This is a genomic window from Streptomyces sp. NPDC045470, assembly GCF_040646595.1.
In the GTDB taxonomy this organism is placed as follows: domain Bacteria; phylum Actinomycetota; class Actinomycetes; order Streptomycetales; family Streptomycetaceae; genus Streptomyces.
Genome location: NZ_JBEZAN010000004.1, coordinates 1 through 55,639 on the forward strand (window position 1 = coordinate 1; position 55,639 = coordinate 55,639).

The 55,639-nt window shown below is 71.6% G+C and carries 55 protein-coding genes and 1 rRNA gene (1 of these 56 cut by a window edge); 34 read left to right on the plus strand and 22 right to left on the minus strand.

Going from position 1 to position 55,639, the window contains the following annotated elements:
- The 8 genes from rrf to AB0A97_RS14280 all read left to right on the plus strand — a co-directional run.
- Positions 1-95: ribosomal RNA gene (gene rrf, locus AB0A97_RS14245) — 5S ribosomal RNA — on the plus strand; the annotation flags it as partial.
- Between the two features lie 162 nt (positions 96-257).
- Entirely contained in the window at positions 258-911 is a 654-nt protein-coding gene (locus AB0A97_RS14250) for an HAD family hydrolase (protein WP_361148861.1), read from the plus strand.
- 83 nt (positions 912-994) lie between these two features.
- Entirely contained in the window at positions 995-2,176 is a 1,182-nt protein-coding gene (locus AB0A97_RS14255; protein ID WP_361148863.1) for an acetoin utilization protein AcuC, read from the plus strand.
- Between the two features lie 274 nt (positions 2,177-2,450).
- A complete protein-coding gene (locus AB0A97_RS14260; protein WP_361148865.1) occupies positions 2,451-3,305 on the plus strand; it encodes a phosphatase in 855 nt (284 codons plus the stop codon).
- A 128-nt stretch (positions 3,306-3,433) separates the two neighbouring features.
- Entirely contained in the window at positions 3,434-3,643 is a 210-nt protein-coding gene (locus AB0A97_RS14265) for a helix-turn-helix domain-containing protein (protein WP_014144137.1), read from the plus strand.
- A gap of 119 nt (positions 3,644-3,762) precedes the next feature.
- Positions 3,763-3,861 carry an AURKAIP1/COX24 domain-containing protein gene (locus tag AB0A97_RS14270; protein ID WP_003948845.1) on the plus strand — a complete coding sequence of 33 codons (99 nt, stop codon included), beginning with the start codon at positions 3,763-3,765 and terminating at the stop codon, positions 3,859-3,861.
- Positions 3,862-4,221: 360 nt separating this feature from the next.
- Positions 4,222-5,271 carry an NAD-dependent epimerase/dehydratase family protein gene (locus AB0A97_RS14275; RefSeq protein ID WP_361148868.1) on the plus strand — a complete coding sequence of 350 codons (1,050 nt, stop codon included), beginning with the start codon at positions 4,222-4,224 and terminating at the stop codon, positions 5,269-5,271.
- 14 nt (positions 5,272-5,285) lie between these two features.
- The gene (locus AB0A97_RS14280) at positions 5,286-6,290 is read left to right on the plus strand and encodes a lysophospholipid acyltransferase family protein (RefSeq protein ID WP_361148870.1); all 1,005 of its coding nucleotides are present in this window, start codon (positions 5,286-5,288) and stop codon (positions 6,288-6,290) included.
- Positions 6,291-6,437: 147 nt separating this feature from the next.
- Here AB0A97_RS14280 and AB0A97_RS14285 read toward each other — a convergent pair whose 3' ends face one another.
- The 4 genes from AB0A97_RS14285 to AB0A97_RS14300 form a co-directional block, all read right to left on the minus strand.
- Positions 6,438-7,667, minus strand: a complete 1,230-nt coding sequence (locus AB0A97_RS14285; protein ID WP_361148872.1) for a DUF5667 domain-containing protein — start codon at positions 7,665-7,667, stop codon at positions 6,438-6,440.
- Between the two features lie 483 nt (positions 7,668-8,150).
- On the minus strand, positions 8,151-8,933 hold the full coding sequence (locus AB0A97_RS14290) for an ECF subfamily RNA polymerase sigma factor, BldN family (protein ID WP_361148874.1): 783 nt from the start codon (positions 8,931-8,933) through the stop codon (positions 8,151-8,153).
- A gap of 564 nt (positions 8,934-9,497) precedes the next feature.
- Entirely contained in the window at positions 9,498-10,490 is a 993-nt protein-coding gene (locus AB0A97_RS14295) for an HAD-IB family hydrolase (RefSeq protein WP_361148876.1), read from the minus strand.
- A gap of 222 nt (positions 10,491-10,712) precedes the next feature.
- Positions 10,713-10,991, minus strand: coding sequence for a glutaredoxin family protein (locus tag AB0A97_RS14300; RefSeq protein WP_361148878.1), 279 nt, complete (start codon positions 10,989-10,991; stop codon positions 10,713-10,715).
- Between the two features lie 399 nt (positions 10,992-11,390).
- On the opposite strand from AB0A97_RS14300, the gene AB0A97_RS14305 reads away from it, so the two are divergent.
- The 6 genes from AB0A97_RS14305 to AB0A97_RS14330 all read left to right on the plus strand — a co-directional run bounded on the left by AB0A97_RS14305 (position 11,391) and on the right by AB0A97_RS14330 (position 18,388).
- Positions 11,391-12,227 (plus strand): redox-sensing transcriptional repressor Rex, encoded by an 837-nt coding sequence (locus AB0A97_RS14305; RefSeq protein ID WP_361148880.1) that lies wholly within the window; start codon positions 11,391-11,393, stop codon positions 12,225-12,227.
- Between the two features lie 64 nt (positions 12,228-12,291).
- The gene (locus AB0A97_RS14310; RefSeq protein WP_361148882.1) at positions 12,292-13,731 is read left to right on the plus strand and encodes a glutamyl-tRNA reductase; all 1,440 of its coding nucleotides are present in this window, start codon (positions 12,292-12,294) and stop codon (positions 13,729-13,731) included.
- Positions 13,728-14,705 (plus strand): hydroxymethylbilane synthase, encoded by a 978-nt coding sequence (gene hemC, locus AB0A97_RS14315; RefSeq protein WP_361148884.1) that lies wholly within the window; start codon positions 13,728-13,730, stop codon positions 14,703-14,705. Before AB0A97_RS14310 ends, hemC begins: the two co-directional genes overlap by 4 nt.
- Entirely contained in the window at positions 14,702-16,351 is a 1,650-nt protein-coding gene (locus tag AB0A97_RS14320) for a bifunctional uroporphyrinogen-III C-methyltransferase/uroporphyrinogen-III synthase (protein WP_361148886.1), read from the plus strand. The genes hemC and AB0A97_RS14320 overlap by 4 nt, the downstream gene beginning before the upstream one ends.
- The gene (hemB, locus tag AB0A97_RS14325; RefSeq protein ID WP_361148888.1) at positions 16,348-17,343 is read left to right on the plus strand and encodes a porphobilinogen synthase; all 996 of its coding nucleotides are present in this window, start codon (positions 16,348-16,350) and stop codon (positions 17,341-17,343) included. Before AB0A97_RS14320 ends, hemB begins: the two co-directional genes overlap by 4 nt.
- Before the next feature lie 100 nt (positions 17,344-17,443).
- A complete protein-coding gene (locus AB0A97_RS14330; RefSeq protein ID WP_361148890.1) occupies positions 17,444-18,388 on the plus strand; it encodes a hypothetical protein in 945 nt (314 codons plus the stop codon).
- 58 nt (positions 18,389-18,446) lie between these two features.
- Here the strand turns inward: AB0A97_RS14330 and AB0A97_RS14335 are convergent, their stop codons facing one another.
- Positions 18,447-18,923, minus strand: coding sequence for a hypothetical protein (locus AB0A97_RS14335; protein ID WP_361148892.1), 477 nt, complete (start codon positions 18,921-18,923; stop codon positions 18,447-18,449).
- A gap of 639 nt (positions 18,924-19,562) precedes the next feature.
- Between AB0A97_RS14335 and AB0A97_RS14340 the strand changes: the two genes are divergently transcribed.
- The 4 genes from AB0A97_RS14340 to AB0A97_RS14355 all read left to right on the plus strand — a co-directional run bounded on the left by AB0A97_RS14340 (position 19,563) and on the right by AB0A97_RS14355 (position 22,748).
- Complete coding sequence (locus AB0A97_RS14340; RefSeq protein ID WP_361148894.1) at positions 19,563-20,378, plus strand: serine protease; 816 nt, start codon at positions 19,563-19,565, stop codon at positions 20,376-20,378.
- Between the two features lie 311 nt (positions 20,379-20,689).
- Entirely contained in the window at positions 20,690-21,502 is an 813-nt protein-coding gene (locus AB0A97_RS14345; protein WP_361148896.1) for a serine protease, read from the plus strand.
- A 158-nt stretch (positions 21,503-21,660) separates the two neighbouring features.
- On the plus strand, positions 21,661-22,212 hold the full coding sequence (locus AB0A97_RS14350; protein ID WP_361150120.1) for an XRE family transcriptional regulator: 552 nt from the start codon (positions 21,661-21,663) through the stop codon (positions 22,210-22,212).
- Positions 22,209-22,748 (plus strand): GNAT family N-acetyltransferase, encoded by a 540-nt coding sequence (locus AB0A97_RS14355; protein WP_361148898.1) that lies wholly within the window; start codon positions 22,209-22,211, stop codon positions 22,746-22,748. Before AB0A97_RS14350 ends, AB0A97_RS14355 begins: the two co-directional genes overlap by 4 nt.
- A 120-nt stretch (positions 22,749-22,868) precedes the next feature.
- Here AB0A97_RS14355 and AB0A97_RS14360 read toward each other — a convergent pair whose 3' ends face one another.
- The 4 genes from AB0A97_RS14360 to AB0A97_RS14375 all read right to left on the minus strand — a co-directional run bounded on the left by AB0A97_RS14360 (position 22,869) and on the right by AB0A97_RS14375 (position 26,554).
- On the minus strand, positions 22,869-23,063 hold the full coding sequence (locus AB0A97_RS14360; protein ID WP_361148900.1) for a DUF397 domain-containing protein: 195 nt from the start codon (positions 23,061-23,063) through the stop codon (positions 22,869-22,871).
- Between the two features lie 11 nt (positions 23,064-23,074).
- Positions 23,075-23,926, minus strand: coding sequence for a helix-turn-helix transcriptional regulator (locus AB0A97_RS14365; protein WP_361148902.1), 852 nt, complete (start codon positions 23,924-23,926; stop codon positions 23,075-23,077).
- 479 nt (positions 23,927-24,405) lie between these two features.
- The gene (locus tag AB0A97_RS14370; RefSeq protein ID WP_361148904.1) at positions 24,406-25,689 is read right to left on the minus strand and encodes an MFS transporter; all 1,284 of its coding nucleotides are present in this window, start codon (positions 25,687-25,689) and stop codon (positions 24,406-24,408) included.
- Between the two features lie 100 nt (positions 25,690-25,789).
- A complete protein-coding gene (locus AB0A97_RS14375; protein WP_361148906.1) occupies positions 25,790-26,554 on the minus strand; it encodes a DUF4328 domain-containing protein in 765 nt (254 codons plus the stop codon).
- 94 nt (positions 26,555-26,648) lie between these two features.
- Between AB0A97_RS14375 and AB0A97_RS14380 the strand changes: the two genes are divergently transcribed.
- Positions 26,649-27,089, plus strand: a complete 441-nt coding sequence (locus tag AB0A97_RS14380; RefSeq protein WP_361148908.1) for a hypothetical protein — start codon at positions 26,649-26,651, stop codon at positions 27,087-27,089.
- Between the two features lie 47 nt (positions 27,090-27,136).
- Here AB0A97_RS14380 and bla read toward each other — a convergent pair whose 3' ends face one another.
- Both bla and AB0A97_RS14390 read right to left on the minus strand, forming a co-directional pair.
- The gene (gene bla, locus AB0A97_RS14385; RefSeq protein WP_361148910.1) at positions 27,137-28,099 is read right to left on the minus strand and encodes a class A beta-lactamase; all 963 of its coding nucleotides are present in this window, start codon (positions 28,097-28,099) and stop codon (positions 27,137-27,139) included.
- Positions 28,100-28,197: 98 nt separating this feature from the next.
- Positions 28,198-28,947, minus strand: a complete 750-nt coding sequence (locus tag AB0A97_RS14390; RefSeq protein WP_361148912.1) for a DUF4232 domain-containing protein — start codon at positions 28,945-28,947, stop codon at positions 28,198-28,200.
- Between the two features lie 338 nt (positions 28,948-29,285).
- Here AB0A97_RS14390 and AB0A97_RS14395 point away from each other — a divergent pair, with 338 nt between their 5' ends.
- Positions 29,286-30,782, plus strand: a complete 1,497-nt coding sequence (locus AB0A97_RS14395) for a helix-turn-helix transcriptional regulator (RefSeq protein ID WP_361148914.1) — start codon at positions 29,286-29,288, stop codon at positions 30,780-30,782.
- A 78-nt stretch (positions 30,783-30,860) separates the two neighbouring features.
- On the opposite strand, the gene argS is transcribed toward AB0A97_RS14395, so the two are convergent.
- Entirely contained in the window at positions 30,861-32,639 is a 1,779-nt protein-coding gene (argS, locus tag AB0A97_RS14400) for an arginine--tRNA ligase (RefSeq protein WP_361148916.1), read from the minus strand.
- Positions 32,640-32,795: 156 nt separating this feature from the next.
- On the opposite strand from argS, the gene lysS reads away from it, so the two are divergent.
- The 4 genes from lysS to AB0A97_RS14420 all read left to right on the plus strand — a co-directional run bounded on the left by lysS (position 32,796) and on the right by AB0A97_RS14420 (position 38,131).
- Positions 32,796-34,520, plus strand: a complete 1,725-nt coding sequence (gene lysS / locus AB0A97_RS14405; protein ID WP_361148918.1) for a lysine--tRNA ligase — start codon at positions 32,796-32,798, stop codon at positions 34,518-34,520.
- A gap of 152 nt (positions 34,521-34,672) precedes the next feature.
- Positions 34,673-34,894, plus strand: a complete 222-nt coding sequence (locus tag AB0A97_RS14410) for a hypothetical protein (RefSeq protein WP_361148920.1) — start codon at positions 34,673-34,675, stop codon at positions 34,892-34,894.
- A gap of 100 nt (positions 34,895-34,994) precedes the next feature.
- Entirely contained in the window at positions 34,995-35,786 is a 792-nt protein-coding gene (locus AB0A97_RS14415; RefSeq protein WP_361148921.1) for a beta-phosphoglucomutase family hydrolase, read from the plus strand.
- On the plus strand, positions 35,783-38,131 hold the full coding sequence (locus AB0A97_RS14420; RefSeq protein ID WP_361148922.1) for a glycosyl hydrolase family 65 protein: 2,349 nt from the start codon (positions 35,783-35,785) through the stop codon (positions 38,129-38,131). The genes AB0A97_RS14415 and AB0A97_RS14420 overlap by 4 nt, the downstream gene beginning before the upstream one ends.
- A 131-nt stretch (positions 38,132-38,262) precedes the next feature.
- On the opposite strand, the gene AB0A97_RS14425 is transcribed toward AB0A97_RS14420, so the two are convergent.
- Both AB0A97_RS14425 and AB0A97_RS14430 read right to left on the minus strand, forming a co-directional pair.
- Entirely contained in the window at positions 38,263-38,994 is a 732-nt protein-coding gene (locus AB0A97_RS14425; RefSeq protein WP_361148924.1) for a DUF3558 domain-containing protein, read from the minus strand.
- A 199-nt stretch (positions 38,995-39,193) separates the two neighbouring features.
- On the minus strand, positions 39,194-40,162 hold the full coding sequence (locus AB0A97_RS14430) for a hypothetical protein (protein ID WP_361148926.1): 969 nt from the start codon (positions 40,160-40,162) through the stop codon (positions 39,194-39,196).
- A 161-nt stretch (positions 40,163-40,323) separates the two neighbouring features.
- On the opposite strand from AB0A97_RS14430, the gene AB0A97_RS14435 reads away from it, so the two are divergent.
- Complete coding sequence (locus AB0A97_RS14435) at positions 40,324-41,517, plus strand: RtcB family protein (RefSeq protein ID WP_361148927.1); 1,194 nt, start codon at positions 40,324-40,326, stop codon at positions 41,515-41,517.
- A gap of 103 nt (positions 41,518-41,620) precedes the next feature.
- On the opposite strand, the gene AB0A97_RS14440 is transcribed toward AB0A97_RS14435, so the two are convergent.
- The 4 genes from AB0A97_RS14440 to AB0A97_RS14455 all read right to left on the minus strand — a co-directional run bounded on the left by AB0A97_RS14440 (position 41,621) and on the right by AB0A97_RS14455 (position 44,031).
- Positions 41,621-42,037 (minus strand): RNHCP domain-containing protein, encoded by a 417-nt coding sequence (locus AB0A97_RS14440; protein WP_361148929.1) that lies wholly within the window; start codon positions 42,035-42,037, stop codon positions 41,621-41,623.
- Between the two features lie 16 nt (positions 42,038-42,053).
- Positions 42,054-42,434: an RNHCP domain-containing protein gene (locus AB0A97_RS14445; protein ID WP_361150123.1), complete on the minus strand. Its 381-nt coding sequence runs from the start codon at positions 42,432-42,434 to the stop codon at positions 42,054-42,056.
- A 411-nt stretch (positions 42,435-42,845) separates the two neighbouring features.
- The gene (locus tag AB0A97_RS14450) at positions 42,846-43,634 is read right to left on the minus strand and encodes an SDR family oxidoreductase (RefSeq protein ID WP_361148931.1); all 789 of its coding nucleotides are present in this window, start codon (positions 43,632-43,634) and stop codon (positions 42,846-42,848) included.
- A gap of 61 nt (positions 43,635-43,695) precedes the next feature.
- Complete coding sequence (locus AB0A97_RS14455; RefSeq protein WP_361148933.1) at positions 43,696-44,031, minus strand: YnfA family protein; 336 nt, start codon at positions 44,029-44,031, stop codon at positions 43,696-43,698.
- Between the two features lie 54 nt (positions 44,032-44,085).
- Here AB0A97_RS14455 and AB0A97_RS14460 point away from each other — a divergent pair, with 54 nt between their 5' ends.
- Positions 44,086-44,814: an AAA family ATPase gene (locus AB0A97_RS14460; protein ID WP_361148935.1), complete on the plus strand. Its 729-nt coding sequence runs from the start codon at positions 44,086-44,088 to the stop codon at positions 44,812-44,814.
- 529 nt (positions 44,815-45,343) lie between these two features.
- Here AB0A97_RS14460 and AB0A97_RS14465 read toward each other — a convergent pair.
- The gene (locus AB0A97_RS14465) at positions 45,344-46,963 is read right to left on the minus strand and encodes an FAD-dependent monooxygenase (RefSeq protein ID WP_361148937.1); all 1,620 of its coding nucleotides are present in this window, start codon (positions 46,961-46,963) and stop codon (positions 45,344-45,346) included.
- A 112-nt stretch (positions 46,964-47,075) separates the two neighbouring features.
- Here AB0A97_RS14465 and AB0A97_RS14470 point away from each other — a divergent pair, with 112 nt between their 5' ends.
- From AB0A97_RS14470 to AB0A97_RS14480, 3 genes are all read left to right on the plus strand, one after another.
- Positions 47,076-47,678: a TetR family transcriptional regulator gene (locus AB0A97_RS14470; RefSeq protein ID WP_361148938.1), complete on the plus strand. Its 603-nt coding sequence runs from the start codon at positions 47,076-47,078 to the stop codon at positions 47,676-47,678.
- A 155-nt stretch (positions 47,679-47,833) separates the two neighbouring features.
- On the plus strand, positions 47,834-48,337 hold the full coding sequence (locus AB0A97_RS14475; protein ID WP_361148940.1) for a cupin domain-containing protein: 504 nt from the start codon (positions 47,834-47,836) through the stop codon (positions 48,335-48,337).
- Positions 48,334-49,119: an SDR family oxidoreductase gene (locus AB0A97_RS14480; protein WP_361148942.1), complete on the plus strand. Its 786-nt coding sequence runs from the start codon at positions 48,334-48,336 to the stop codon at positions 49,117-49,119. Before AB0A97_RS14475 ends, AB0A97_RS14480 begins: the two co-directional genes overlap by 4 nt.
- A gap of 37 nt (positions 49,120-49,156) precedes the next feature.
- Here AB0A97_RS14480 and AB0A97_RS14485 read toward each other — a convergent pair whose 3' ends face one another.
- The 3 genes from AB0A97_RS14485 to AB0A97_RS14495 all read right to left on the minus strand — a co-directional run bounded on the left by AB0A97_RS14485 (position 49,157) and on the right by AB0A97_RS14495 (position 50,915).
- Positions 49,157-49,384, minus strand: coding sequence for a hypothetical protein (locus AB0A97_RS14485; protein WP_361148945.1), 228 nt, complete (start codon positions 49,382-49,384; stop codon positions 49,157-49,159).
- Positions 49,385-49,500: 116 nt separating this feature from the next.
- Entirely contained in the window at positions 49,501-50,010 is a 510-nt protein-coding gene (locus AB0A97_RS14490) for an STAS domain-containing protein (RefSeq protein WP_361148947.1), read from the minus strand.
- A 353-nt stretch (positions 50,011-50,363) separates the two neighbouring features.
- Complete coding sequence (locus AB0A97_RS14495; RefSeq protein WP_078624706.1) at positions 50,364-50,915, minus strand: hypothetical protein; 552 nt, start codon at positions 50,913-50,915, stop codon at positions 50,364-50,366.
- A 270-nt stretch (positions 50,916-51,185) separates the two neighbouring features.
- Between AB0A97_RS14495 and hemL the strand changes: the two genes are divergently transcribed.
- The 5 genes from hemL to AB0A97_RS14520 all read left to right on the plus strand — a co-directional run.
- On the plus strand, positions 51,186-52,493 hold the full coding sequence (hemL, locus tag AB0A97_RS14500; RefSeq protein ID WP_361148948.1) for a glutamate-1-semialdehyde 2,1-aminomutase: 1,308 nt from the start codon (positions 51,186-51,188) through the stop codon (positions 52,491-52,493).
- A gap of 38 nt (positions 52,494-52,531) precedes the next feature.
- The gene (locus AB0A97_RS14505; RefSeq protein ID WP_361148950.1) at positions 52,532-53,248 is read left to right on the plus strand and encodes a histidine phosphatase family protein; all 717 of its coding nucleotides are present in this window, start codon (positions 52,532-52,534) and stop codon (positions 53,246-53,248) included.
- 186 nt (positions 53,249-53,434) lie between these two features.
- A complete protein-coding gene (locus AB0A97_RS14510; RefSeq protein WP_361148952.1) occupies positions 53,435-54,658 on the plus strand; it encodes a hypothetical protein in 1,224 nt (407 codons plus the stop codon).
- 267 nt (positions 54,659-54,925) lie between these two features.
- Entirely contained in the window at positions 54,926-55,540 is a 615-nt protein-coding gene (locus AB0A97_RS14515) for a TlpA disulfide reductase family protein (protein ID WP_361148954.1), read from the plus strand.
- Between the two features lie 4 nt (positions 55,541-55,544).
- Positions 55,545-55,639, plus strand: partial view of a cytochrome c biogenesis protein CcdA gene (locus AB0A97_RS14520; protein WP_361148956.1) — the start only. The gene runs 673 nt beyond the window's last position; 95 of the gene's 768 nt are visible here — the first part of the coding sequence; the start codon lies at positions 55,545-55,547; its stop codon lies beyond the right edge, outside the window.

A 55,639-nucleotide genomic window follows, 5' to 3' on the forward strand; every position in this document is an offset into this window, starting at 1 on the left:
AAACGCCCGGTTACATTTCGAACCCGGAAGCTAAGCCTTTCAGCGCCGATGGTACTGCAGGGGGGACCCTGTGGGAGAGTAGGACGCCGCCGAACAATTTTTCAGCTCCGGTCCCTGAACCTCTGGTTCAGGGACCGGAGCTTTTTTGCGTTCCAGCGGAGCTTTGGCGGGCTCCGGAACAGGTGAGTCCCGGAAAAGGTGAGATCGGGCATCGCACGATTTTCGGCCCTTCCGGGCATGGCGTTTAGGCTCGAAGGATGCGTTATGACCTCATCATCTTCGACAACGACGGTGTGCTCGTCGACAGCGAGCCCCTTTCCAACACCATCCTTGCCGGTTACCTCACCGAACTCGGCCATCCCACCTCGTACGAGGAATCGCTGCGCGACTACATGGGCGCCGCGGTGCACCGGGTGCACGACCTCGTCAAGGAGCGGACCGGGCAGCTCCTCCCCGAGGACTTCGAGACCACGCTGCACGCGCGCGTCTTCGAAGCTTTCGAGCGGGAGCTGGAGCCGGTCGCCGGCGTGGACGAGGTGCTGGGCAAGCTGACGGCGGACGGGACGCCGTACTGCGTGGCCTCCTCCGGCAGCCACGAGCGGATTCGCGTCGGACACCGCAAGACCGGCCTCGACGAGTGGTTCGAGGAGGAATGGATCTTCAGCTCGCAGGACGTCGGCAAGGGCAAGCCGGCCCCCGACCTCTTCCTCCACGCGGCCCGTGAGATGGGTGTGGCGCCCGAGCGCTGCGCGGTGGTCGAGGACAGCCCGCTCGGCGTCCAGGCCGCCGTCGCCGCCGGCATGGACGTGTACGGCTTCACGGCCATGACGCCGGCGGCGAAGCTCACCGCCGCCGCCGAGGTCACCGGGCTCTTCGCGAGCATGGCGGAACTGCCGGAGCTGCTCGCGTAACCGGAGGCGGCTACCCGAGCACCCGCCTCCCGGCAAGGGGACGGCCGGGTACACCTTTCCGGAGCTCGGATACGGTGACGGGCATGAGCGGCCGTGCACAGCTGATGTGGGACGAGGCAGTAACGGGCTACGACTTCGGGCCCGGCCATCCGATGGACCCGGTCCGGCTCGCGCTGACCATGCGGTTGGTGGAGGCGTACGGACTCGACCGGGGGCCTGACGCGGTGGAAGTCGTGGCCGCGAAGGCCGCCGGGACCTCCACGCTGCGGCTCGTGCACCGCGAGGACTACATCGACGCCGTACGGAAGGCATCGGCCGACCCGAAGGCCGCGGACCCCGTGTACGGGCTCGGCACCGAGGACGATCCGGCGTTCGCCGGGATGCACGAGGCGTCGGCCCTGATCGCGGGGCAATCAGTGGGGGCCGCTGAGGCGGTGTGGCGCGGCGAGGCCCTGCACGCGGTCAACTTCGCGGGCGGTCTCCACCACGCGATGCCCGGCGGCGCGGCGGGGTTCTGCATCTACAACGACGCGGCGCTGGCCGTCGCGCGACTGCTGGAGCTGGGCGCCGAGCGCGTCGCGTACGTGGATGTGGACGTGCACCACGGGGACGGTGTGCAGGCCGCCTTCTGGGACGACCCGCGGGTCCTGACGGTCTCCCTGCACGAACACCCCCGGACGCTCTTTCCGCGCACCGGCTGGCCGGAGGAGACCGGCGGGCGCGGAGCCGTGGGCAGCGCGGTGAACGTGGCGCTGCCGGCCGGTACCGGCGACGAGGGGTGGCTGCGGGCCTTCCACGCGGTGGTGCCGGAACTGCTGGACACGTTCCGGCCCGACGTCCTCGTCACCCAGCACGGGGCCGACACCCACTTCGAGGACCCGCTCGCGCACCTGGCGGTGAGCCTGGACGCGCAGCGGGCGGTGGCGGCCGCCTGCCACGACCTGGCGCACGAGACGGCCGACGGCCGGTGGATCGCGCTGGGAGGCGGCGGTTACGCGGTGGTGGACGTCGTACCCCGTACCTGGACCCACCTGGTGGCGATCGCGGCGGGGCGCCCGATCGAGCCCACGTCCGCGGTGCCGGAGGAGTGGCGGCACGAGGTCTACCGGCGCACGCGCCAGGGCGGGCCGCACCGGATGACGGACGGACGCGGGGCGGGCTGGCGCGACTTCGTCAGCGCCGGTTACGACCCGGCCGACCGCCTGGACCAGGCGATCCTGGCGACGCGCCGGGCGGTGTTCCCCGCGCACGGGCTGCTGCCGTAAGGCACACGGAACCTTTCCGCCAAGACGCACGGATCTTCCCGCCGGGTGCACGGAACGCTCCCCTAAGGCGCACGGAGCGCTCTCGCCAGGCGCAAGGATCGCTGCCGTGGCGCCCAGACGGCTGTCGCAGGACGCCCAGGCTCCCGCCATAGGGCCAGGTCCGCCCGAACCCGGAGGGGACGTGCTTCGGGGCGAAGCCGCACTTCGGGCCCAATACGCCCGGATGTGTGACTACTGGGCGGTTCGGGCATGGACCGGAAGCCTGGGCGTCAGCATGGGAGCCGTGTGGGGCACCGGTGCGGGCACGGACGGGGCGGCGGCGGCCGAAGCGCTGAAGTCGCATGTGGTCAGGGCGCGGCTCGCGGGGACGATCGCGACCTCCAGGGAGAAGAGCCTGACCCGCTACCGTCTCTTCGCGGCCGGCGACCCGCGCGTACTGATCGGCCTGGAGCCCGAGAACGACTGGTCTGTGGCGGAAGTTCTTCAGGTGATGGCTGAGCAGTGTGGAGTTTCGGCCGACCCTGGACATACTTCCGGCCCAGATGTGATCGATCCGCACCGTACGCTGGTGGGGCTCGACGCCTTCGCCGACCGGCTCGGCGCGGCGGCCGCCCGGCACGCTCCGGTACTGATCGGAACGGGCCACCCGCACCGGCTGCTGGGCTTCTACGGCGGCCTGGCAGACGCCCTGTCGGCGGCGGGATGCCCCCTTCTCACCCCGGCGTATGGCCACTGTGTCGACATAGCGACCCGATTCGGGGTACGCACGTACAACCTTGACTACGTACGGGGAGTCGCGCTGATGCGCGAACCGGGCGTGCGGCGCACCGCCGGTGAGCCGGGTGTGCACACGCACTCCCCCCTCCCGGTTCGTACCGCCCTCGACGCCGCGGCAGACGCCGGCGGGCCCCTTCCCGAGCTGGTGATCGGTGACCACGGATGGGTCTGCGGAGCAGGTCAGCTGGGCTTTGAGGCCATCGGCCTGGCGGATACGGACGATCCCGCGCTGTTCGTCGGACAGGCCGAGGGGCGGGTGTCCGCCGTAGTTCCGCTTGATGACGCTGTGCGGTCTGATTACTACCGACCGCTTACTCGCTATGTACTCAATCGAGCGTGTCTGTCACAGTAGGCGGCCGATCGCTGCTCCTCTTCCCCACTCGCATCACCCGCCCCTAACCTGGGGAGTGAGCGCACAGCGACGGGGAGTCACCGGAGGGGAAGCCGGTGCCCGTCATGTGCGGAAGGTTCAGGTGTGTCATGGCTGCAGACCAAAGGCCTCTCAACGAGGTCGTGTTCCTGACCGTGGCGGAAGTCGCCACGGTGATGCGAGTGTCGAAGATGACCGTGTACCGCTTGGTGCACAGCGGTCATCTGCCCGCGATCCGAGTGGGGAGGTCGTTCCGGGTCCCGGAGCAAGCGGTTCACGACTACCTCCGTGAGTCCTATGTGGGGGTGGAATCGGCCTGACGGGCTCAAGGTGACCCTCGGATTACGCCGTAGGCTCGACGGCGGGTAGGCTGGCCCGATGTAGGTAGTGTGGGCTCGGACGCCCCGCACCGAGTGATACGAAGTGAGCGAGGGTAGTCGTGGGCTCTGTTATCAAGAAGCGGCGCAAGCGGATGGCCAAGAAGAAGCACCGCAAGCTGCTCAAGCGCACCCGTGTTCAGCGTCGCAACAAGAAGTAAGCAACGCTGATCGCGATTCCACAGCCTCTCACCGCAGTACGCGGTGGGGGGCTGCGGTGCGTTTGGGCGCCGTTTTGCGGTGCACCCGAGGGGGCGCGGAGCGGGCGGCCGATACCCGGATGGCGTCACCGGTCGGGCGAGGTGTTCCGGGCCGGCGGAGTTTCTCGAAAGTACGGCCCGTGGGGGAGCACGGCTCCGGCCACGCGGAAAAGTCGGCCGACGGGGCGGACAAAGCTCGGGCCAAGGCTTGAAATGTAGCTCAGCGCATCCCGCGGTCATCACAGCGCAACAACGACCCGATAGCGTGGCCGCACAGCTCGGCTCACGCGAGGGACAAAGGGCGGGAAGGAAGGGCTGATCTTGGGAAAGGTCGTGCTCGTCACTGGAGTCGCACGGCAACTGGGGGGCCGGTTCGTACGACGCATTCAGCGCGACCCCGACGTCGGCCGGGTGATCGGAGTCGATGCCGTGGAGCCCGAGCACCCCTTGGGCGGCGCCGATTTCCTCAAGGCCGACATCCGGCATCCGGCCATTGCCAGGGTGCTGGCAGAGACCAATGTGGACACCGTGGTCCACATGGACATCAACGGCACGCCGCTGGGCGGCCGCGGCAGCCGGGCGACGGTCAAGGAGACCAACGTCATCGGCACCATGCAGCTCCTCGGTGCCTGCCAGAAAGCGCCCAACGTCAAACGGCTGGTGGTGAAGTCCAGCGCCAGTGTGTACGGCTCCGCACCCCGCGACCCCGCGGTCTTCACCGAGACCACGCCGCCGAAGTCGCTGCCCAGCGGCGGCTTCGCGAAGGACGCGGTCGAGGTCGAGGGGTACGTACGCGGCTTCGCCCGGCGCCGGCCCGACGTGGCGGTGTGCGTCCTGCGCTTCGCCAACATCCTCGGGGCGTGCGCCGACTCGCCGCTCGCCGAGTACTTCTCGCTGCCCGTCCTGCCCACGGTCCTGGGCTACGACCCGCGGTTGCAGTTCGTCCACGAGGACGACGCGATCGAGGCGCTGTGCCTGGCCTCCGGCAAGCCGCGCCGCGGCACGCTCAACAGCGGCACGTTCAACATCGCGGGGGACGGCGCGCTGCTGCTCTCCCAGTGCTCCCGGCGGCTCGGCCGGCCCACGCTGCCGCTGTTCCTGCCGACCGTCACCTGGGCCGGCTCCGCGCTGCGCTCGGTCGGCATCACCGACTTCTCGCCGGAGCAGATCCGGATGCTCACGCACGGCCGGGTCGTCCAGACGACCCAGATGCGCGAGACACTGGGGTTTCACCCGAAATACACGACGGCGGAGTCCTTCGCGGAGTTCGCCCGCAGCCGTGGGCCCGGGCTGCTGCCGCCCGAGGTCCTCGCCCGTACCGTCGACCGGCTCGCCGCCGTGCTGCCCGCACGCAGCGGCCCGACCCAGTGAGGAGTTCACCCACGATGGCGGACGCCAAGGTCATTCCCTTCGGCGAGGAGCCCCGGTCCCGCAGGAAGACCAAGCGGCCGGGCCGCGGAGGCCGCCGTTCGTCGCTGGCGCCCGTACCGGAGCCGCGGCGGCAGGGCGGGCGGGACCAGGCGGCGGGCGGGCCGCAGGGGGCGCCGGGGGAGTCCCTGGAACAGCGGATCGCCGGCGGCCTGCGCTTCCTGCGCCGGCGGCTCACCGGCGAGTACGAGGTCGACGACTTCGGTTACGACGCGGAGCTGACCGACCAGGTCCTGATGTCGGTGCTGCGGCCCCTGTACGAGAAGTACTTCCGGGTCGAGGTGAAGGGCGTCGAGAACATCCCGGCGGACGGCGGCGCGCTGATCGTCGCCAACCACTCCGGGACGCTGCCCCTGGACGGGCTGATGCTCCAGGTCGCGGTGCACGACCACCACCCCGCCGGCCGGCACCTGCGGCTGCTCGCGGCCGACCTGGTCTTCGTCCTGCCGGTGATCAACGAGCTGGCGCGCAAGGCCGGTCACACGCTCGCCTGCGCCGAGGACGCCCAGCGGCTGCTGGAACGTGGCGAGGTCGTCGGGGTGATGCCGGAGGGCTTCAAGGGCATCGGCAAGCCCTTCGCGGACCGCTACAAGCTCCAACGGTTCGGGCGCGGCGGCTTCGTCTCCACCGCGCTGCGGGCCGGGGTGCCGATCGTGCCGTGCTCGATCGTGGGCGCCGAGGAGATCTACCCGAAGATCGGGGATGCCAAGACGCTGGCGCGGGTGCTGGGTTTCCCGTACTTCCCGCTGACGCCGACCTTCCCGTGGCTGGGGCCGCTGGGGCTGGTGCCGCTGCCGACGAAGTGGACGATCCAGTTCGGGGAGCCGATCCCGACGGACGGCTATCCGGCGGAGGCGGCGGACGACCCGATGCTGATGTTCAACCTGACGGACCAGGTGCGGGAGACGATCCAGCACACCCTGTACAAGCTGCTGGTGCAGCGGCGGTCGGTGTTCTTCTGACGGTGCCGCCCGGCGGGCAGGGGCGGTAGGGCCGCGCGGTACGGGCCACTCGGTACGGACCGTTGCCGTGGAGCGCACGCGACGCCCCGGCGCCGTGTGGTGGCACCGGGGCGTCGGAGCGTCGGGTGGCGGCCCGACGTGGGCGGGTCAGCCCAGCGGGTTCTTGCCGTCGAGGCCGATGTCCGGCAGCAGCCCGGGGAGCAGCGGCGGGATGGTGACGTCGGGCTCGTGCGGCGTCTCCTTGCCCTTGCCGGTGCCCTTGCCGTCCGGTTCCGGGGTGCCGGAGTCGGCGGGCGGGTCGAGCAGGCCGCCCGTGCTGCCGCCGAGCAGACCCTCGTCCTCGTGGGACGGGGACGAGGCCGGCGGGTGCTGCGGCGTGCGCGAGCCGTCGGCCTCGCCGGACGAGGAGGCGCTCTTCCCGGACGGTGACGGGTGATCCGTACGGCCCTGGGTGCTGCTGCCCGGCGCGGGTGCCTCGGGGGCCTTCTCGTGCCGGCTCTCGCCGCCCGGGTGCTTGGGCAGCAGGGAGCGCAGCGGGCCGACCTCTTCGTCTATGGCGTCGAAGACCGAGCTGACCTCGTCGCGTACGTCTGTCAGCTGGGCCGGCAGGCGGTCGCGCAGCCGGGTCCAGCTGTCGCGGTGCGACTTGGTGAAGGAGTTCAGCGTCTGGATGGGGCCGAGGGAGCCGTCGCGCTCGTACTCCTCGTGGAGGAGGCGGTGGCCCTCGCCGGCGTCCTGCTTGACGCCGGACAGCGCCTTGCGGATCTCGCCGAGCGACTCGTGGTCGAGGGGGCCGGAGCGGACGCGCTCCATGAGGCGGTGGGCCTCGAACATGCGGGTGGACGCCTGGTCGAGGAAGAGGCGGCCGCGGTCGGACACGTCGTCCGCCAGGTTGAGCTTCAGGTCCTCCATGCCCCGCTTGAGGGGGTACAGGGAGTCGCCGGGGAGCGCGTCGGAGCTGGCGGCGGCGACGCCGCTGAAGGCGCCGGCCGCGACGCCCACCGTCAGGCCGCCCGCCGCGAGCCCCTTCGACAGCCGTGACCGGGGGCGCAGCCGTCCCAGGGACTTCGCCGCGCGGTGCGCGCCGCGCGTCCCGCGCTGCTGCGGCACCCGTGAGCCGTCGGACGCGGCGCCTTCGGCGAAGGCCGCCTCCATCGCCGCGATGAGCTGGGCCCGGTGGACGGTCTTGACCTCGGGGTCCAACTCCGGCTTGGGGAGTTCTCCGAGGGTGCCGGCGACCGCCAACAGCCTTGTTTCTCCGCACGCTTCCGCCGGTGTGCCGACCTCGTCCTCGGCCGCCGCGCCCGGAAGGACCTGATCCTCCAGGGCCTGGGCGAAGGCGTTAGCCCGCCGGTGCACCGATACGTTCGCGATCACGGGCGGCACCTCCTCTCGTCATCCCGCTCGACTCCCCGGACTGGCTTGACTATCCAGACGGGCCGGAAGGTTGCACGCCCTGTTCGCATCCACTCGATCGAGTGAGAGGGTGCGGGCATGGCGTGACCGCGGGGAGCCTGCGTTCTGCACAACGAGCGCCGCGGCACTTGGGTTACGCACTCACGATGATCTGACCGAACGGTCACGAACGGACACTCCCGGTCGATCACCGCGGTGACCGACGCCGGGCGTGTCAGCGGGCGCGGGCGGTGCGCGCGAGGGCGTACGGAAGGCATGGCCGTCAACATCGGTCCGGGAGATTCAGGCGATCGGGGCGGTGGTCCAAGCGTTAGTCCTGGCGGCGGGCCGGTGCGGACGGCCCGGGGCGGTGAGGCAGGCGGAAGCGCAGTGGGCACGGGGACGCGGGTGGCAACCGGGGCACGGCAGGCGGCACGGACCCGGGCCCGTGCGCCGTGGCGGCGGTCAGCGGGCGTCGTCCGGGAGCAGCCGCGCCAGGGTCCGTACGGCGCGGTACTGCAGCGTCTTGATGGCGCCCTCGTTCTTCCCCATGACCCGCGCGGTCTCCGCGACCGACAGGCCCTGGAGGAAGCGCAGCGTCACGCACTCCTGCTGCTGCGGGTTGAGCTTGCGGACCGCCTCCAGCAGTGCCGCGTTGGACAGGGACTCCAGCACCGAGTCCTCGGGGCTGCGTTCGACCTCGTTGGCGTCGAGCATCTCACCGGTGGTGACCTCCAGGCGGAAGCGCGACGACTTGAAGTGGTCGGCGACCAGGTTGCGGGCGATCGTGACCAGCCAGGCGCCGAAGTCGCGGCCCTGCCAGGTGAAAGTGCCGATGCGGCGCAGGGCGCGCAGGAACGTCTCGCTGGTCAGGTCCTCGGCCGTGGCCCGGCCGCCCACCCGGTAGTAGATGTAGCGGTAGACCGTGTCGGCGTACTGGTCGTAGAGCCGGCCGAACGCGTCCGCCTCGCCGGCCTGGGCGCGCTCGACGAGGTCCATCATGCGGCGGCTGTCGCTGTCGGCGGGACGCCGGGCGGCGGGCGTGCCCGCGCCGCGGCGGGTTCTGCCGCCGGTCTTGGTGACGGTGGTGGTGCTTCCGTCGGCCAGGGCGTAGCAGGGACCGGCGGGGGTGGCTGTGGCGAATGCGGGGACGGCGATCGCGGTGGGGACAAAACTGCGCAGGTGGTCGACGAGTGTCGTACGCAGCGTAGCCAGGCCCGAGGCGTCAACCCCGACGTGTGGGTACACGGGACTCCCAGAGGCAGAGCTTCCATCACGTGCAGTGCGGGACCGTTCACCCGTCGTAGGGACGCGTGGGTACCGGTTTGCGTCTGAGGAGAATAACGCTTCGTACAGGCAGCGCTACACCCAGTTGCTCAAATCATCGATTACTTCTGGTCCGTTACGAATTCATGCCCGATCAAGTATCGATTCCTGAGCAGATATTGATCAGAAAGGAACGTGATCTGCCTGGTTGCGGGGCGTCTTGTGGCGGACCGTCGGTGACGGGACTGTGCGTGAGGGGGTGGGGGTATGCAAGGGGGATGGCCGGGGTGTGCTCGGCGTGGGGTGCGTGCTGACGCACGGTTCGCATTGCGTGCGTTGTGGGGGCGGGGGCAGGGGCGCGCAGGGGGCCAACTCTCCCCCAGCCTCCGGCCGTGGGGGCGCCCCCGGCCGGAGGCTGGGGGAGAGTGACCCCGGAGTGACCCCGAGCCCCCACCCGCCGGGCCCTCCGCGCAGCACGCGCACCCCCACCAGGCCGAAGGCGGGGACGCACCCCCGGAGGCAGAGGCGGCAGCCGGAAGAACCGGTTCAGCGCCTCCGCCGCTGGAGCGCCACCGCCGCGGCCGCCCCGCCCGCGAGCGCGCCCACGCCGGCCGCCGCCGGGATGCCGATCTTGGCGGCCTTGCGGCCGGTCCGGTAGTCGCGCAGTCGCCAGCCCTGTTCGCGGGCGTGCTTGCGCAGTCGTCCGTCGGGATTGACCGCATACGGGTGGCCGACCAGCGACAACATCGGGATGTCGTTGGCGGAGTCGCTGTAGGCGGCGCAGCGCCCCAGGTCCAGGCCCTCGGCGGCGGCCAGGGCCCGTACGGCCTCGGCCTTGGCGGGGCCGTGCAGCGGCTCGCCGACCAGCTTGCCGGTGTAGACGCCGCCGACGGACTCGGCGACGGTGCCGAGCGCGCCGGTCAGCCCGAGCCGCCGGGCGATGATCGTCGCGGTCTCGACGGGGGCGGCGGTGACCAGCCAGACCTTCTGGCCGGCGTCCAGGTGGGCCTGGGCGAGGGCGCGGGTGCCGGGCCAGATCCGTTCGGCCATGTACTCGTCGTAGATCTCCTCGCCGATGGTCATCAGCTCGGCGACGCGGTGGCCCTGGACGATGGAGAGCGCGCTGTTGCGGGCGTCCGCCATGTGCTCGGGGTTCTCCGAGCCGATGAAACGGAAGTAGATCTGCTGCCAGACGAAGCGGGCCAGGTCACGCTTGTGGAAGAAGCGCCGCTTGTACAGGCCGCGTCCGAAGTGGAAGAGGGACGCGCCCTGCATGACGGTGTTGTCGAGGTCGAAGAAGGCGGCGGCGTGGGTGTCGCCGACGACCGGGAACTCCGGTTCTTCGGGGTCCTCGCCCTGGGTGGCCGCCTCCTGTGCCTCGGCCTCCAGTGAGGACTTGCGCGCGGCCTCGGCGGCAGCCTCGCCTGCGAGCACGCTGCGCGCGGTGGCGTGGCGCCTACGGCGGTTGAACCACCCCGTGGGGAGGAGCGCGCCGTAGGCGTTCCTACGGGGACGGCGGGCGGACGACGGGTGGGCCATGTAGCTAGCGTAGCCAGGTTGTTCGGTGCGGCCGGTTACGGCCGGATGTCGGGCGGCCGCGGTCCGGCGGACCGTTGCGTTACGGCCATCCCGGGACGGCGCCGGGCGGCCGGGGCGTGCGCTGCCGTGCGGGCGTACGCCGGGCGGTTCCGGTGCCGTACGGGGCCTGGCCTGCGGGGCGTAGACGGGCTCGTACCGCTGCCGGGCCGGCGGCTCGTACCGTCAGGCGCCCAGTGCCTTGCGCAGCCGCTGGGGGTCGACCCGCCAGAAATCGTGCTGCGCGCCGTCCACGAGGACGACCGGAATCTGTTCCCAGTACTTGCGGTAAAGCTCCTGGTCCTGGGTGATGTCCTTCTTCTCCCAGGAGGCGCCGGTCTCGGCGCAGACGCGCTCGACGACTTCCTGTGCGACATCACACAGGTGGCAGCCGGGCTTGCCGATGAGCGTGACCGTGCTGTCGGCGGGGTTCTTGCGGGTGCTGCGGCTGAAGAGGGAGGCCATGACCGTAATTGTGCCTCCGTCCGGGGCGCTGCCGGGTCGCCGTCGCGTCGCCGGCAGTTGCTGTCGTGTCCGCGTCACTCCGTCGCCGTGCGGGGCGGATAGTCGCCTGAGTCGACTACCATCGGTGGGCGATTTGTAGGTTTCCGGGGTGATAGCGGTGAGGAGTGAGGGCGCGTGCGGCCGTCGGCGCTCCCGTGTTACCGGCGCGAAACGTGTGAACGGTGCGCCGGGGGAGTTGGTTCCGCGAAGCGGTGTAAAAGCCGCGTGACCCCGGTCACTTTGGCCGGACAAAGCGGACACCATCTTTGTGCACGCGTTCACAAAGACATAGCCTGCTGTCGACGGGGCGGTCGGGAAACCTACGGCCGTCCACAGCCCCGCTCTACCCGCAGGAGCACCGTGGCAACTGGCCGAACTCACCGACCGGCGACCCGAAGCCGAGGGATTCCCGAGGCCACCGTCGCCCGGCTTCCGCTGTATCTGCGCGCGCTGACCGCGCTCTCCGAGCGCTCGGTCCCCACGGTCTCCTCCGAGGAACTCGCCGCCGCCGCGGGGGTCAACTCCGCGAAGCTGCGCAAGGACTTCTCCTACCTGGGCTCGTACGGCACCCGCGGGGTCGGTTACGACGTGGAGTACCTCGTCTACCAGATCTCCCGCGAGCTGGGTCTGACGCAGGACTGGCCGGTCGTGATCGTCGGTATCGGTAACCTCGGCGCCGCCCTGGCCAATTACGGCGGCTTCGCCTCCCGCGGGTTCCGCGTCGCCGCGCTCATAGACGCCGACCCGGCGATGGCGGGCAAGCCGGTGGCGGGCATCGCCGTCCAGCACACCGACGAGCTGGAAAAGATCATCAAGGACAACGGCGTCTCGATCGGCGTGATCGCGACGCCCGCCGGCGCCGCCCAGCAGGTCTGCGACCGCCTGGTGGCCGCCGGCGTCACCTCCATCCTGAACTTCGCGCCGACCGTGCTGACCGTCCCGGACGGCGTGGACGTGCGCAAGGTCGACCTGTCGATAGAACTGCAGATCCTGGCCTTCCACGAGCAGCGCAAGGCGGGCGAGGACGCGGGTCAGGACGACGAGTCCGACGACGCCCGCGCCGTCGCCGCGCGCGAGGCCCGGCGGGCCGTGCGCGAAGTGCGCGAGGCCGCGGGCAAGACCGGCCCGGACGCGTCCACCGGTGCGTCCGACCGCAAGGGACCCGACGGGGACGTACCCGCCGTGATGCCGGCATGAGCGAGCGAATCAACAAAAGGCGCGTCACAGGCGAAGGCTGTGCCTCGCGTGGCGAGGTGAAAGCATGAGCCTCCTCGTTGTCGGGCTCAGTCACCGCAGTGCCCCCGTGAGCGTGCTGGAGCACGCGGCCATCGCCCCCGAGGCGCGCGGCAAGCTGCTCCAGGACACGGTGTCGGCGGAGCCGGCCGCCGAGGCCGCGGTGCTCTCCACCTGCAACCGCATCGAGCTGTACGCCGACGTGGACAAGTTCCACGCCGGTGTCGCCGAGCTGTCCACCCTGCTGGCCCGGCACAGCGGCGCGGGCCTGGACGAGCTGACCCCGTACCTGTACGTGCACTACGAGGACCGGGCCGTCCACCACCTCTTCTCGGTGGCCTGCGGCCTGGACTCGATGGTCGTGGGCGAGGGCCAGATCCTCGGCCAGATCAAGGACGCGCTCGCGGTCGCGCAGGAGCAGCACACCGCGGGCCGGCTGCTGAACGACCTGTTCCAGCAGGCGCTGCGGGTCGGCAAGCGGGCCCACAGCGAGACCGGGATCGACAAGGCGGGCCAGTCGCTGGTCACCTTCGGTCTGGAGCAGCTGGCGGGCGACACCGACGTCGCCGAGTGGGCCCGGGGCAAGCGTGCCCTGGTCATCGGCGCCGGGTCGATGTCGTCGCTGGCCGCCACCACGCTCGTACGGGCCGGGGTGAGCGAACTGGCGGTGGCCAACCGAACGGTGGAGCGCGCCGAGCGGCTGACGCGGATCCTGACCGAGCCGGGCTCGGCGGGCGCGCTGAACGGGCTGACCGCCCGCGCCGTGGCGATGACCGCCGTACAGTCCGAGCTGGCCCTGGCCGACGTCGTGGTCTCCTGCACGGGGGCCACCGGCCTGGTGCTGACCGGCGAGGCGATCGAGACGGCCGCGGAGACCCGCGCCGCCCGGATCGCGGCCGGTGACGGGTACGCCGGTACCGCGGGCGGTTCCGGCAGCGCGGTCGCACCGGCACCCGAGCTGGCGTTGCTCGACCTGGCCATGCCGCGCGACATCGACGCCGCCGCCCACCGGGCCGAGGGCGTGCGCCTCGTCGACATCGAGTCCCTCGCCGACGCGTCCGCGGACGCGCCGATGGCGGCCGACGTGGACCGGGTGCGCGGCATCGTCTCCGACGAGGTGGCCGCGTTCGGCGCGGCGCAGCGGGCGGCGCACATCACGCCGACGGTGGTCGCGCTGCGCACCATGGCGGCGGACGTCGTGGCGAGCGAGATCGCCCGGCTGGACGGCCGCCTTCCCGACCTCGACGACAAGGAGCGCGCGGAGATCACCCAGACCGTGCGCCGGGTCGTCGACAAACTCCTGCACGCGCCCACCGTGCGGGTCAAGCAGCTCGCCAGCGAACCCGGCGGCGCCGGTTACGCGGACGCGCTGCGAGAACTCTTCGATCTCGACCCGCAGACGGTTGCCGCCGTCAGCCGGGCCGACACGCGGGCCGACGGCCCGCACACAGCACGGGAGCGGGCATGACTGACAGCAATCCACGGGCCCTGAGGCTGGGGACCCGGCGCAGCAAGCTCGCCATGGCCCAGTCCGGGACGGTGGCGGACGCGGTGCGCGAGGTCACCGGCCGCCCGGTAGAGCTGGTGGAGATCACCACCTACGGCGACACCTCACGGGAGCACCTGGCGCAGATCGGCGGCACCGGTGTGTTCGTCTCCGCGCTGCGCGACGCGCTGCTCGACGGGACGATCGACTTCGCCGTGCACTCGCTCAAGGACCTGCCGACCGCGCAGCCCGCCGAGCTGGCGCTGGCCGCCGTACCGCCGCGCGAGGACCCGCGTGACGTACTGGTGGCGCGCGACGGTCTGACCTTCGAGGAGCTGCCGGACGGTGCCCGTGTGGGGACCGGCTCGCCGCGCCGCATGGCGCAGTTGAACGCCTGGGCGCGTTCGCTGGGCCGGCAGGTGGAGGCCGTGCCGATCCGCGGGAACATCGACACCCGTATCGGTTACGTCGAGAAGGGCGAGCTGGACGCGGTCGTGCTGGCCGCGGCCGGGCTGTCCCGGCTCGGCCGGATCGAGGAGGCGACGGAGCACCTGTCGTCCGACATGATTTTGCCCGCCCCCGGCCAGGGGGCCCTGGCGGTGGAGTGCGCCGCGCACAACGCGCAGCTCGCCGCCCAGCTCGCCGAGCTCGACGACCCGTTCACCCGGGCCGCCGTGACCGCCGAGCGTTCCCTGCTCGCCGCCCTGGAGGCCGGCTGCTCCGCACCTGTGGGTGCGCTGGCCGACCTGCAGGCCGACGGGCAGGCTGTCACCGAAATGCGCCTGCGTGGCGTCGTCGGCACGACCGACGGCTCGACGCTGGTGCAGCTGTCCACCACCGGACACGTACCCGCCTCTCTCGGCGACGCGACGACCCCCGTGAACATGGGGCGCGAACTCGCCGCCGAGATGCTCGCGAAGGGTGCGGCCGGTCTTATGGGGGAGCGAGCACTTTGAGCCCCACCGCCCCGAATCACCCTGCCGTCGGCCAGGTCACCTTCATCGGCGCCGGCCCCGGAGACCCGGGCCTGTTGACGTTGCGTGCCGTCGAGGCACTGGCCCGCGCCGACGTGCTGGTCGCCGACCCGCAGGTGCTCGACGTCGTCCGCGCGCATGCGCGGCCGCATGTGGACACGCCGCAGCAGCCCACGGCTGACGAAGCGTCAACCACCGCTGGTGTACCCGCGCTTAGGGACACCACCAATCTTGTCATGTCGGCTGTGCGCACCGGCAAGCGGGTGGTGCGTGCGGTGTCCGGCGACCCCGGACTGGACGCGCACGTCGCCGAGGAGATGCTGGCGTGCGCCGCCGAGGGCGTCGTCTTCGAGGTCGTGCCGGGCATCGCCGCCGCGGTCGGCGTGCCCGCGTACGCCGGTGTGCCGCTGCGCGACGCGGACGGCACGGACGTGCGGTTCATCGACGCGCGGACCGCCGGCGAGCGCTGCTGGACGGAGGTGGGCGCCAGCGACGCGACCGCCGTCGTGTCCACCTCGCTGGACTCGGTGGCCGCGGCGGCCGGCGAGCTGGTCTCCGCGGGCCGCAAGCCGGACACGCCGATGACGGTCACCGTCGCCGGTACGACGACACGCCAGCGCACCTGGAACGCGACGCTCGGTTCGGTCGCCCAGGTGCTGAAGGCCGCGAAGGTGCTGCCGTCGGCGGACGGCGGGCAGCCGGTCATAGCCGTGGTCGGTGAGCGCGGGGCCGCGGCCCGGCGCGACCAGCTCTCGTGGTTCGAGAACAAGCCGCTGTTCGGCTGGCGGGTCCTCGTGCCGCGGACCAAGGAGCAGGCCGCGTCGCTCTCCGACCAGCTCGTCGAGTACGGCGCGGTGCCGCACGAGGTGCCGACCATCGCCGTGGAGCCGCCGCGCACCCCGCAGCAGATGGAGCGCGCGGTCAAGGGCCTGGTCACCGGCCGTTACGAGTGGATCGCCTTCACCTCGGTCAACGCCGTCAAGGCGGTCCGGGAGAAGTTCGAGGAGTACGGGCTGGACGCCCGCGCGTTCGCCGGGATCAAGGTCGCGGCGGTGGGTGAGCAGACCGCCAAGGCGCTGATCGCCTTCGGTGTGAAGCCGGACCTCGTACCGTCGGGTGAGCAGTCCGCCGCCGGGCTGCTGGAGGACTGGCCGCCGTACGACCCGGTCTTCGACCCGATCGACCGGGTGTTCCTGCCGCGTGCCGACATCGCCACCGAGACGCTGGTGGCGGGCCTGATCGAGCTGGGCTGGGAGGTCGACGACGTCACGGCCTACCGGACCGTACGGGCCTCGCCGCCGCCGCAGGAGACCCGCGAGGCGATCAAGGGCGGCGGTTTCGACGCCGTGCTGTTCACCTCGTCCTCCACGGTGCGCAACCTGGTCGGCATCGCCGGCAAGCCGCACAACGTGACCGTGATCGCCTGTATCGGACCGGCCACCGCAAAGACCGCCGAGGAGCACGGGCTGCGCGTGGACGTCATGTCGCCCGAGCCGTCGGTGCACAAGTTGGCCGAAGCGCTCGCGGAGTTCGGCGCGGCGCGGCGCGATGCCGCGCTGGAGGCCGGTGACCCGGTCACGCGTCCCAGTGAGCGCCGGCCCGGATCGCGTAGGAGGGCTCGCAGTTGAGCAGCAGTACGTACGGCACTTTCCCCGGCGCGCGGCCGCGCCGGCTGCGCACCACGCCGGCCATGCGCCGGATGGTCGCCGAACACCGCCTGCACCCGGCGGACCTGATCCTGCCCGCGTTCGTGCGGGAGGGGATCTCGGAGCCGGTGCCGATCGGCGCGATGCCGGGCGTCGTGCAGCACACCCGTGACACGCTGCGGAAGGCCGCCGTCGAGGCGGTCGAGGCGGGCGTCGCCGGGATCATGCTGTTCGGCGTGCCGGAGGACGCGAAGAAGGACGCGGCCGGTACGGCCGGCACGGACCCGGACGGCATCCTCCAGCAGGGCATCCGCGATGTGCGCGCCGAGGTCGGCGACGACCTGGTGATCATGTCGGACCTGTGCCTGGACGAGTACACCGACCACGGCCACTGCGGCGTCCTGGACGCCGAGGGCCGGGTGGACAACGACGCGACGCTGGAGCGCTACGCCGAGATGGCGCAGGTCCAGGCGGACGCGGGCGTCCATACGGTCGGCCCGAGCGGCATGATGGACGGCCAGATCGGCGTCATCCGTGACGCGCTGGACCAGACCGGCCACGAGGACGTCTCGATCCTGGCCTACACCGCGAAGTACGCCTCGGCCTTCTTCGGCCCGTTCCGCGAGGCGGTCGGTTCGTCCCTCCAGGGCGACCGCAAGACCTACCAGCAGGACTACGGCAACTCCCGCGAGTCGCTGCGCGAGCTGGCGCTCGACCTCCAGGAGGGCGCCGACATGGTGATGGTCAAGCCGGGCATGCCGTACCTGGACGTGCTGGCGAAGATCGCGGAAGCGGTGGACGTGCCGGTCGCCGCGTACCAGATCTCGGGTGAGTACGCGATGGTCGAAGCCGCCGCCGAGAAGGGCTGGATCGACCGCGACGCGGCGATCCTGGAGGCCCTGACCGGCTTCAAGCGCGCGGGCGCGGACATGATCCTGACCTACTGGGCGACGGAGGTCGCGCGCAAGCTCTAGTTCCCCACCTGTACCTCTGCTGTTGCGGCGTCGCACGCGTGTACCCAAGTCCCGTACCGGGCACAGGACATGCGACGTAGCGACAGGGAGGGGTGTGGACATGAGGATTTGCCTGGAGAGATGGCGGCGCTCCGTCGGGAGCGCCGCCGTCGCGCTGTGTACGGCGGCCGGTCTCGGCGGGGCGCTGGCCACGCCGGCCGCTGCGGCGGCCGGGCCGACGCCGGTCACCTCGTACACGTACACGAGCGTGGCGGGGGACTACATCGGGCAGGGCAGGGCCGGTACGTACCGGGAGCCGACCGCGAAGATCACCCTGACCGGGAACGCCGGGGAGGTCCGCGTCCGGGTCGAGGGCGCCGAGGACCTGTGGGACATCGACATCGCCGCCCCCAAGGGCGAGCAGTTGCGCCCCGGCGTCTACCGTGACGCCGAGCGGGCCGCGTTCCGCACCGGCCGCTCGCCCGGCCTCGACGTCGGCGGCAACGGCCGCGGCTGCAACGAGGTGTACGGGCAGTTCACCGTGGACCAGATCGCCACGGACGCGTCGGGCGCGGTCACGCTCCTCGACGCCTCGTACACGCAGAAGTGCGAGTCGGCGGCGGCCCAGCCGCTCAAGGGGACGGTCAAGTACCGTGCGCTGCCGCTGTCGTACACGTACAAGAGCGACGTCGGCGACTGGGTCGGGCAGGGCAAGTCGGTGACGCACACCGGCGCCACCAGCACCTTCCGGCTGTCGGACAGCTACGGCGGCGGCGTCTCGTTCGGGGTCGAGGGCAAGCGGGAGTACTGGACGGCGGAGTTCCGGCCGCCGACGGGTGAGCGGCTGACCGCCGGGCGTACGTATCAGGTCACCGGCGCCGAGGGCGCTGCCACGCTGGAGGTCCACGGCAACGGGCGTGCCTGCGCGGACGCCAGGGGCGCGTTCACCGTCGACCGCCTGTACTTCACCGAGGAGGGCAAGGTGACCGGCCTTTCCGCCCGCTACCGGCAGGTCTGCGGCGGCGGCGCGGCCGGGATGTCGGGCACCGTGCACTACGCGGCCTGACCGGCCGGTACGGGCCGCGTCCCGTCGGGGACGCGGCCCGCGTGCTGAGCAGCGCTGCTCAGCGCAGGTCGAAGCTGACCGAGCTGGCCTTGTCGTTCATGCCGTCGCCGACGTACGGGACGTACCCGTAGTACGTCTGCTTGGCGCCGCGGAAGTCGCCGTGCTCCCAGAGCGTGATCGGGCAGGCCACGCCCTCGACGGAGCTGATGTTGTCGTTGTAGCCCCACGTGCCGAGGCTGTGGAACTCCGGGTAGCGCCAGTTGCAGCCGACGCTGCCGCGCAGCGCCAGCTCGCTGCCGCCGGAGTTGGCGTCGGTCCACATCTTGCCGAGGATCTTGTAGTCGGCCTTGGCGTTGCCGAACCGGTCGGCCTGCGCCCGGGTGGCGAAGCAGCCGCCCTGGCCGGTGTCGACGATGTAGGTGCAGTACGTGCCCTGGGGGGCGGGCGCGGTGGCGGTGGCAGGGGAGACGGTCGTGGCGGTCGCGGCGAGCGCGAGGGCGGCTACGGCCAACGCGGGTCTGAGCACGGGCTTCATGGCTCTCCTTGGTCGGTGTCCCGGGCGGTGTGCCAGGGAAGAGGCACGTCGGGGAACAGATGGCGCATGTCGGGTGTGTCGCACCTGTCGGCTGTTTCGTACATGCGAGGCAAAGCCAAGCAGGGCCTGGGGGTGTTGCGGCAGAGCCAAAAACGCGCATCAGAAACCGGTGGGGCGAGCGCGGTAGTTGGCCGACGAACGACTTCCGCGGGTGAGTCCGGGCAGGAGCAGCCGTTTCCTCGAACGTCCGGCGGCGTGGTGGTGCGTCGTCCGACCAGTGCGTGCGTGCCGCCGTGGCCTGGGCGCCGGGGGAGGCGGCTGAGGGGACGGCGGACGGGTTGGGTCCATACCGGGCGGCCGGATACCGGTCGCGAGGGCGCCTTGACCGTCCGCCACCTCCTTTCCGCCCCCGCGCCCAACTCCTCGAACGTCCGAAGCAGTTGGCCGGTTCCGTGACTTGTGACCCGTTCGTGGCGTCCGCATAATCACAACGCTCTGCCGCGTCGTGGTGCCCCTTCCCCCACGCACGTCCCGTTCCCCGGGCCCTTCGGACGCGCGTACTTGGCATGACCTGATCAAGCTGTCCGGCGTGTCCCGGTGACCGCCGGGCGCGCGCCACCCCCTCGGAAAGGAAGCCCGGTGACCCGTTCCGCGAGACTCCTGAAGAGATCCGTCGCCCTCGGCGCCGTCGCCCTGGCGGCCCTGTCGCTCCAGCCCGCCGCCGCCAGTGCCGCCGGTGAGCCGACCCCGTCGAGCGGCACGCCCGGTACGCGGATCGTCGGCGGCGTGCCCGCCGCGCAAGGCGAATTCCCGTTCATGGTGCGGCTGTCCATGGGCTGCGGCGGCGCCCTCTACCGTCCTGACATCGTGCTCACCGCCGCGCACTGCGTGGACGGCAGCGGCAACAACACCTCCATCACCGCCACGGCCGGCGTCGTGGACCTCCAGAGCTCCAGTGCGATCAAGGTCAAGTCCACCAAGGTGCTCCAGGCACCCGGTTACAACGGCTCGGGCAAGGACTGGGCGCTGATCAAGCTGGCCCGCCCGATCACCAACCTGCCCACTCTCCCCGTCACCACGGACGGCCGTTACGACTCGGGCGACTTCACCGTCGCGGGCTGGGGCGCCACGCGCGAGGGCGGCGGCCAGCAGCGCTACCTGCGCAAGGCGACGGTGCCGTTCGTCGACACCCCCACCTGCCAGCGGGCGTACGGGAGCGCGTACATCCCCGGTGAGGAGATCTGCGCCGGGATCATGTCGACCGGCGGCATCGACACCTGCCAGGGCGACTCCGGCGGTCCGATGTTCCGCAAGGACAACAACGGCGCCTGGGTCCAGGTCGGCATCACCAGTTGGGGCGATGGCTGCGCGCGGCCCGGCAAGCCTGGCGTCTACACGCGGGTGAGCGCCTTCTCGCAGGCCATCGCCAAGGCGGCGGACCAGCTGCGGCGCTGAGTCCGCGCGGGCGGGTGCTCGCCGCGAACCGGCCGCCGTGCCGCGCCGTCGCGCCGCCCACCCGCCCGTACTCGTAGGTCAATTGGTCCGAACCACCCAGATGCGGATACGTCTCTCTCACCCGGCCTACTCGGGAAGTGGCCGGTTTCAGAACCTTGTGCATCTTTGGGGGCGTCCACATAATCACAACACTCCAGTGACACCGAGGCACTTGGGGCGCAGGACTGCGCACCCGGTGGTGCCTCGGTGTGCCGCGCGGCGGCGACTGGAGTGCTGGTCACCGATGTGCCTCCGACGCGAGAGGGAAGTCCTTGAAGCGCTCCGCGAGATGTGTCAAGAGATCCATAGCCGTTGGTGCCGCCGTGGCGGCGGCGGTCGCCCTCCAGTCGGCAGGCGGCGCCACCGCCGCACCGGCCCCGTCGCCGACCCCCGGCCAGCAGATCATCGGCGGACCGCCCGCCAAGCAGGGCGAGTTCCCGTTCATGGTGCGGCTCTCGATGGGCTGCGGCGGCTCCCTCATCCGGGAGGGCGTCGTCCTGACCGCCGCGCACTGCGTGGACGGCAGCGGCCCCAACACCGGCATCACCGTCACCGCGGGCGTCGTGGACCTCCAGAACCCCAAGGCGATCAAGGTGAAGTCCACCGAGGTCGCGCAGGCACCCGGGTACGACGGCAAGGGCAAGGACTGGGCGCTGATCAAGCTCGCCACGCCGATCAAGAACCAGGAGACGCTGCATCTCGCCGAGGACGACAACTTCGACCGCGGCAAGTTCACCATCGCCGGCTGGGGCGCCAGCCGGGAGAGCGGCCCCCAGCAGCGCTACCTGCGCAAGGCCCAGGTCCCGTTCGTGAACATGACCGCCTGCAAGCAGGCGTACGGCGACCTGCTCACCCCCGGTGAGGAGCTCTGTGCCGGCTTCCTGGCGGAGGGCGGCGTCGACACCTGTCAGGGCGACTCCGGCGGCCCGCTGTTCCGCCGCGACGGGGACGGCGACTGGGTCCAGGTCGGCATCACCAGTTGGGGCGAGGGCTGCGCGCGGCCCGGCAAGCCCGGCGTCTACACGAAGGTGAGCGCCTTCTCCGCACAGATCGAGAAGGCCGCCAACAAGCTGACGGCGCGCTGACGGACGGCTGAGCACACGGGCCCCGGGCCGCACGAGCGGTCCGGGGCGCCGCCATGTACCGGGCCCTCTTCCCCGCCTCCCGTATCTGGGATAAATTCCCGGACGTGAGAACCGAGGAGTCGGCCCGAGGTGCCGACGACGGCGGGCAGACCGACCCCATGCAGTCCCGACTCGCCGCCCGTCTGGCGGAGTTGCGTACGGAGCGCGGCTGGTCGCTCGACGAACTGGCCCGGCGTACGGAGGTGAGCCGGTCGACCCTCTCCCGCCTGGAACGGGCCGAGATCAGCCCCACAGCGGCGCTGCTGAACCGGCTGTGCGCGGCGTACGAACGGCCGATGTCCCGGCTGCTGGCCGAGGTCGAGTCGGAACCACCCCAACTCGTACGGGCCGACGGACAGCCCGTCTGGCACGACGAACCCTCCGGCTTCACCCGGCGCTCCGTCTCACCGCCCCATCCCAACCTCCGCGGCGAGGTCGTCGAGGCCACCCTGCGACCGGGCGCCGACATCGCCTACGACAGCCCGCCGCCCGTACCCGGCATGGAGCAGCACATCTGGCTGCTCGACGGCCGGTTGGAGATCACCACAGGCGGTACGGCACACACCCTCACCCCGGGCGACTGCCTCCGCTTCCGCCTCTGGGGCCCCACCCGCTTCCGCAACACGGGTACCGATGCCGCGCGTTACGCCTTGATGGTGGTCCTCCCATGACCCACACCACCTCTCCCGCCTTCACCATCACCCACCTCACCCCCGCCGCCTTCGACCGCAGCGTCCCGGGCCTGGCCGCCCTCCTCGCCGAAACCGTCGCCGGCGGGTCCTCCCTCGGCTTCGTGGCCCCCTTCGACCACGATGCGGCGGCGGCCTGGTGGCGGACCCAACGCCCCGCCGTGGCCGACGGAACCCTGGACATCTGGGTGACCGAAGCCTCCGAAGGCATCACCGGCACCATCAGCCTCGCCCACCCCGGCAAACCGAACGGCCGCCACCGCGCCGAAATCGTCAAACTCCTCGTCCACCATGCCGCCCGCGGCCAGGGCCTGGGCCGCGCCCTCCTCACCACGGCCGAACAGTCCGCCGCCCGCTCCGGCTTCCGCCTCCTGCTCCTCGACACGGAGTCGGACAGCGCGGCGGACCGTCTGTACCGCAGCACCGGCTGGACCCCGTACGGCACGGTCCCCGCGTACGCGACGGGCCCGGAGGGGGAGCTGCGGGACTGCACGTTCTTTTACAAGGAGGTGGGGTGAGGTCGGAGTGGTGCCCGGGCAAGGTGGTGCCCGGCGACGTCCGACGGTTCGAATCGCTCCTACAGCGAGTTCGTACGGGACCTGACGGCGTGGCCGGTTCAGCGACGGGCGCGGTAGGGCTCAGGAGTCCGAGGCGAGGGTGTCGCCTTTGATGGCACCTATGAGAAGGCCGAGCTGATTCGGGGTGGTGGTGACCACCGTGTGCGGGGTTTCGCTTTCTTGGATGCGTATGGTGTGGTCGGGGAGTGCGGCGAGGTTGAGGCAGTTGCTGGAGTCGGCGCAGTAGGACGACTTCTGCCAGTGGGTGGACGGCACGGTGACGCCTTTCAGAGTTCGCGGGCGATGCTGTGGATGAAATCCCGGGATGCGGCTGCGGTGAGCGCCTTTTGCGTCAGCAGCTCCATGACGGCGCGGTGTCGCGACAGTTGCACGGTGGCATCGTGGAATGCGGGGCCACCCATCTGGTCGAGTTGCACGGTGTCGAGTTCCGGCGTCGGCCCGGACGCGTACGTGATCGTCTGTCCGGAACCAGGGAACTCGCCGCGCGAGAACGGGATCACGAGCACGGTGACGTTGTCACGTTCACTCGTCGCGGTGATGTGCTCAAGCTGTTTGCGGGCGATCGCGCGTCCGCCGAACTGCATGCGCAGGGCTGCTTCGTGAATGATCGCGGTGTAGGGGGCAGCACCGTCCCGGTAAATGGCCGCCTGTCGTTTGATGCGGAACGAGGTGCGGTGCTCGACCTCATGTGGCGGCAGGGGCGGCACGCCCTGGTTGAAGACGACGCGCGCATGGTCGATTGTCTGGAGCAGGCCGGGCAATGTGGAGGTCTGTGCCGTTCGGAGTTCGGTGGCATGGAATTCCATCTCGGCGATGTCGAGTTGCCCGGCAGGCAGAGTGCCGCGGTACTCCTCCCACCAGTGTCGGACGCGGTCGCCGGCCATGGCCGCGAGTGCGTCGATGAGCTTTTCGTTCCCGCAGGCGTAATTGCACGCCAGCGTGCGTAGGCGGGTGGCGCTGATGCCCGCTCGGCCGCGCTCGATGTTGCTGATGCGTGCTTGATCGACGCCGAGCAGGGAGCCTGCGGCGGAAGCGGTCATCCCAGCGCTCTCGCGAAGTTTGCGCAGCTCGGCGCCCAGACGCTGCTGGCGCACTGTCGGTGTGGTCCTGGGCGGCATCGACCCTCGCTCTCGTGTCGCGCACAGTCTGCCGGGGCAGCCAGTCATGGTCCAGCGGAGCATTTATGTGCCGAAGGCGGGTGCATAGTGGCGCCGACGCCGCTACTGTGTGCCGCACGTCACTCACGCTCCGCGTGAGTCAACTGCGCATCCGCAACGGAGGCTTCGCATGTCCGGTGACTGGGAGTACGCGTTCGAGATGTCCGATAACCCCCGTGCTCCGCGTGTCGCGCGGCGGGTGGTGCGGCTGGTGCTGGAGGAGCACGGGGAGACGGGGTTGGTCGACGGGGCGGAGCTGTTGGCGGCGGAGTTGATCGCCAACTCGTACCGGTACGCGAAGGGGCCCGCCAACGTGCGGGTGAAGCGGATCGGGGCGCGCTTGCGCGTCAGCGTGTGGGACGGGAATCCGGAGCTGCCGAGTTTCGGAGTGGCCGCGGTGCCCGGACCGGCGGCCGAGGCCGGGCGGGGGTTGGGGCTGGTCAGGTTGTGTGCCGAGAGCTTCGGCGGGTTCGCTTACGGGTCGGGGGCGTTGGGGTCGGGCGGGGGCAAGGTGATGTGGTTCGAGTTGGGGGAGGAGTGTCCGTTGCGGGGCGGCGGGGGCGGAGGCGGGTTCGCGGCGGGAGGGTGATGGCCGTGCCGGCCAGGAGCAGGGGCAGGGCGGCCCAGGGGAGGGCCGCTGGCGGGGAGACGGTCAGGAGGAGCGCACCGGCCAGCGCGCCGCCACCGATGCCGGTGTTGAACGCGGCGACGTAGAGGGACGAGGCCGCGTCGGGGGCGTCACCGGACGTACGTAGGACGGCGGTCTGGAAGCAGACGGGGAGTGCGGTGCAGGCCATGCCCCAGGTGGCGATGGAGAGGAAGAGGAGGGGGCGGTGGGTCGGGGCTGCGCCCAGGGTGATGAGGGACACGGCCATCAGGGCGAGCGTGCCGAGGAGCGTGGCGCGGGGGCGGGTGTCGACGAGGGCGCCGCTGAGCCAGGTGCCCGCGATGCCCGCGAGGCCGAAGAGGAGGAGTACGGGGCTGATGGCCGCGGGGGCGAAGCCGGCGGCGTCGTGGAGGTACTCCGTCACGTACGTGTAGAGCGTGAAGTGGCCGAGGATGACGAGTCCGGTGGTCAGGACGACCGGGCGCAGGCCCGGCGTACGGGCCACGCGGGGGAGGTCGGACACGCGGAGGGCGGGGCCGGGTGGGACCTGCGGCAGCAGGCGTGCCGCGGTGAGGAGAGTGGCCGTGCCCAGCGCGGCGGTGGCGAGGAACGCGGTGCGCCAACCGAAGGCCGTACCGGCGGCCGTGCCGAGGGGGACCCCGACGACGAAGGCCAAGGACACGCCCGCGAAGACGATCGCCGTGGCGCGGCCCGAGCGGTCCGGCCCGGCGATGGCCGCCGCGTAACCGGCGACGATGGCGTAGAAGACACCGTGCGCCAGACCGCAGAGGAGCCGGGTCGCCGCGAGGGTGGCGTAGTTGGGCGAGAGCCCGGAGAGCGCGGTGGCGGCCATGAAGACGGCACAGGTGGTCAGGAAGAGACGCTTGCGGGGCCAGGCGGAGGCGCGGGCGGTGAGCGGGGCCGCGGTCAGGCCGACGGTGAAGGCGTAGACCGTGACGAGGAGTCCGGTACGGGACGGGGTGACGTCCAGGTCGCTGCTGATGTCGGGCAGCAGGCCGACCGGCAGGAATTCGATGGTGCCGATGATGAAGACGAGGGCGGAGAGGTGAAGGAGCTGAGTGGTCGGGCGGGGCCGCCGCCCGGGACTGGGTGACATGCGCGGGACCGTAGGTGTTGACACCGATGTGAAGGTCAAGGCGCCGATGGGGCGCCTCGACCTACGGGTTACGGGTCCGGTGCCGGCCGGGAGGCTTCGGTCAGGCGGAGCCGTACGGGGCAGGGCCGGTGGGCGCGACCGCGTACGGCGCCGCGGGAACCTGCTGCATACGGGACAGCTTGCGGACGAAGAGGATGGCGAGGGCGGCCGCGGCGAGGTCCAGGAGGTCGGAGAGTGCGACCACGGACACCGCCAGGCGGAGGGTGTCCGGGAGATCGGCCCTGTCGTAGAGGGTGTTGCCGATCCGGCCGATGACCAGCGTGAGGACCCACAGCAGCCACCAGGCCCGCACCCATGTGGTGGAGACCTCGCGCCAGGAGCCGTCGGGCGCCGACTGGGCGCTGGACTGCCAGGTCTCCCTGGCGACGCGGAACGGCAGCCACAGGTTGCCGATCGGTATGAACCAGGAGCCGATGGCCCAGCCGCTGCCCAGCGTGCACACATCCCGCGTGTAGTGCTCGGCGTTCACCCGGGACCGGTGGAACCAGATGATGAAGACGACGGCGGTGGGGATCAGCATGGTGCCCTGGAGGACGGCGGCCACCCCGTACAGCATGTCGGCGCGGTCGGCCTGCTGTTCGGTGGTGGTGGCCAGGTTTTCCAGCACCGTACGCACGGTGAGGTCGGCGCCGAGCGCGAGGACGTCGGTGGCGATGACCAGGCAGAGCAGCGCGGTGAGCGCGGTGGCGAGGCCCCAGGTGGGCCGGAGCGCCGGGCCGCCGGTGGGCGGGAAGCCGTCGGAGTGCGGGTGGCCGGGCGGCGGCGGGAAACCGGGGGTCGGCGGGTCGGCGGGTATGTGCGACATGCCGGAAAACGTACCGGTCCGCAGAACAATTCAGTCGTGGAGTACGTCGGACATGGAGGACAATCTCTCGGTTCACTCATGTAACGGGAGATTCATGCACAAGCGTCTGCCCCTGCTCGCCACCTGCCTCGCGCTCGCCGCCTTCGGTATCTCGGCATGCGGCCCGTCCGGCGACAGTGGGGCGAGTTCCGCGGCGACTCCGGCTCCTGCGTCCGTGTCCGCGTCCGCGTCCGCATCTGCGTCCGCCTCGGCCGCCCCGACCGGAAGCCCGTCGGCGACCCCCGATGAAGTACGCGGTCTGACCGGCTTCGCGGCGAAGTTCTACCTGAAGACGATCCGGGAGCACTACCCGGACCTGGACCGCATCAGTGACGACGTGCTCGTCGCCCATGGCAACGCGCTCTGCATCACTCGTGGGCAGGCTTTCGTGGACCAAGCCCTCAAGACCAAGCGGGAACTCGGGATCACCGGCAAGCAGACGTCGCAGATCATGGGCACCGCGCACGGCATGTGCGGTAGGAAGGTGTACGGGTGAGGCCGGTGGTCCGGGGCGGGACCGGGGGTACCGCCCCGTAACACCGCTTACACGGGCGAGGGTGCCCGTCCGACCGCCTCGGCCAGCACCGTGGCGGTCTTGATGATCAACGGGGTGTCCCCCGAGGCGTCGGACAGTGTCGGCTTGTGGGTGAAGGCCGCGAGGACGAGCGGGGTGCCGTCGGGGGTCCAGGCGATGCCCGCGTCGTTGCTCGTCCCGTACGTGCTGCCGCCGCCGGACTTGTCGGCCACCTTCCAGTCCTTCGGCAGGCCCGCGCGGAAACGTTCCACGCTGGTGGTGCTGCGCAGCAGCCAGTCGGTCAGGAGCGCGCGGTCGGGGCGGTCCAGGGCGTTGCCGAGCACGAGGCGGCGGTAGGTGTGGGCGATGGCGTACGGGGAGGTGGTGTCCGTACGGCGGCCCGGTTCGCCGGAGTTCAGCTCGGGCTCCCAGCGGTCCAGGCGGGTCACCGGGTCGCCGAGGGACCGGCAGAAGCGGGTGACGGCGGTCGGGCCGCCCAGCTCGCGCAGGAGGAGGTTGGCGGCGCAGTTGTCGCTGTACCGGACCGCCGCGTCGCACAGGTCCCGTACGGACATGCCCTCGGCGACGTGCTGGGACGTGATGGGCACATGGCCGGCCTTCCGCACGTCGGCCTCGGTGTAGCGGATGACGCGGGACAACTGGGTGCCGTCGTGGTCGAGGTCGCGCAGCACGGCCGCGACGGCGAGCCCCTTGAAGACGGAGCACATGGGGAAGCGTTCGTGGGCGCGGTGGAGCAGCGTGGCGCCGGTGGCGAGGTTGAGGGCGAAGACGCCGATGCGGGCCTGGTGTTCCCGCTCCAGCTCGCGGAGGCGACGGGTGGCGGCGCGGTGGGTGACGGCGGGCGCGGCGGTGGGGCCGGCCTGGGCGGCGCTCGCCGTGGTGGTGCCGAGGGCGAGCGCGCCGCCCAGGCCGAGGCCGAGGCCGGTGCCGAGCACGGACCGCCGGGTGAGTGCCGGTGTGGGCTTGCGCATGGTGTGTCCTTTCCTCAGTCCCCCGGTTCGCTGTTGCTGGTGGGGACGTCGAGGGTGGAGGGGTTGGTTGCGCAAGCCCGGCAGGGCCGTGGCCGCTGTCAGAGGGCGTTGTCCAGCTCGCTCTGCCAGTACGTGACCTGGGCGGAGTCGTCGATGTACGTGCCCTTCGGCAGCTTCGGGTGGGCCGGGCGTTCGGCGTAGCTGCCGTCCCGGTTCGCGAAGAACACGTCCAGGCTGTGCACCGTCCTGCCCCCCTCGGCCTCTCCGGTGGCGTCCGACGTGCGCACCGCCGCGTACGCGGACTGGCCCGGCTCGACGGAGACCACGGACTGCGGCTTGCTGCTCTGCAGGACGTCGGTGGGAGCTTGGGCGTCGTCGAAGCGGAGGGCCGGGTAGTGGTACGCGTCGCAGCGGGTCGAGCCGGTGTTGGTGAGGGTGAGGAGGATGTGGTTGATGGGGCGGCTGAGCTTGGAGACGGTCACCTTGGTGTTGGCCGCGGTGCAGGTGGTGGACTTCCCGCCCGTAGAGGTGCCGTGCTTGCCTCCGGAACCGGTCCTGGCAGGAGACGCCTGCGAGCCGTGACCGCCCTGCGAACCCGCGCCCGAGGGGGACTTGGCCGACGGGCCCGAGGCGTCCGCGGAGCCGGAACCGGGACCGGCGTCGGAACCGGCCGAGGAGCCCTGGCCGGCGGCGGGGGCCGACCCGGCCGAGGCCACGGGCTGCCCGGCCCCGGCGGCCTTCTTGTCGTCCTCGGCACCGCCGCAGGCGGTCAGGGAGAGAGCGGCGGCGACGGCCGCGGCGGAGGCGGCGACTCGGGCGGTACGGGTGGAGAAGAGACGCGAACGCATGGGTGGTGCTCCCCGTGAGGTGATGGGAAAGGGACGGTCGGCCGGGTGGGGTCAGAAGCTGTGGAGTACGGCCGCTACGACGACGACACAGACGGTCAGTACGCCCAGTGCCGCGAGATCGGCCGGTTCGAGAGAAAAGCGGAATCGCGTCCGCACGGCTGCTCCCCCGGTAAGGCCCCTGGTCAGGGCGTCGTCAGTGATCACAGCCTGGGCGACGGTCCGTCCCGGCCACAACGGCCGCCGGGACATCCGGGACGCTGGAACGATTGCGCGTACTCTGACCTGGGGGAATGGGGGCTCCCTGGAACGGAGTTCCGGGACGGGCAGGAGGGGAAACGGTGAGCACGGCTTCCGGCACGGACGGTTTCGCGGCACTGCTGCGCACGTTGAAGACGAGGTCAGGGCTGAGTTACGGCGCCCTGGCCAAACGTCTGCACATGAGTACGTCCACGCTGCACCGCTACTGCAACGGCGACGCGGTGCCGGCGGATTACGCGCCCGTGGAGCGACTGGCCCGGTTGTGCGGCGCGCAGTCCGAGGAACTGGTCGAGTTGCACCGCCGGTGGATCCTGGCGGACGCGACGCGGGGGCGGCGGACGGCGGCGGGGGACGACAAGGCGGAGGAGGCGGGGACGGCGGCTGCGGAGGTAGTCGAGGCTGCTGCGTCCGAGTCCGTGCCCGGGTCCGTGCCGGGTTCCGGGTCCGTGCCGGTTACCACGTCCGTACCGGGCTCCGAGTCCGTACCGGCTTCCGGGCCCGTACCGGTTCCCGCGTCCGTGCCGAACCCCGAGCCTGCCCCCGAGCCGGCTTCCCCTCCCGCCTCCGCGGAAACGCCCGCCCCCACCCCCACGACCACCCCCACCCGCACCACCCGCCCCAAGCTCCGCCTGGCCCTCGCGGCTGCCGCCGTGGTCGCGCTGGCCGCGCCCGCCGTCGCCATCAGCACCACGTCCTCCTCGGGCCCGGAGCGGCCGGCCCGGGCGGCCGCGCAGACGGCCGCCCGTACGGCCCGTGGCGGGGACGGCCCGGTGCCGGACGGCGGGGCCTCCGCCACGCCGTCCCCGTCCTCGTCCGCGTCCGCTTCGGGGGCGGCCGAGGAGCCGAAGCGGAGCAGCGCGTCGGCCGGCGGGAGCGAGTCCGGTGACGCGGCCGGGGAGGGCAAGGGCGAGGCGGGCGGCGGCAGTGGCCGGGACGGCGGCCGGGACGGCAACAGCGGCACCCCGCTCACCGTCGACGTCCGTACGAACAACTGGGACGACCCCTGCGACCGCTGGTACATGCTCGACAAGCCGCCCACCGAGGTCCCGCCACCGCCCACCGGGGTGAGCGCGCGCGGCTGGGCGAACGCGCTCGGCGGGGTGCCCGGTGGCCACCTCAGGGTGGCGCTGGCCGTGCAGGGCATCAGTGACCAGGCCGTCGTCCTGCACTCGCTGACCGTACGGACCACCACGCGCACGGCGTCGGTGGCGGGTTCGGCGTACTCCATGGGCGACGGCTGCGGCGGCGGGCTCACCCCGGCCTCGTTCGACGTCGGTCTGGACGCGGCGCAGCCGGTGACACGGCCGGTGGCCGGGGAGCAGGGGGACCGGAGGATTCCGGCGACCGACTTCCCGTTCAAGGTGTCGGCTTCCGACCCGCAGATGCTGTACGTGGACGCGCACGCGGAGGCGAACGACGTCAGCTGGTACCTGGAGCTGGAGTGGAGCAGCGGCGGGCGGCGCGGCACGCTGCGCCTGGACGACCACGGCAAGCCGTTCCGTACGAGCGCGACGAAGGGACGTCCGCAGTACATCTACCGGTGGGACCGGAACGCCTGGGCTCCCTACGGGAGCTGAGCGCGGACAGCGGGAAGGCCCCGCCGGAACGATCGGTTCCGGCGGGGCCTTCCCGTACGCCTATGTGTCAGGCGGGCGTCAGAGCCGCTCGGGCGTCCGGATGCCCAGCAGCGCCATGCCGCGGTGCAGCGTGCGGGCCGTCAGCTCGCACAGGAACAGGCGGTTCTCCACCTGCGCGCTGCCGCCCTCGGCCTTCAGGACCGGGCACTGGTCGTAGAAGGTCGTGTAGAGAGAGGCGAGCTGGTAGAGGTACGCGGCCAGCTTGTGGGGCTCGTAACCGGCCGCCGCCTCCGCCAGGACCTCACCGAACTGGTCCAGGTGCAGGCCCAGCGCGCGCTCCGCCGGGGCCAGCTCCAGTTCCGGGTGGGCCTTGGGGGCGGCGTCCCCGGCACGCCGGAAGATGGACTGCACACGGGCGTACGCGTACTGGATGTACACGCTGGTGTCGCCGTTGAGCGAGACCATCTGGTCCAGGTCGAACTTGTAGTCGCGGGAGGCCGAGGTGGACAGGTCCGCGTACTTCACGGCGCCGATGCCGACCTGGAAGCCGTTCTCGGTGATCTCCTGCTCGGTCAGGCCGATGTTCTCGCCCTTCTCCCGTACGACGGCGGTCGCCCGCTCCACCGCCTCGTCGAGCAGGTCCACCAGCCGCACCGTCTCGCCCTCACGGGTCTTGAACGGCTTGCCGTCCTTGCCGAGGACGGTGCCGAAGGCGAGCTGGACGGCGTCGACGTCCTCGCCCAGCCAGCCGGCCCGGCGGGCGGTCTCGAAGACCATCTTGAAGTGCAGCGACTGGCGGGCGTCGACCACGTACAGCAGGGTCGAGGCGCCGAGGCCCTGCACCCGGTCGCGGATGGCCGACAGGTCGGTGGCCGCGTAGCCGTAGCCGCCGTTGGACTTCTTGACGATCAGCGGGGTCGGGTTGCCGTCCGGGCCCTTGACGTCGTCGAAGAAGACGCAGAGCGCGCCGTCGGAGCGGACCGCCACGCCGGACTCCTCCAGCAGCCGGCAGGTCTCCTCCAGCATGGCGTTGTAGCCGGACTCGCCGACCACGTCCGCGTCCCGGATCTCCATGTCGAGCTTGTTGAAGACCGAGTAGAAGTAGACCTTCGACTCGTCGACGAAGCGCTGCCACAGGGCGAGCGTCTCCTCGTCACCGGCCTGGAGGTCGACGACGCGGCGGCGGGCACGGTCCTTGAACTCCTCGTCGGAGTCGAACAGCGCGCGGGACGCCTTGTAGAGGCGGTTCAGGTTCGACATGGCCTCTTCGCCGGAGACCTCGGCGGAGGCGTCGTCGCGCTGGTGGTCCAGCTCGTGCGGGTGCTCGATCAGGTACTGGATGAGCATGCCGAACTGGGTGCCCCAGTCGCCGATGTGGTGGCGGCGGACCACCTTCTCGCCGGTGAACTCCAGGATCTCGACCATCGCGGCGCCGATCACGGCGGAGCGCAGATGGCCGACGTGCATCTCCTTGGCGACGTTCGGCTGCGCGTAGTCGATGACCGTGGTGCCCGGGTTCTCGGCGTACGGGACGCCGAGACGGTCGTCGGCGGCGCGCGCGGCCAGCGTCCGGACGATCGCCTCGTCGGAGACGGTGATGTTCAGGAAGCCGGGCCCGGAGACCTCGATCTCCTTGATCACGTCACCGGCGGCGAGCTGCCCGACGACCTGGGAGGCCAGCTCCCGCGGGTTGCCCTTGAGCTTCTTGGCCAGCGCCAGCATGCCGTTGGCCTGGAAGTCGGCCCGGTCGCTTCGTCGCAGCAGCGGGTCCGCGGCGCCGGCCTCCGGCAGGGCTGCCGAGAGGGCGTCCGCGACGCGCTGGTTGACCGTGGCTGCGAGGGAAGGGACCGCTGTCATGGAATGAAGGCCGTTCCGTTGGTGTGGAAAGGGTTTGCCACCGAGTATCCCACGGCGGTTCCCTCGGTTTTCCACAGGGAAAAACCGGCGGCGGCGCCGTCTGGGAGAATGGTCGCCGTCAGGCTTGTCGAGTGGTGAGAAGAGGAAGGGCCGATCGTGGCTCAGCAGAGCACCGAGACCGACTGGGTCTCCAGGTTCGCGGACGAGGTCATTGCCGAGGCGGAGCGCCGCGCCCCCGGCAAACCGATCGTCTGCGCCTCGGGCCTGTCCCCTTCCGGCCCCATCCACCTGGGCAATCTGCGTGAGGTCATGACGCCGCACCTGGTCGCGGACGAGATCCGCCGCCGGGGCCACGAGGTCCGCCACCTGATCTCCTGGGACGACTACGACCGCTACCGCAAGGTCCCGGCCGGTGTCGCGGGGGTCGACGAGTCGTGGGCCGAGCACATCGGCAAGCCGCTGACCTCGGTGCCGGCCCCGGCCGGCTCCGCGTACCCGAACTGGGCGGAGCACTTCAAGGCCGCCATGGTCGAGGCGCTCGCCGAGCTGGGCGTGGAGTACGACGGCATCAGCCAGACCGAGCAGTACACCTCCGGGGTCTATCGCGAGCAGATCCTGCACGCGATGAAGCACCGCGCCGACATCGACGCGATCCTCGCCCAGTACCGCACCAAGAAGGCGCCCGCGAAGAAGTCGCAGAAGCCGGTCGACGAGGCCGAGCTGGAGGCCGCCGAGGGGTCCGGCGCGGCCGCCGAGGACGACGGCAGCAGCGGCTCGGCGGGCTATTTCCCGTACAAGCCGTACTGCGGCCAGTGCGACAAGGACCTGACGACGGTCACCTCCTACGTGGACGAGACGACCGAGCTGACGTACACCTGTACGGCCTGCGGCTTCGGCGAGACGGTCCGGCTCAGCGAGTTCAACCGCGGCAAGCTGGTCTGGAAGGTCGACTGGCCGATGCGCTGGGCCCACGAGGGCGTGATCTTCGAGCCGTCGGGGGTGGACCACTCCTCGCCGGGCTCGTCGTTCGTCGTCGGCGGCCAGATCGTGCGCGAGGTCTTCGACGGCGCGCAGCCCATCGGCCCGATGTACGCCTTCGTCGGCATCAGCGGCATGGCCAAGATGTCGTCCTCCAAGGGCGGCGTGCCGACCCCGGGCGACGCGCTGAAGATCATGGAGGCGCCGCTGCTGCGCTGGCTGTACGCGCGCCGCAAGCCCAACCAGTCCTTCAAGATCGCCTTCGACCAGGAGATCCAGCGGCTCTACGACGAGTGGGACAAGCTGGAGGCCAAGGTCGCCGACGGCTCGGTGCTGCCCGCCGACGCCGCCGCGCACTCCCGCGCGGTGCGCACGGCCGCCGGTGAGCTGCCCCGCACCCCGCGCCCGCTGCCGTACCGCACGCTGGCCTCGGTCGCCGACATCACCGGCGGGCACGACGAGCAGACGCTGCGCATCCTCGGCGAGCTGGACCCGGCCGACCCGGTCACGTCCCTGGACGAGACCCGGCCCCGGCTGGACAAGGCCGAGTACTGGATCAACACCCAGGTCCCGGCCGAGCAGCGCACGATCGTGCGCGACGAGCCGGACACCGAGCTGCTCGGCTCGCTCGACGACCAGGCCCGCGAGTCGCTGCGGCTGCTGCTCGACGGGCTGGACGAGCACTGGTCGCTGGACGGGCTGACCACGCTCGTCTACGGCGTACCGAAGATCCAGGCCGGGCTGACGCCGGAAGCCAAGCCGACGCCCGAGCTGAAGGTCGCGCAGCGCTCGTTCTTCGCGCTGCTCTACAACCTGCTCGTCGGCCGCGACACCGGCCCGCGGCTGCCCACGCTGCTGCTCGCGGTCGGCGCGGACCGGGTGCGCAAGCTGCTGGCGGCGTGAGCGCCCGGCGGGGCGGGCTCGGAGCGCGCTGACGGCTGCCGTGGTGCGCGTCCGGGTAGGAGGCCCTGACCGCGCCGCTGCGCCTTTCGACGGAGTGCCGATTCGGCCCCGGGGACGACGATCCCCGGGGCCGTTCGCGTGAAGGTGGACCCATGCGAGAAATCATCGGAGTCCTCGGAATCATCGTCGCGATCCAGGGGGTCATGGGCGCCCTCGGCCGGATCTTCACGGACAGTACGGGCTGGGGCATCCTGCCGCACTGGTACGACCTGCCGACGCTCGCGTACGCCGGGATGGCCGCGGCCGGCCTGGCCCTCGCCGTGTGGGGGGAGGCGGCCAAGAAGCGCAGGAAGCGGGCGGGCTCGGGCGCGTAACCAGGCGCCGCACCCGCCGCATCGGTCCGCCCGGCGGCGTACCGGGCAGGAATTGTCCGGAACAGACATACGTCGAACACCGGGCGGGGACTCGTGTCCCATGACGGATTCGCTCACCTCACTCGGCCTGCCGGACCGTGTCCGGGCCTGCCTGTTCGACCTCGACGGCGTCCTGACCAAGACGGCCGTCGTCCACACGGCCGCCTGGAAGGAGACGTTCGACGACTTCCTGCGCCACCGGGACGGCCCTGACTACACCCCCTTCGACCCGGTCTCCGACTACGACGAGTACGTGGACGGCCGCCCGCGCGCCGACGGCGTACGCACCTTCCTCGCCTCACGCGGCATCGAGCTGCCGGAGGGCGGCCCCGACGACCCGCCGGACCGCGAGACCGTGCACGGGCTGGGCAACCGCAAGAACAATCTGCTGCTGAAGAAACTCCGCGAGCAGGGCGCCGAGGCGTACGAAGGCTCCCGCCGCTATGTGCACGCCGTACGCGAGCAGGGACTGGCCACCGCCGTCGTCTCCTCCAGCGCCAACTGCCGCGAGGTGCTGGAGTCGGTGGACATGGCGGGCCTCTTCGACGTACGGATCGACGGGAACGTGGCCGCCGAACGGAAGCTGCCGGGCAAACCGCACCCCGACACCTTCCTGGAGGCCGCCAGGGAACTGGGCGTCCCCGCCCCGCAGGCGGTGGTCTACGAGGACGCCCTGGCCGGGATGGACGCCGGGCGGGCCGGGCGCTTCGGGTACGTCGTCGGCGTCGACCGGGCCGGCCAGGCCGACGCGCTGCGGCGGCACGGCGCCGATGTCGTCGTCAAGGACCTCGCCGAGTTGCTGACGTCCGGGCAGCCGGAGTCCGGACAGCCGAAGGAGGACGGCCAGGCATGATCACCCACTCCTCGTACGCCTGCGACCCCTGGCTCCTGCGCGAGACCGACCTCAACCTGGACGTACTGCCGCAGAGCGAATCGGTCTTCGCGCTCTCCAACGGGCACATCGGCTGGCGCGGCAACCTGGACGAGGGCGAGCCGCACGGGCTGCCCGGCAGCTACCTCAACGGCGTCCACGAACTGCGCCCGCTCCCGTACGCCGAGGCCGGCTACGGCTACCCCGAGTCCGGGCAGACCGTCATCAACGTCACCAACGGCAAGCTGATCCGGCTGCTCGTCAACGACGAACCGTTCGACCTGCGCTACGGCCGGCTGCGCTCCCACGAACGCGTGCTGGACCTGCGGGCCGGCGTGCTGCGCCGCACCTGTGAATGGACCTCGCCGGCCGGCTGCACCGTACGGGTGACCTCCACCCGGCTGGTCTCCTTCACCCAGCGGGCCGTCGCCGCCGTCGCCTACGAGGTCGAACCGCTGGACTCCGAGGTGCGGGTGGTCCTGCAGTCCGAACTCGTCACCAACGAGCAGCTCCCCGAGTCCGGCGGCGACCCCCGGGTCTCCTCGGCGCTGCACAACCCGCTGGAGGCGGAGGAGCACTTCGCCTCCGACGCGCGCCTGCGGCTGATCCACCGCACGCGCCGCAGCGGGCTGCGGGTGGCGGCCGCCGCCGACCACCTCGTCGACGCACCCGAGGGCGCCACCCGTACCGACGGTGAAGCGGGCGACGACGTCGCCCGCTTCACCGTCACCGCGCTCCTGGAGCAGGGCCAGCGGCTGCGGCTGGAGAAGACGGTGTCGTACGGCTGGTCCGGGGCGCGTTCGCTGCCCGCCCTGCGCGACCAGGTGGACGCGGCGCTCGCCGGGGCGCGCAGCATCGGCTGGCAGGGTCTGGTCGACCAGCAGCGCGCCTACCTGGACGACTTCTGGGACCGTGCGGACGTCGAGGTCGACGGTGACGCGGAGATCCAGCAGGCCGTCCGCTTCGCCCTGTTCCACGTGCTCCAGGCGGGTGCGCGGGCCGAGCAGCGCGCCATTCCCGCCAAGGGCCTGACCGGCTCCGGGTACGACGGCCACACGTTCTGGGACAGCGAGACGTTCGTCCTGCCGATGCTGACGTACACCTCGCCCGGCGCCGTCGCCGAAGCGCTGCGCTGGCGGCAGAACACGATGGGCGCCGCCCGCGCCCGTGCGGAACAACTCGGCTTCCGGGGCGCCGCGTTCCCGTGGCGGACCATCGATGGCTCGGAGTGCTCGGCGTACTGGCCGGCCGGCACCGCCGCCTTCCACGTCAACGCCGACATCGCCGACGCGGTCGTCCGCTACGTCTGCGCCACCGGCGACGAGGAGTTCGAGCGGGAGACGGCCGTACCGATCCTGGTGGAGACCGCCCGGCTGTGGCACTCGCTGGGCCAGCACGACCACCACGGCACGTTCCACATCGACGGCGTCACCGGTCCCGACGAGTACAGCGCCGTCGCCGACGACAACGTCTACACCAACCTCATGGCCCAGGCGAACCTGCGGGCCGCCGCCGACGTGGCCGAACGCCACCCGCGCGAGGCCGGGGCGCTCGGCGTCGACGACGAGGAGAGCGCGTCCTGGCGGGACGCCGCCGAGGCGGTGGCCGTGCCGTACAACCGCAGCCTGCGGGTGCACGAACAGTCGGCGGGCTTCACCACCCATCAGACCTGGGACTTCGCCGGCACCCGCCCCGACCAGTACCCGCTGATGCTGCACTTCCCGTACTTCGACCTCTACCGCAAGCAAGTCGTCAAACAGGCCGACCTGGTCCTCGCCCTGTACAAGCGCGGCGACTGCTTCGACGACGAGCACAAGGCGCGCGACTTCGCCTACTACGAGCCGCTGACCGTACGCGACTCCTCCCTCTCGGCCTGCGTCCAGGCCGTCGTGGCCGCCGAGGTCGGCCATCTGCGCCTCGCCTACGACTACTTGGGCGAAGCGGCCCTGATGGACCTCCAGGACCTGGAGAACAACACCCGCGACGGCCTGCACACCGCCTCACTGGCCGGCACCTGGATCGCCCTCGTCGCCGGCTTCGGAGGCATGCGCCACACGTCCCAGGGCCTGACCTTCGCCCCCCGCCTCCCCGAAAAACTCACCCGCCTGGCGTTCTCGGTCCAGGTGCTGGGGCGGCGGCTGCGCGTCGAGATCACCGCCAAGGCGGTGACGTACAGCATGGTCGAGGGAGCGCCCCTGGAGATACAGCACTACGGCGAACCGCTCACCGTCTCCGACAAGGACCCTCAGGAACGGGAGATCCCCGAGCTGGCGGCACGTCCGGAGCCGACCCAGCCGCCGGGGAGGCGGCCGCTGCGGCGGCACTGAGCACGCAGGGCGGTACGGCTCAGGCGTGCCGTACGTCGCTTGTCGCGGCGTGAGCCGTTGCGGTCCCTCCCCGTCCCCGGCCGGCTGCCGGACTGCCGGCCGGGCCGGGGCCGGGGAGGGACCGGAGACGGCTACTGGTTGGCCTTGCCGACCGCCGCGACGGCTTCCTTGGCGGCGGTTTCGGCGGCCTTGAGGAGGTCGCTCGGGTCGGGGGCGTCGGCGCCGGCCAGGCCCGCGCCGTTGTAGTTGACGGTGACCACGACGTTCGCGGTGCGGGCGACCACCGTCTGGTTCTTGAAGTCGGAGCCGTCCTTCTTCAGGTCGTAGGTGATCCAGGTGGACTCGTCGCCGTTGCCGTCGACCGCGCCGGTCTTGGTGTTCTTGGCGCCCTGGGTGGCCTTGGCGGCGTCGACCTGCTTCTTGTAGAAGTCGGTGGCGCGCTTCTCGCCGGTGCCCAGGGTCGGGTCGGAGTCGTAGCGCTGGAAGCCGACGTCCAGCCAGCGGTACTGGGTGCCGTCCACGCCCTGGGAGTCGGAGCTGTTCCAGGCGCAGTAGCCGCGGGCCATGGCGTCGGAGGACTTGCCCTGCTCGCCGTCGGCGTTCTTGGTCTTGGGGACCAGCTTCTTGACGGTGTCCTGGGACACGGCCTGGCAGGGGTTGGGCAGCTTCTTCATCTTCGCGGGCGCGACGCTGGGGGAGGCGCTGCCGGAGGAGCTGCCGCTCTTGCCGGGGGAGGCGGACTTCGATGCGCCGCCCGAGTCCTTCTTGCCGGAGTCGTCGTCGGAGGAGCAGCCGGCGACGAGCATCACCGGTACGGCTGCGCAGGCGAGGAGGCTGGCGAGTCGCTTGGCTGAACGGTGCATGGTTCCTTCGCTGTTCGTCGTCGTTCGGCGCGTCGCACTGGACGCCGTCGGGAGCCGCGTACGGGCCGGTGCGGTCCGGACGCGGTACGTCCTTCGGAGCGCGCGGCGACGCTGCCGCGCGCGGGGCTCGGGGGCACACGGTACGCGGCGGAGGGCGGCCGGAGGGCGATTCGTGACGTTACTCGCCGGACAAACCGGACTATTCGTTGAAGCGGTCGGCCAGCTCCTGGGCCAGCGCCTGGGCCTTCTCCTGGAGGTCCCTGCTGTCGGGCAGCGTCGTCTTGTCGGCCGACCACTGGTCGTAGGCGATGGTCACGATGACGTTCGAGGAACGGAAGACGATCGTGACGTCCCGGTGCACACCGCTGTCCGCGGTGATCAGCTTGTCGTTGAGGAAGGCGGCGTCGGCGAGGCCGTCCAGGACACGCGGGGCGATGTCGGAGCCGGGCGCGTCGCTCGGGTTCCTGCTCGGGGAGGCGGGCGGGGAGGGAGGCGGCGAGGACGGGGCGGTGGAGGCCTTGCCGCCCGCGGCGGTCTTGCCGGCTTCCTGGTCGCCGCCGGGCTTGCCGTCCTGGCCGGGGGCGTCGTTCTGGGCGCCCTGGCCGTTCCGGTCGTCCTTGCCGTCCTTGCCGTCCTTGCCGTCCTTGCCGTCCTTGCCGTCCTTGCCGGAGGAGGAGGGCGTGGGCGTCGGCGCCGTGCTGGTGCCGCCGGACGGGAGCTGGGCGGCCAGCTCCTTCTTCCCGTAGACGTTCTGCGCCTTGTCGTCGTCGCTGACGGCGGGGTCGTAGGAGACGACCCGCTCGAAGTCCAGGGTGAGGTGGCGGGTGCCGTCGGGTGCCTCACGCTTCCAGCGGCAGCCGACCCGGCGGTCCGTGTCGTACGTGATGTCGGCGGTGCCCGCGTAGACCTTGTCGGCGTCCTGCGGGCTCTCCGTGCCGCCGGGTGGCAGCAGCCGGCGCAGGATGCCCTTGGAGGGCAGGCCGCAGGGCTCGGGGAGCGTCTTGTACTTGCCGGGCTCGGCGGACGCCGACGTGGCGGCCGCGCCGCCGCCCTTGGTGTCGGCGGAGCCGCTGCCGGATCCGGAGCCGCCGGTGCAGGCGGTGAGCGTGGCGGCCAGCGCCGCCACGGTCGCCAGCGCGGTCCCCGGTACGAACGACCTTCGCTGCACCGTTCCCGGCTCCTTCCGTAGGAAATCTGGTTGCCGCGGCCAGACGGCGGATGGACACAATGTCTACCGCACGTTCTGCCGCATACGCCGGTTCCCTGTCCTTGATCAGGCTTCTTGTCCGGCTTTTGCTATTTGTTGATTTTCGGGGGAATGAGGAAGTTATGTCGTACACCGAAGTGCCCGGAGCGCAGGTTCCGATCCGGATGTGGACGGACCCGTCCACGGTCGAGGGTGCGGCCATGCAGCAACTGCGCAACGTGGCCACCCTGCCATGGATCAAGGGCCTGGCCGTGATGCCGGACGTGCATTACGGCAAGGGCGCGACGGTCGGCTCGGTGATCGCCATGCACGGGGCGGTCTGCCCGGCGGCCGTCGGTGTCGACATCGGCTGCGGGATGAGCGCCGTCAAGACCTCCCTCACCGCGAACGACCTCCCCGGCGACCTCTCCCGCCTCCGCTCCAAGATCGAGGAGGCCATCCCGGTCGGGCGCGCCATGCACGACGAGCCGGTCGACCCGGGCCGCCTGCACGGCCTGGCGACCAGCGGCTGGGACGACTTCTGGAGCCGCTTCGGCGGGGTGGCGGAAGCGGTCAGGTTCCGTGAGGAGCGTGCCGTCAAGCAGATGGGGTCGCTCGGCGGCGGCAACCACTTCATCGAGTTCTGCCTCGACGAGACCGGCGCGGTGTGGCTGATGCTGCACTCCGGCTCCCGCAACATCGGCAAGGAACTGGCCGACTTCCACATCGGCCAGGCGCAGAAGCTGCCGCACAACCAGGGGCTGGTCGACCGCGACCTCGCCGTCTTCGTCGCGGACACCCCGCAGATGGCGGCGTACCGCAACGACCTCTTCTGGGCGCAGGAGTACGCCCGGCACAACCGCGCGATCATGATGGCGCTCTTCCAGGACGTCGTCCGCAAGGAGTTCAAGAAGGCCAAGCCGGTGTTCGAGCCGGTGATCTCCTGCCACCACAACTATGTGGCGGAGGAGCGGTACGACGGCATGGACCTGCTCGTGACGCGCAAGGGCGCGATCCGCGCCGGGAGCGGTGACCACGGCATCATCCCCGGCTCGATGGGCACCGGCTCGTACATCGTCAAGGGCCTCGGCAACCCGGCGTCCTTCAACTCCGCCTCGCACGGCGCGGGCCGCAAGATGAGCCGCAACGCCGCGAAGAAGCGTTTCTCGACGCAGGACCTGGAGGAGCAGACGCGGGGCGTGGAGTGTCGCAAGGACTCCGGCGTCGTGGACGAGATCCCGGGCGCGTACAAGCCGATCGAGAAGGTCATCGACCAGCAGCGGGACCTGGTGGAGGTCGTGGCCAAGCTCAAGCAGGTGGTGTGTGTGAAGGGATGAGGAGCGCGGGGGCTCCCTCACCGGGCGAGGGCCCCGGGCCGGCTTGTGCGCCGGTCCGGGGCCCTCGTCTTTCAGGCGTCCTGGACCCGGGCGCCCTGGTCCCTCACAGGGAGATCAGCGCCCGTACGGGCATCCTGGTGTCGGCCAGCGGCCGGACGGCCAGGCGTACCAGGGCCAGGGCGTTGTCGTCGCCCGCGGTGCGGTTGGTGCTCAGCTCACCGCAGGCCAGGCACTGGTGGACCAGCAGCCACTCCCCGTCCTGCCGGGCGGACAGGCACAGCGCCCGCATCCGTCCGCCGCAGTCCGCGGCCCGGTCGCCCGGTATCTTGCGGTCCACGTGGCGGCTGGCCAGGCAGTGCGGGCAGTGGTTGCGGTGGGCGGTCCCGGGTGCGGCCAGCGGGACCTCCAGGCGGCACCCGACACAGCGGAAGGTGTCGCCGGACGCGCCGCCCGGCCCGTGGAGGACGTCCTTGGGCCGTTGGGTGCGGCGCTGCTGCTTGGGTGTACGGCGTCGTGGCACGGTCGTCACTCCCCGCTCACAGGTCGCCGAACGCTTCCAGCGGGAACGGCGGGTGGGCCAGCGGCCGGACCGCCATCCGCATCAGGATGAGCTGGTTGTCGTCCGGGGAGACCGGGTTGGACGTCAGCTCGTCGCAGCGGGTGCACCGGTGGACGACCATCCAGTCGTCGGTGCGCAGCACCGCGATGGCGATGGGCGACATACGGCCACGGCAGGTGGACGGTCCGCCCTCGGCCGCGTCCCGTACGTGCTGGGAGTGCAGGCAACTGGGGCAGTGGTTGCGGCGGTCGCCGCCGGGGTCGAGGGTGGTGACGGTCAGCCCGCACCGGACGCAGGTGAAGGTGTCGGTGCGCGGCAGCGGGTGCGGACGGTTCGAGCTCTTGGGGCTGTTGGACAGCACTCGGGTACTCCTTGCCGGAAAGCGTGAAAAGGGCAGCGGGAGCAGGCCGAGCGGCCTCGGTCGTACGGGCAGTGGGCGGCACCGCGCGCGGGCGGGTGCGGCCGGGCCGGTGCGGCGGACGGCGGCCGTGGGACGGTGAAGGTCAGCGGCGGGGTTCGTCCGCGCGGTGATGAGGCGCGCTCAGCGCCGGCCGGGGCATAGACACTGCTTTCCAGGGCGGGGCCCGAGAGAGGGGACACGTGCGGGAACGCGCACGTGCGCCGACGCGCAGGTGCGTCGACACCGGGAACGGTACGGGCGGGGGCGGCCGCGGCGCCAACGATTTTCCGGGCCCCGGCCTCCCGGGCGGGGGCCAGGGCTCCGGGTGAGGGTGTCGCCGGGATGGTTCCGCGTCCGTGGCGGGCGGTCTCAGGAGGTGCGGTGCACCTTGGTGTTGGACGCCTGGGCGCGGGGGCGGACGACGAGGAGGTCGATGTTGACGTGGGCCGGGCGGGTGACGGCCCAGCCGATGGTGTCGGCGACGTCGTCGGCGGTCAGCGGTTCGGCCACGCCCGCGTAGACCTTGGCGGCCTTGGCGGTGTCGCCGCGGAAGCGGGTGGTGGCGAACTCGTCGGTCCTGACCATGCCGGGGGCGATCTCGATGACGCGGACGGGCTCGCCGCACAGCTCCAGCCGGAGGGTCTCGGCGATGACGTGCGCGCCGTGCTTGGCGGCGACGTAGCCGCCACCGCCCTCGTAGGTGCCGTGCCCGGCGGTGGAGGAGACGACCACGACCGTGCCGTCCCCGGAGGCGGTCAGGGCGGGCAGCAGGGCCTGGGTGACGTTGAGCACGCCGAGGACGTTGACCTCGTACATGGTGCGCCAGTCGGCCGGGTCGCCGGTGGCGACGGGGTCGGCGCCCAGCGCCCCGCCGGCGTTGTTGACCAGCACGTCCACCGATTCGTGGTGCTCCCGGAGGCAGGCGGCGAAGGCGTCGACCGCGGCGCGGTCGGTGACGTCGAGCCGGTGGGCCTCGGCGTCCGGCAGCTCGGCGGCCAGCGCCTCGATGCGGTCCGAGCGGCGGGCCGCGAGGACGACGCGGTAGCCCTCGGCGGCCAGCCGCCGGGCGGTGGCGGCGCCGATGCCGCTGCTGGCTCCGGTGACGACGGCGGTACGGGTACGGGGACGGTCGGCGGGCGCGTCGGGTACGGCGGTCATGCGGCGGGCTCCTCGGGCGCTGCGGGCGTCGGTCGTGGTGCCTACGCAGGATATGCGCGGGTCAACGGCCCCTGGGCGCGTACATGATCACGGCCATGCCGGCCAGGCAGATCAGTGCGCCGGCCACGTCCCAGCGGTCCGGGCGGTAGCCGTCGGCGACCATGCCCCAGGCCAGCGAGCCCGCGACGAAGACACCGCCGTACGCGGCGAGGATGCGGCCGAAGTCGGCGTCCGGCTGGAGCGTGGCGACGAAGCCGTACGCGCCGAGGGCGAGCACGCCGGCGCCGATCCAGAGCCGGCCGCGGTGTTCGCGCACGCCCTGCCAGACGAGCCAGGCGCCGCCGATCTCGAAGAGGGCGGCGAGCACGAAGAGGGCGATGGAGCGGGCGATGAGCATGGGGCCAGCGTAAGGACGGGGGCGATTGTCAGTGGGGTGTGAGAGCTTCGGGACATGCTCATCGAACGCGCGTACGTGGATCTCTCCGGGGAAGCGGAGGCGGAGACCGGGGACGGCTGGCCCTGGACGGTGCCGTGCGTGCGCCGGCTGGTCGCGGACGGGCTGAAGTTCCGGGCGCCGGTCACCTTTCTCGTGGGGGAGAACGGCTCCGGCAAGTCCACGCTGGCCGAGGCCCTGGCGGAGGGCTTCGGGCTCGACTCGTACGGCGGCTCGGCCGGTTACAAGTACGCCAGTTCGCGCGAGCCGTCCGTGCTGGGCATGGCCATGCGCTTCGACGCGACGACGGCCGGCCGCCGGATGGTCCGCGGGCCGCGTACGCGCCGGCGCGGCTTCTTCCTGCGGGCCGAGACGGCGTGGGACGCGCTCGGCCGTGCGCGGCTGTCGGAGGCGCCGGAGGAGATGAGCCACGGCGAAGGGTTCCTGATGGCGTTCCGGGAGAAGTTCCGGCAGCCGGGGTTCTATGTGCTGGACGAGCCGGAGGCCGCGCTGTCGTTCTCCTCCTGCCTGGAACTGCTCGGGGTGCTGCACGAGTTGCGCCGCGGCGGTGCCCAGGTCGTCTGCGCCACGCACTCTCCGCTGCTCACGGCCCTGCCCGGCGCGGAGATAGTCGAGGTCGGTGAGCACGGCATGCGGTCGGTGGAGTGGGACGAGCTGGCCCTCGTCGACCACTGGCGGCGCTACCTCACCGACCCTCGGGCGTATCTGCGGCACATCATCGACTGATCCGGAAGCTCGCCGGGGCGTTGTCCAGAGGCGGGGACCGACGGGTGAGGGGGCCGCGCCGGTGGCCGTCGCTGCGTGAAGGGCGAACCACTGGCCAAAAACCGTACGGGGCGTCACATGCCCTGGCCGGGCCCCTTGTCAGGCGGCAGAGGCGTCCCTAGATTCCCCTTCTACCGGGGGGTACGACGCTGATCGGCGGATGGCGGACCGAGCGGGAGAGCGCGCCTTTCCGTTGATCGGACGACAACGGGTGACCACGTCGAATTCCGTGCGGTGCGGCCGGGCGCGCCCGGCCCGCCCCGGGTTTTCGGGGACCGGTCTCCCCTTCCATCGCGCGACCGCACGGACTTCGGTGGCGGGCGGCGGGAACCGGGCAGCTGCGGGATCCGGTCCGGCCGCCAGGCCCGGCGAGCGTCCGTCCGCCCGGCCCGGGGACGGCCGGGCGTACCGGGCGGCGCGGGCCCGTTCCCCGTTCATGGCCGGGGGACGGGTCCGCGCGAGCCGCACCGGATACGGCGCGGCGTGCTGGTCAGGACCGGACCGTGGCGCGGTCCGTGGCCCGGCCCGAGCCGGTCCAGCGGCCGAGGGCGCCGCGCAGTGACACGGCGCGTGCGTCCGGGTCGGCGGCGTCGGTGGCCCAGGCGATGTAGCCGTCGGGGCGTACGAGGAGCGCGGTGCGCCGGTCACCGGCCCAGGCGGCCCGCACGAGACGGGGGCCGGCGGCGGAACCGCCCTCCGCAGCGGTCCCGTCGTGCGGCGCCCCGGCGTCCGCCGGCGCTTCGGCCCTCGGCAGCCCTTCGGTCCCCGGCAGTTCCTCGTCCCGGGGCACGACGAGGACGAACGCGCCGCCGCGCAGCGCCTCGTACAGCCGGGTGCCGCCCGCGAGCCGCAGGTCGGGGGCTCGCTTGCCGGTGAGCGGGTGGGCGCCGCGCTCGGCCTGGTAGGAGATGCCCACTCCGCTGATCATCGCCAGTGCCCGGTCCGCCAGCGGCGGCGTCACGTTCATCAGCCCGGCGAGCGAAGCGCGCAGCGCCCGCGCCGGCGCGCTGCGCAGCTGGGCCGCCCGGATGAGCATGCCGCTGCTGCGCAGCACCATCTTCCCCACCGGGTGGCGCTCGGCGTCGTAACTGTCCAGCAGGCTGTCGGGTGCGTCGCCGCGCACTACCGCGGCCAGCTTCCAGCCGAGGTTGGCGGCGTCCTGGAGCCCGGTGTTCATGCCCTGCCCGCCGGCCGGGGAGTGGACGTGCGCGGCGTCGCCCGCGAGGAAGGCGCGGCCGACGCGGTAGCGGGGCACCTGGCGCTCGTCGCTGTGGAAGCGGGAGGTCCAGCGCACCTCGTCCATCCCGTAGTCGGTGCCGAGGGCGAGGCGCAGGTAGCTGCGGATCTCGTCGGGGCCGACGGGGGTGTCCTCGGGAATCTGGCGGCGGCGGTCCCAGCCGACGACGCGGTACCAGCCGTCGCCGAAGTTGGCGACGACCGCGATGGCGTCGCCGTTGGCGTTGCCGACCAGCGGGAGGTCGGGCTGCTCGCCGAGCCGTACGTCGGCGAGTACGACGGAGCTGACCACGGACCGGCCGGGGAAGGGCAGGCCGAGTGCCTCACGGACGGTGCTGCGCACGCCGTCCGTACCGACCAGATAGGACGCGCGATAGGTCGTGGTGGCCCCGTCCTCCTCCTGTACGCGGGCCTGGACGCCGTGGCTGTCCTGGTCCAGGCCGGTCACCCGGGCCCCGTACCGGAAGGTGACGCCGGCCTTCTGCGCGCGCCGCTCCAGCAGCCGCTCGACCTCGTACTGCGGGGTGATCAGCACGAGCGGGAAGCGGGAGGGCAGCCGGGTCGGCTTCAGCGTGACACCGCCGAAGAGCTGGAGACGCCGCAGCACGTGGCCGTGCGCCAGCAGTTCGTCGGCGAGGCCGCGCGCGTCGAGCTGTTCGAGGCTGCGGGCGTGCACGGCCATCGCGCGGGTCAGGTTGCTGAGGCCGGGAGCGCGGCGTTCCAGCAGGGTGACGCGCAGGCCGGCGACGGCGAGGTCCCCGGCGAGCAGCAGTCCGGTGGGGCCGGCGCCGACCACGAGGACGTCGGCGGTCTCGGGGGTGTGCGCGGTGTCCGCGGGGTTCGGGTGGTCGGTGGTGCCGGGATCGCGGTGCATGGCCGCCTCCAATGCCAACACTTGTTGGCCAACGGTTGTTGGTCAACGCTTGTTGGCAACGATAGAGCCGGCCTGCTGGCCGGTCAACAGTTGTTGGCCTACAGTCGTTGGCATGGCTGAGACCGCATCCCCCCCACCCGCTCCGGACGCCGCACCGGACCGTCCCCGTCGCTCCGAGGCCACCCGTGCCGCGATCCTCGAAGCCGCCCGCGAGCGCTTCGCCGCCGAGGGGTACGAACGCGCCACCATCCGGGCCGTCGCCCGGGACGCGGGCATCGACCCGTCGATGGTCATGCGCTACTACGGCAACAAGGCGGGCCTGTTCGCGGCGGCCTCCGAGATCGACCTGAAGCTGCCCGACCTGACGTCCGTACCGCGCGACCAGCTCGGCGCCCTGCTCGTACGGCACTTCCTCGACCGCTGGGAGCGCGACGAGACGCTGACCGCGATGGTGCGCGTCGCCGTCACCAACGAGGCGGGCGCCGACCGGCTGCGCGGCGTCTTCGCCGAACAGATCAGACCGGCGCTCGCGGCGGTGTGCGCGGTCCCGGAGGAGGACGCGTCCCGCGCGGCGCTGGTCGGCTCCCAGCTCGTGGGCATGGGCATGCTGCGGTACGTCCTGCTGCTGCAGCCCGCCGTCGACCTCGGCCGCGAGGAGGTCGTCAGTTGGCTGGCGCCCACGATCCAGCACTACCTGACCGCCGAGCACCCGTAGCGCCGGTGGCCCGGCCCGGCCGGGCGCCCGCCCCGGTCCGACCGGAACGCGCCCGACTTCCGCGATCTCCGGACGCGGCGCCACCGCCGTTCTACGGTGGTGGCCGCACCAGCCGTACGTGCCGCCGTACCCGCAGTGGACCGGGAAGGAGACGCATGGCCCGGCAACCGTCCGTGTCACCGTCGCCCCAGGAAATCGTCGAACTCTACGGACTGGAGCCGCTGCCCAGGGAGGGCGGCCGCTACCGGCAGACCTGGGCGGGGCCCGAACGCCCCGACGGGCGGCCGGCGGGCACCGCGATCGTCGTCCTGCTCACCGCGGAACCCGACGGCCACAGCGCGCTCCACCGCCTGCCCACCGACGAGGTCTGGCACTTCTACCTCGGTGACCCGCTCTCGATGCTCCTGCTGGACCCGTCCGGCGGCACCCGGACGGCCGTCCTCGGCCCGGACGTGCTGGGCGGCCAGCACGTCCAGTTCACGGTGCCGGCCGGCACCTGGATGGCCGCCGAGGTCGCCGACGGCGGCGCCTGGTCGCTGCTCGGCTGCACCATGGCGCCGGGCTTCACCTACGACGTGTACGAGCACGGGGACGCCGCCGAACTGGCCGCGCGCTACCCCCAGGAGGCGGCGCGCATCACCGCGCTGTCCCGCCCGTGAGCGCGCCCGCCGGCAGCCCGGGGCTGCCCTCCCTCGCAGGCCAGGTGGCCCTGGTCACCGGCGCGGGCGGCTGCCTCGGCACCGGCATCGCGCTGCGCCTCGCCGCGGCGGGCGCCGCGGTCGTCGCCCACTACCGTACGAACGCCACCGCCGCCGAAGCGCTCGTCTCGCGTATCGAGGAGGAGGGCGGCAGCGCGCTTGCCGTACGGGCCGACCTGTCCGCCGAGGAGGAGTGCCACCAGTTGGTGCGTACGGCGGCGGAGTGGCGCGGCCGGCTCACCGCCCTGGTGAACAACGCCGGTGTGCAGCCCGTCCAGGACCTGGCCACCATGACCGTCGACGACTGGCGCGAGGTCGACGCCACCAACGTGCTGAGCACCTTCGCCTGCACCCAGGCCGCCGCGGCGGTGATGCGGGACGGCGGAGGCGGCTCGATCACCCACATCGCCTCCATCGAGGCGCACCAGCCCACGGCGGCCCACGCCCACTACTGCGCGTCCAAGGCGGCCGTCGTGATGCACGCGCGCACGGCCGCGCTGGAGTACGGACCCGACGGCATCCGCGTCAACAGCGTCTCGCCGGGCCTGATCGGCCGCGAGGGCCTGGCGGAGGCCTGGCCGGACGGTGTGACCCGCTACCTGCGGGCGGTACCGGCCGGCCGGCTCGGCCGCCCCGAGGACATCGGCGACGCGTGTGTCTTCCTCGCCTCGCCGATGGCCGCGTGGGTGACCGGTCACGACCTTGTGGTGGACGGCGGGGTGTCGGCCAGGCCCACCTGGTGACCGCTCATCCGGCGGCCCCCCGCCCGGCCCCGGCGGGCTACTTGCCCTTCGCCGCGCCGCCCCGCTCCGCGCGGTACCGCTTGTCGTAGCGGTCCTGGCGGATGCGGCGCTCCCGGTAGGCGCGGTACTCCGCGTCGTAGCCCAGGTACCCCTGGCGGTAGCGCACGGTGAGGTAGAGCAGCACGGCGGAAGCCAGCCACCACGCCGGGTTCGAGAACCCGGCGACGGCCGTCAGAAGGAACGAGACGAGCAGAAGCGGGAACACTGCGCACCTCCCAGGAGTGTGCGGTGATCGGAAGCGCCCCGCCCGGAGCGCTTGCCAGGCCGTGCCTTCCGGGTCGGCCAGGCGCCACGGGCCCGGGCTGATCCGGAGGACACGGTCTAGGCCACGGCCCCGGCCGACCGGCCGGGCGGTTCGGCGGCCGGGGATCCGGTCGCGGTGTCCAGGCCGGAGAAGACCGGCAGCAGCCGGTTCAGCCCACTGGCGTGCAACGCCGCGAGGACGGCCGGGCTCGGCTGGACGAGACGCAGGTCACCGCCCTGGGTACGGGCCCGTCTGGCCGCCGCGACGAGCGGACCGAGGGCGAGCGCGCAGCAGGAGGTGACCTCGGACAGGTCGACGATCAGCAGGCTCCCGGGAGCGCGGGGCAGGCGCCGCAGGCGTTCGCGCAGGGCGGGCAGGGTCGCCAGGTCCACCCGGCCGCGCACGATGAGGACCGCGAAGTCGGTGTCCGTCACGGGAACCGACGGCACCTCAGCCGTCGCGGGCTCCGGTGGCGCGGCCGGCGCGGAGGTCCGCGCCGGGGCGTGCCGGGTGCGGTGGCGGGTCGGCACCCGCGTGCCCACCGCGCCGACGCGCGGGAAGTCGAGGGACGTTCCGGGATCTGCCATCAGCACGCGCCTCCTCGGGGCGGACGGGCTTCCGCGCTGCCGGGGACTCGGGCTGCACCTTCCAGGGTAGTCCGGGGCGGGTGGCGCGAACAGCATGCGTGCCCGACCGGTCGGATATGGGGGCGCCCTGACGGCGCGTCACCCGTACGGCGCGCGCCGCCCGAGTCCGCCGTCCGTGACCCCGGCCGCGGGCCGGACGTCCACCGGACGTCCGACCGTGCGGCCGGTGAGGTCGCGGGTGGGGCCGCCGCGGCCGGGAAAACTCCGGTCACCGGGCCGTCGCGGCCGGGAAAGCCCCGGTCACCCGCTGCCGGGCCCCGGCAGCGGACCGGCTCCTGAGGCTTTTTCGCAGGTCACGGCCACACCAGGCAGTACGCCTGGTGTCCGGCGTCGTGCAGCCGGTGGGAGAAGTCCTGCCACTCGTGGAGCAACTGGTAGACGGTGAAGGCGTCCCGGGGGCCGCCGCGGTCGGGGACCGTGGACCAGATGAAGGCCGCGGCGCCCACCGACTCCTCGCCGACGCCGCGCAGCGGGTCGACGACCGTCATGGGGAGCTTGACGACGGCGTAGTCGGGATGGAGGACGACCAGTTCGAGCGGGGGGACCTTGTGCAGCGGTATGCCTTCTATGCCGGTGAGGACCATCGCGGCCATCGTCTCCGGCTTGATCTTCGTGAACATGCCGCCCATGCCGAGCTCGTCGCCGCCGAGCTCTTCGGGCCGCATCGAGATCGGCACGCGCGCCGCCGTGGCACCGTTCGGCGCGCCGAAGTATTTGTACGTCACCCCCATGCGGCCGCCCCTGTTTCCCCCGCCCTTGATCTCCTCGCGCCGGTGGCGGCCCCGCTGGTCGCGCTCAGGCCCCCGGTCATCGGTGCCCTCGCCCAGTCCGCCACCGCGATGCATATCTCCACCCGACCACTCGCAGCCCCAGCCGCGCAACCCGATCATCGTCTCAGAGACCTCCCCCGTCACCGGCGCGCGAAACTCCCGGCCGCGCGCCCCCGTGCGCCTCTGAGACCATTGCTTGCGTGACTTACTCGTACGTTGCCCCAGTTTTGCAGACCCGCGGGGTCTGACACCTGGTCGGTGGCGAGGGGATTTCCGCTCCGCGCTCCGCCCGGGTGCCGCCGCCGGCCGCCGCCCCTTCCTACATTTGCGCAGGTCAGGATCACAGTGCCTTTTCCCTATGAAGCCCCAGTTTCGCAGACGCTCTTCGACCGTGCGGCCGTTGTGACGCCGGGCGGGGTGAACTCTCCTGTGCGCGCGTTCGGCGCCGTGGGTGGTTCGCCCCGGTTCATGGTGTCCGGTACCGGTCCGTACCTCACCGACGCCGACGGACGCGAGTACGTCGACCTCGTGTGCTCGTGGGGCCCGATGATCCTCGGGCACTCCCACCCCGAGGTGCTCGCCGCCGTCCAGGAGGCCGTCGTCCGCGGCACCTCCTTCGGCACGCCCGGTGAGGGCGAGGTGGAGCTGGCCGAGCGGATCGTCGACCGGATCGACCCGGTCGAGCAGGTCCGGCTGGTCTCCTCCGGCACCGAGGCGACGATGTCCGCCATCCGGCTGGCGCGCGGCTTCACCGGCCGCACCAAGGTCGTGAAGTTCGCCGGCTGCTACCACGGGCACGTGGACGCGCTGCTGGCCGCGGCCGGCTCCGGCGTCGCCACCTTCGGGCTGCCGGACACGCCCGGCGTCACCGGCGCCCAGGCCGGTGACACGATCGTGCTGCCGTACAACGACCTGGAGGCCGTCCGGGCCGCCTTCGCCGCGCACCCCGGCGAGATCGCCTGCGTGATCACCGAGGCCGCGGCCGGCAACATGGGCGTCGTCCCGCCGCTGCCCGGCTTCAACCAGGGCCTGAAGGACCTCTGCGCCGAGAGCGGCGCGCTCTACATCTCCGACGAGGTCATGACCGGCTTCCGGGTCAGCCGGACCGGCTGGTACGGCATCGACGGCGTCCGGCCCGACCTGATGACCTTCGGCAAGGTCATGGGCGGCGGCTTCCCGGCCGCGGCGTTCGGCGGGCGCGCCGACGTGATGGCGCACCTCGCCCCGGTCGGCCCGGTCTACCAGGCGGGCACCCTGTCCGGTAACCCGGTCGCCACCGCCGCCGGCGTCGCGCAGCTCAAGCTGCTGGACGAGGCGGCCTACGAGAAGGTCGACGCGGTCTCGGAGCAGGTGCGCTCGCTGGTCACCGACGCCCTCACGAAGGCGGGCGTCGCGCACCGCCTCCAGGTCGCGGGCAACATGTTCTCGTTCGCCTTCACCGACCAGGACGTGACCGACTACGCCTCGGCCAAGGCGCAGGAGTCCTTCCGCTTCACCGCCTTCTTCCACTCGATGCTGTCCCAGGGCGTGTACCTGCCGCCGTCCGCGTTCGAGTCCTGGTTCGTCTCGACCGCTCACGACGAGCGGGCGGTCGAGCGGATCGCCGCCGCCCTGCCGTCGGCCGCGCGGGCCGCCGCCGAAGCGAGCGCGTGAGCGCGGCGGACGGCGGAGCGGACCGGAAGATGGGTGACATGAGCAGCGAAAACATCGAAAACAACGAAAACATCGCAGACGTCGCAGACATCACTGTCGTACACCTGATGCGGCACGGCGAGGTGCACAACCCGGAGGGCGTGCTGTACGGCCGCCGGCCCGGATACCACCTCTCCGAGCTGGGCCGGACCATGGCCGACCGGGTCGCCGAGCACCTGGCCGGGCGGGACATCACGCACGTCGTGGCGTCCCCGCTGGAGCGGGCGCAGGAGACCGCGGCGCCGGTCGCCAAGGCGCACGGTCTGGACCTGGCCACCGACGAGCGGCTGATAGAGGCGGCCAACGTCTTCGAGGGCAAGACCTTCGGGGTCGGTGACGGCGCGCTGAAGAAGCCCGGCAACTGGAAGTACCTGACCAACCCGTTCCGCCCCTCGTGGGGCGAGCCGTACCTGGAGCAGGTCGTACGGATGATGGGGGCGCTCGGCGCGGCGCGCGACGCGGCCCGCGGGCACGAGGCGGTGGCGGTCAGCCACCAGCTGCCGATCTGGATCGTGCGCAGCTTCGCCGAGCGGCGGCGGCTGTGGCACGACCCGCGCAAGCGGCAGTGCACGCTCGCCTCGCTGACCTCGTTCACCTTCCGCGGCGACAAGATCATTTCGGTGGGTTACAGCGAGCCGGCGCTCGATCTGGTGCCGGCGCACCTGCGGGCGGGTGCCAAGCCGCAGGCCGGGAAATCCAAAGCCTTCGGAGCGTAACCTCCGGCCGGTTTTTCGCATCGTGTGGTGTGAGGGATGCGAGGGGCCGGTGTGACGTGAGGTCATCTACAAGCAAAATAATAAATTCGCGCCAATAGCCCGGAACCTCCGTGTTCGACAATGCCTCTTACTCGATGTCCGTTTATACGGATATTGAGTGTGACGAGTACGGATGGGGACGACGGTATGCGCGCGATCAGTCGGCGGAACGTGCTGGGCATGGGAGTGGGGGCGGCCGCGGCGCTCGGCGTCGCGAGCTGCTCCACCGGCTCCGGTTCCGGGTCCGGCTCCGGCCAGGACAAGAACGCCGTGCAAGCCAAGGCCAAGCCGATCGGCGACGGCTCGACGGCCGACGCGGGCCCGCAGCCCCACCAGCCGGAGAAGCCGCGCCGGCTGGAGCCCGGCGAGACCCCGCCGCAATTCGTGATCTTCTCGTGGGACGGCGCGGGAGAGGTGGGCAACGGCCTCTTCCCGCGCTTCCGCAAGCTGGCCCAGGACCACAACGCGGCCATGACCTTCTTCCTCTCCGGGCTCTACTGCCTCCCGGAGTCGAAGAAGCACCTCTACCGACCGCCGAACAACAAGGTCGGCGCCTCGGACATCGGTTATCTCTCCGACGAGCACATCAAGGCGACCCTGAAGAACGTGCGGGAGGCGTGGCTGGAGGGCCACGAGATCGGCACCCACTTCAACGGGCACTTCTGCGGCGAGGCCCGTACCTCGGTCAAGCACTGGACCCCCGCCCAGTGGCAGTCCGAGATCGACCAGGCCATGGACTTCGTCACCAAATGGCGGACGAACACCGGTTTCACCGACCTTGAGCCGCTGCCCTTCGACTACAAGAAGGAACTGATCGGCGGCCGTACGCCGTGCCTGCTCGGCCAGGACAACCTGCTGCCCACCGCCAAGAAGCTGGGCTGGCGCTACGACGCCAGCTCGCCGGGCGGCCTGCAGATGTGGCCCAAGAAGAAGATGGGCATCTGGGACTTCCCGCTCCAGCAGATACCTTTCCCCGGACACCGGTTCGAGGTCCTCTCCATGGACTACAACATCCTCGCGAACCAGTCGAAGAACTCCACCAAGGGCCCACCCGCCAACTACCCGGGCTGGCGCAAGGAGGCCACCGGCGCGTACATCAAGGGCTTCGAGCGGGCCTACGAGACCAACCGCGCGCCCCTGTTCATCGGCAACCACTTCGAGCAGTGGAACGGCGGCCTCTACATGGACGCCGTCGAGGAAGCGCTGAAGCACATCGCCGACGAGAAGCGCAAGGACGTGCGCCTGGTCTCCTTCCGGCAGTTCACCGACTGGCTCGACGCGCAGGACCCGAAGGTCGTGGCCAAGCTCCAGGGCCTGCCGGTCGGCCGGAAGCCCGCGGGCGGCTGGAAGACGTTCCTCTCGGGCGCCTGACGCGCGGAGGTACGGGCCGGGCCGCGCGCCCTGGCCCGTACCGCCGACAGGCGCGGGCTCCGGTCCGTACCTGCCGACAGGCGCGCGCCCCGGCCCGCACCTGCCCGACAGATGCGCGCCCTGGTCCGTACCTGCCGACGGGTACGAGCGGGCCGACGCGGCTCGCCACGGCCGCCGTAACCCGCCTGACGTGCCCCGACATGACCGCTGCCGCCCCGGCGAGGGGGGTGCGGAAGATCCGCCACGGCCCCATGCGAAACTTTTCACATGAGTGCCTGCCGCGTCCCCCGACGACTCGCCAGTCATCGCCGCACCGCGCTGTTCGCCGCGGGAGCCGCGCTCGCCGCGCTGACGCTGAGCGCCTGCGGCGAGGGCACCTCCGGCGGTTCCGAACAGACCCAGTTCGTCGAGGGCAAGGACGGCGTCGAGCGGGTCGCCAAGGCGGACCGTAAGCCCGTACCCGACATCTCCGGCGAAACCACCCAGAGCGCGAAGCTGGACATCGCGGACTACAAGGGCAAGGTCGTCATCCTCAACGTCTGGGGATCGTGGTGCGCCCCCTGCATCGCCGAGGCCCCCAACTTCGCCAAGGTCGCGAACGAGACCAAGGCCAAGGGCGTCCAGTTCGTCGGCATCAACACCCGCGACTCGCAGAAGTCCCAGGCGGTCAGCTTCGAGGAACAGCACAAGGTGCCGTACCCGAGCCTGTTCGACCCGACCGGCAAGCTGATGCTGCGCTTCCCCAAGGGCAGCCTCAACCCGCAGGCGATCCCCTCCACCATCGCCGTCGACCGGCAGGGGAAGATCGCCGCGCGGTCCATCGGCCCGCTCGGCGAGGACGAGCTGCGCAAGATGCTGCAGCCGCTGATCGACGAGAAGTGATCACGTGATCGCGCTCGCCGCCGCCACCTCGGGCCCCGCCTCCACCATCACCTCGGGCACGCTGCTGCTCGCCGTGCCCGTCGCCCTCCTCGGCGGACT

Bases quoted from the DNA above. Each gene is read 5' to 3' on its own strand.
- AB0A97_RS14370 (WP_361148904.1), bottom strand. From the start codon at position 25,689: ATGTCACCCAGTCCCGGGCGGCGGCCCCGCCCGACCACTCAGCTCCTT.
- AB0A97_RS14510 (WP_361148952.1), top strand. From the start codon at position 53,435: ATGCGCGCGATCAGTCGGCGGAACGTGCTGGGCATGGGAGTGGGGGCG.
- AB0A97_RS14260 (WP_361148865.1), top strand. From the start codon at position 2,451: ATGGGAGCCGTGTGGGGCACCGGTGCGGGCACGGACGGGGCGGCGGCG.
- AB0A97_RS14280 (WP_361148870.1), top strand. From the start codon at position 5,286: ATGGCGGACGCCAAGGTCATTCCCTTCGGCGAGGAGCCCCGGTCCCGC.
- AB0A97_RS14355 (WP_361148898.1), top strand. From the start codon at position 22,209: ATGACCCACACCACCTCTCCCGCCTTCACCATCACCCACCTCACCCCC.
- AB0A97_RS14425 (WP_361148924.1), bottom strand. From the start codon at position 38,994: ATGCACCGTTCAGCCAAGCGACTCGCCAGCCTCCTCGCCTGCGCAGCC.
- AB0A97_RS14420 (WP_361148922.1), top strand. From the start codon at position 35,783: ATGATCACCCACTCCTCGTACGCCTGCGACCCCTGGCTCCTGCGCGAG.
- hemC (WP_361148884.1), top strand. From the start codon at position 13,728: ATGACTGACAGCAATCCACGGGCCCTGAGGCTGGGGACCCGGCGCAGC.
- AB0A97_RS14255 (WP_361148863.1), top strand. From the start codon at position 995: ATGAGCGGCCGTGCACAGCTGATGTGGGACGAGGCAGTAACGGGCTAC.
- AB0A97_RS14450 (WP_361148931.1), bottom strand. From the start codon at position 43,634: ATGACCGCCGTACCCGACGCGCCCGCCGACCGTCCCCGTACCCGTACC.
- bla (WP_361148910.1), bottom strand. From the start codon at position 28,099: ATGCGCAAGCCCACACCGGCACTCACCCGGCGGTCCGTGCTCGGCACC.
- AB0A97_RS14330 (WP_361148890.1), top strand. From the start codon at position 17,444: ATGAGGATTTGCCTGGAGAGATGGCGGCGCTCCGTCGGGAGCGCCGCC.
- AB0A97_RS14515 (WP_361148954.1), top strand. From the start codon at position 54,926: ATGAGTGCCTGCCGCGTCCCCCGACGACTCGCCAGTCATCGCCGCACC.
- AB0A97_RS14390 (WP_361148912.1), bottom strand. From the start codon at position 28,947: ATGCGTTCGCGTCTCTTCTCCACCCGTACCGCCCGAGTCGCCGCCTCC.
- AB0A97_RS14250 (WP_361148861.1), top strand. From the start codon at position 258: ATGCGTTATGACCTCATCATCTTCGACAACGACGGTGTGCTCGTCGAC.
- AB0A97_RS14435 (WP_361148927.1), top strand. From the start codon at position 40,324: ATGTCGTACACCGAAGTGCCCGGAGCGCAGGTTCCGATCCGGATGTGG.
- AB0A97_RS14265 (WP_014144137.1), top strand. From the start codon at position 3,434: ATGGCTGCAGACCAAAGGCCTCTCAACGAGGTCGTGTTCCTGACCGTG.
- AB0A97_RS14380 (WP_361148908.1), top strand. From the start codon at position 26,649: ATGCACAAGCGTCTGCCCCTGCTCGCCACCTGCCTCGCGCTCGCCGCC.
- AB0A97_RS14295 (WP_361148876.1), bottom strand. From the start codon at position 10,490: ATGGCCCACCCGTCGTCCGCCCGCCGTCCCCGTAGGAACGCCTACGGC.
- AB0A97_RS14465 (WP_361148937.1), bottom strand. From the start codon at position 46,963: ATGCACCGCGATCCCGGCACCACCGACCACCCGAACCCCGCGGACACC.
- argS (WP_361148916.1), bottom strand. From the start codon at position 32,639: ATGACAGCGGTCCCTTCCCTCGCAGCCACGGTCAACCAGCGCGTCGCG.
- AB0A97_RS14415 (WP_361148921.1), top strand. From the start codon at position 34,995: ATGACGGATTCGCTCACCTCACTCGGCCTGCCGGACCGTGTCCGGGCC.
- AB0A97_RS14460 (WP_361148935.1), top strand. From the start codon at position 44,086: ATGCTCATCGAACGCGCGTACGTGGATCTCTCCGGGGAAGCGGAGGCG.
- AB0A97_RS14350 (WP_361150120.1), top strand. From the start codon at position 21,661: ATGCAGTCCCGACTCGCCGCCCGTCTGGCGGAGTTGCGTACGGAGCGC.
- AB0A97_RS14495 (WP_078624706.1), bottom strand. From the start codon at position 50,915: ATGCATCGCGGTGGCGGACTGGGCGAGGGCACCGATGACCGGGGGCCT.
- AB0A97_RS14300 (WP_361148878.1), bottom strand. From the start codon at position 10,991: ATGGCCTCCCTCTTCAGCCGCAGCACCCGCAAGAACCCCGCCGACAGC.
- AB0A97_RS14475 (WP_361148940.1), top strand. From the start codon at position 47,834: ATGGCCCGGCAACCGTCCGTGTCACCGTCGCCCCAGGAAATCGTCGAA.
- AB0A97_RS14375 (WP_361148906.1), bottom strand. From the start codon at position 26,554: ATGTCGCACATACCCGCCGACCCGCCGACCCCCGGTTTCCCGCCGCCG.
- AB0A97_RS14410 (WP_361148920.1), top strand. From the start codon at position 34,673: ATGCGAGAAATCATCGGAGTCCTCGGAATCATCGTCGCGATCCAGGGG.
- AB0A97_RS14310 (WP_361148882.1), top strand. From the start codon at position 12,292: ATGAGCCTCCTCGTTGTCGGGCTCAGTCACCGCAGTGCCCCCGTGAGC.
- AB0A97_RS14490 (WP_361148947.1), bottom strand. From the start codon at position 50,010: ATGGCAGATCCCGGAACGTCCCTCGACTTCCCGCGCGTCGGCGCGGTG.
- AB0A97_RS14365 (WP_361148902.1), bottom strand. From the start codon at position 23,926: ATGCCGCCCAGGACCACACCGACAGTGCGCCAGCAGCGTCTGGGCGCC.
- AB0A97_RS14455 (WP_361148933.1), bottom strand. From the start codon at position 44,031: ATGCTCATCGCCCGCTCCATCGCCCTCTTCGTGCTCGCCGCCCTCTTC.
- AB0A97_RS14335 (WP_361148892.1), bottom strand. From the start codon at position 18,923: ATGAAGCCCGTGCTCAGACCCGCGTTGGCCGTAGCCGCCCTCGCGCTC.
- AB0A97_RS14470 (WP_361148938.1), top strand. From the start codon at position 47,076: ATGGCTGAGACCGCATCCCCCCCACCCGCTCCGGACGCCGCACCGGAC.
- AB0A97_RS14505 (WP_361148950.1), top strand. From the start codon at position 52,532: ATGAGCAGCGAAAACATCGAAAACAACGAAAACATCGCAGACGTCGCA.